This window comes from Lysinibacillus sp. RC79 (assembly GCF_041262405.1).
Lineage (GTDB): Bacteria > Bacillota > Bacilli > Bacillales_A > Planococcaceae > Lysinibacillus.
This window is the reverse complement of record NZ_JBGCCD010000039.1, coordinates 1-52,306: the sequence shown is the minus strand read 5'-3', so window position 1 is coordinate 52,306 and position 52,306 is coordinate 1. Positions and strand designations below refer to the sequence as shown.

The window sequence follows — 52,306 nt, the reverse complement described above, 5'->3', positions numbered from 1 at the left end:
CGCTGATAAACAGGTGAACATCGCTGATAAACAGGTGAACATCGCTGATAAACAGGTGAACATCGCTGATAAACAGGTGAACATCGCTGATAAACAGGTGAACATCGCTGATAAACAGGTGAACATCGCTGATAAACAGGTGAACATCGCTGATAAACCGATGAACATCGCTGATAAACAGGTGAACATCGCAGATAACCCAGAGAACATTGCTGATAAACGAGAGAACATCGCCTTTAAACTCGCGAACAACGCCGCTAACTCGGCAAACAACGCCGCTAACGCAGAGAACAACGCCGCAAACCCGGCGAACAACGCCGCAAACCCGGTGAATAACGCCGCAAACCCGGCGAACAACGCCGCAAACCCGGTGAACAACGCCGCTAACTCGGCCAACATCGCCGGTAACCCAATCAACAACTAGAAATTAATTTTTCTCCTCAATTAAAGAATTAGCAAGCAACATAAATTCAAGTGTAATCCGATTGTGGCCCTTCATGAAATTTTCCCCTAAGAGAGTTTCAAGCTTTTTTAAGCGATGGTAGAGTGTTTGGCGTACGATGAACAGTTGATTGGCTGTTTGTTGTTTGGAGCCATTCGTTTGCAAGTATACCTGCAGAGTTTCTAATAGCTTACTGTTATATTTTTTGTCGTATTCAATGACAGGCTGTAAATAATCTTGAATTACTTCCTGTAAATTTACTTGCATCTGTAATTTATAGATGAGGTGATACAGATGTAAATCATCGTAAAAATAAGATGTTGTTTGTACTTTACTGCAAATATACAATGTTTCGAGTGCCGTTTGATAGCTCTTTGGTATTTCTTCTACGTCTGCTACGACTTTGCCAATGGCTACTTGATAACCTTGGACCATTTGTTTTTTATAAAAATCAGTTTTCTGAACGGAAGAAACTAACGTATTTAATAATTCGCGACTCGATTTACTATCCTTCGTATGGAGTAAAATAAAAATGACATAGCTTTTTCTTTCAAATAAAAATGGTATAAATCCATTTTGCTCAAAAAGGTTGCGATAGTAGAGCTTACTATAAATAATATCCTCTTGCACCTTGGAGACGGCATTAGGCGTTGCTAAAATAAAAACAGCCCCGCTAGAAAGTTTATAGTTAGAATGATAGGTTACGATAAATTTATAAATCTCCTCTTTCGATAGTTTTTGATCGATCCAATCCGCTAAAATAGAGGCATCCTCAATGTCCCTTTTCTCTTCAATATAAAAATCTCTCATTAACAGCTGTGCTAATGCAGTAGCTGTGCGGTCTAAAATAAGTAATTCAAACTCTGAGAATAAACCATCCTCTCTATAGAGCGTTAAATCTGCATAATGCTGGTCAAAAATAAAGATTGGTTCATTTTTAAATACTGGTGCTGATTTTTTCATCGTTAATAGTTGTTGGCGCTTATTATGAGGCATATTTGGAGAAAAGATAGGCTCTCGACCTTTAATAGAAAAGATAATTTGTGTCATTAATTCATTATACATATTTTGTAAAATTTCTTCTGCGGTTTGCCCTAATAGAGCATTTTTATTTAATGTTTGAGAGTAGGATTCTAAAGTAGAGATCATTAAATATTGTTGATTCATAATTTGACTATGTAAATCCTGTGTAATGCGGACAAAAGGGACAGTGTCATGAAAAACGATAATAGGGAAGCTGTGAAGGTTAGCAAGAGCTACAATCACTTCTGGGATGGTTTGTATGGAAGTCCCATATTCAATGCACAATGCAGCGCAATTTTTTTGGATTAAGGACTCTACAAAAAAGATAAAATCCTCTATGCTATGCTGAAGGCTTATCCCTGTTGTTAAAACCAGTTCATCACCAGCTAGAAAATTATCTACTTGTATAATTTCAATGACATGGGCCCACTTTACAATTCGTAATAATCCATCCTCACCAGCTACGACCTCCGCACTTTGAAAGTATGTATTTTCTAATACATCCTTCACTTGAAGCTTAAATTGACTCATTTTTATCCTCCTTTCTTTTAACTTATTTCAGCGGATGTACAAACATCCGCTGAAATAAGTTAAAGCCTCCGGCGGATGTCACGGAAATCGGAAAGGAGTTCTTTGTGCAAGCACAAAGCCGATTCCGGACGCAATTATGCCGAGGCATAATTGATCATAGACTAATTTCTGGTTTTCTTATTGACGTGCGATTTTTGCTTAAATAAACGAAAATATTATGTTTTTAGAATCTTTAGTCTATTTTACATTATGTTTAAAACAAATGTATAGAATTTTACAGTTTGTCTATTACTTCGTTTCTATGTAACATGTAAAATTTTTGTAAGCGGTATTCCAATCTAATAAAAGAGGTGGGCTGATATGGAGCAACAGACGCATTTACAAAGAGGGTTAAAGAAAAGGCATATGACGATGATCGCTATTGCAGGGGTTATCGGAGCCGGTCTATTTATGGGGAGTGGCTCAGTGATTAACTTAGCCGGCCCTGGCGCAATTTTATCTTATATATTTGCGGGTATTATCGTTATTCTTGTCATGCGAATGCTTGGAGAAATGGCAGCTGTCAATCCAACAAGTGGGTCTTTTGCGCATTATGCTCATGAAGCAATTGGTCCGTGGGCTGGTTTTATGATTGGCTGGTTATATTGGTTTTTCTGGGTTGTCGCCATTGCTTTAGAGGCAACGGCAGCAGCTGCGATTATTCAATATTGGTATGATGGGATCCCTTTATGGCTACTAAGTCTTTTATTAACCGTAGCACTTACTTTAACAAATGTTGTTTCCGTAAAAGCTTTTGGTGAATTTGAGTATTGGTTCTCTCTTATTAAGGTTACAAGTATTATAGCTTTTTTGGCACTTGGTGCATTTATTATTTTCGGTATCGCCCCTAATTTTGATGCGGTAGGTACTGCCAATTTAATCGGTGAGGGTGGCTTTTTACCAAATGGTTTTGGTGCTGTCTTGATGGGCGTAGTCATTGTTATTTTCTCCTTTATGGGCACGGAGATTGTTGCCATTGCAGCAGGGGAATCTGACGAACCGTTAGCGGCGGTGACAAAAGCTACAAATTCAATTACTTGGCGTATTTTGATTTTCTACGTTGGATCAATAACGGTAGTTGTCACATTATTACCTTGGCATTCCTCAGATATTTTAACAAGTCCCTATGTAGCAGTTTTGGATTATATCGGTATTCCCGCAGCTGCACAAATTATGAATTTTGTTGTCTTAACAGCGGTTTTATCGTGCTTAAACTCCGCGCTTTACGCAACATCTCGAATGGTGTTTTCTTTAGCGGAGAAGGGGGAGGCCCCAAAAGCATTTTTGAAATTAAATAAAAAGGGAGCACCTGTTAATGCCATATTAACAGCGACATTCTTCTCTTATATTGCCGTTATCATGAACTATGTTTCACCAGATAAAGTATTTATGTTTTTACTTAGTTCATGTAGTGCAATCACGTTGATTCTTTACTTAATCATTGCTTTTTCACAATTAAAAATGCGACGGAAAATTGAGAAAGAAAATCCCGAGCTATTAAAAGTGAAAATGTGGTTATTCCCATATTTAACGTATTTCACAATATTGGTTATCACAGCTTTGCTAGTCGCTATGTTTTTTATTGAATCGATGCGTTCTCAAATTTTATTTACATGCATTGTAGTGGCAGTCGTGATGATTTTCTATTTAGTTACACAAAAGAAAAAGTCACCTAACCCAGTAGATGAAGCAAGTTCTATTTTTCAAAAGGAAAAATTGGATTTTGAATAACAATAAACGAGGAGTGGGGAAATTATGACAGTTCAGCAAAAAATGAAAACGTTATCACATTTTATTAATGGTGTTGAAACAGCCGGTACTAGTGGTCGTTACTCGGAAGTATATAATCCAACAACAGGTGAGGTCATTGCGCAAGTTCCGTTAGCTACTAGAGATGAGGTGAAGCAGGCTATCCAGCTAGCGAAGGCAGCTTTCCCTTCATGGAAAAAGACATCGATTGGTAAACGAGTCGAGGTTTTGCATCGTTTCCGTCAGTTATTAGTAGAAAGACAGGATGAGCTTATTGAAGCGATTTGTGAGGAAAGTGGGAAAACGAAGGAAGACGCTAAGGGCGAAATTATTCGTGGCATTGAATCCGTAGATATGGCAATAAGTGCTCCTCAAATGCTGAAGGGGGAATACTCGGTTAATGTAGGCGGTAATATTAATGCCTTCTCTGCAAAAGCCCCACTTGGAGTTGTGGCAACAATTGCGCCATTTAATTTCCCTGTTATGGTTCCACTAGCGATTACAAGTATGGCGGTTGCAGTAGGAAATGCAGTTATTTTAAAGCCGTCTGAGCGTGTGCCGATCTCAGCATTATTTTTAAGTAAGTTATGGAAAGAGGCAGGACTGCCAGATGGAATTTGGACAGTCGTTAATGGTGATAAAGAAGCGGTTAATGAACTGCTTGAAAATAAAGAGATACAAGCAATTTCATTTGTTGGATCAACACCTGTTGCGGAGTATATTTACCAAACAGGGACGAAGCACAATAAACGTGTCGCTGCGTTTGGTGGTGGGAAGAACTTTATGATTGTCATGCCAGATGCAAATCTAGAGCAAACGGCTAATGCCTTTTTAGGTGCAGCATATGGAGCGGCGTCTCAGCGTTGTATGGCCATTTCAGGAGCGATAGTCGTTGGGAAAGATACTGAACAACGCTTTACAGAAATATTAAAGGAGAAAATCTTGAAATTAAAGGTTGGTCCATATACAGATGAGGAGGTAGACTTTGGTCCAGTTATTACGCAGCAATCAAAAGATACCATTCTTCGATATATCGATGGTGCTATTGCGGAAGGAGCAAATCTTGTAACGGACGGCCGAAATCCAAAAATATGTGAAACATCTAAAGGCTTCTATCTTGGTCCGACATTGTTAAATAATATAACTCCAGAAATGACTATTTTTAAAGAGGAGGTTTTTGGTCCTGTGCGTATTATTGTAGGCGTTGAAACCTTACAAGAAGCTATTGATTTAATTAATGACCACGAACTTGGGAATGGTGTCACGATGTTTACGAGCAGCGGTTCGGCGGCGCGTAAATTCCAAGAAGAAATTGAAGTAGGTATGGTAGGCGTTAATGTTCCGATTCCAATTCCGGTTGGCTATCACAATTTTGGCGGATGGAAGCGATCTAAGTTTGGCGAAGGGCATATGTTTGGACCAGACCAAGCACGATTCTTTACGAAAGCAAAAACGATTTCTGAACGCTGGCCAGATGAAACAGAGGATACGACAAGCTCATTTGCGTTCCCAAGCAATAACGATGCGAATAAGTGAAAAAACATAAAGGGGTGTATAGATATGGTTCAAGTAAATCTTAAAAGTGATATTTTAAAGAAAGATGAACAATATGTATGGCATTCAATGAAACCTTACAATCCACAAGCGACATATGTAGTAGAAAAATCAAATGGTGCGAGGATTGTTGATACAGATGGAGTTGAATACATCGATGCAATGGCAGGATTGTGGTGTGTAAATGTAGGCTATGGACGCAAGGAATTAGCAGATGTAGCACATGAGCAGATGATGAAAAATGCATATGCTCCTTTATCGCAGGGACATTTACCAGCAGTTGAACTAGCTGAAAAGATTAATGAAATGCTTGGTGGAGATTATGTTATTTTCTTCTCTAATAGTGGGTCAGAGGCTAATGAAACTGCGTTTAAAATTGCGCGTCAGTATCATCAACAAAAAGGGGAAAGCTCTCGCTATAAAATTATTTCTCGCTACCGTGCATATCACGGAAGTTCTTTTGGAGCATTGGCTGCGACAGGGCAAGCGGAACGAAAATATAAATATGAACCATTATCTCCTGGCTTTATCCATGTAGCACCACCTGATCAATATCGGGAACATGAAAGTGATACACTTGCCCCAACAGATTTAGCAAGCGTCAAGGCTGTAGATAAGACGATGACGTGGGAGCTAAGTGAAACAGTAGCCGCAATGATTTTAGAGCCAATTATTACAGGTGGGGGCGTCATCATGCCTCCGGAGAACTATTTAAGGGGCATTGAAGAAGTGTGTAAAAAACATGGAGCTTTAATGATTGTAGACGAAGTAATTTGTGGCTTTGGTCGAACAGGTAAGCCATTTGGATTTATGAACTACGGTGTAAAACCAGATATTATTACAATGGCAAAAGGAATTACAAGTGCCTATTTACCATTATCAGCTACAGCTGTAAAACGAGAAATTTATGAGGCATTTACTGAGTCTGATGCATACAGTTATTTCCGTCATGTCAATACATTTGGCGGATCACCAGTCGCATGTGCGGTCGCACTGAAAAATATTGAGATTCTTCAGCGAGAAGCATTATTTGAAAGATCTAGTGAGATTGGAGCTGCTACTTTACAAACACTTCAGCAAGCATTGAGTAATCACCCGAATGTTGGTAATGTTCGAGGCAAAGGTTTATTAATTGGCATCGAGTTAGTTTCAGATAAAACGTCGAAGGAGCCTTTACCAGTAGATAAAGTAAATGCTGTTATTGCTGCATGTAAGGAGCAGGGTGTTATTATCGGTAAAAATGGTGCCACTGTTGCAGGCTTTAATAACGTATTAACATTATCTCCGCCACTTAATATTGTACAAGAGGATCTTGATACAATCATAAAAGTTGTCATTGATAGTATTCATAAAGTGAAGCTTTAATTAATAGGAACCCACCTAACTCGTTTTGGTTTAGATAAATTACTACTAAAAAGCAAAGCTGTCTCTTAAGTAAACTTTAGAGACAGCTTTTTGAATGTTTTATAGCATAAGAAAGGCGAGGCGAACTATGAGTATGAACAAAACAACTCCTGTTAGGAACAGTAATAATCAATTTCGCCTTGGCGTAATTGCGTCCGGATTTTGAATTGTGCTCGCACAATTCGTTCCTTTCAAAATCCGTGACATCCGCCGGAGGCTTTATCTTCATTCAATAGGTGTTGGATGCTCGCTAAAAAGGAACCACATCCGTGTTCATCTCACCTTTCAAAGGTAGGGATCTTCTACTGAATGAAGATAAAAATTCTCTTTTTTAAAGTATCATCCATACACACCTTCACCTTACTCCTTTGTTGTTTTAAACATATAACCGCTATAAGAATTGTAGATAATCATCACAATGCCCATTAACATGAAATTGGATATGAGTGAACTTCCGCCATAGCTTAAAAATGGCAATGTCATACCTGTTACAGGTAAAAGTCCAATTGTCATACCGATATTTTGTGTAATTTGGAAGGCTAATAAACTAGAAATACCTGCTCCCATCAGCGTCATAAATGGGTCCCTTGCTTCTACTGTAATGAGAACGATACGGTAAATAACAAAAAATAAAAGAGTAATAACAAATGCCGCTCCAATGAACCCGACCTCTTCAGCAATGTTGGCAAAAATGAAATCTGTATGCTTTTCCACGACATAGACATTGTTGTTCATGTAACCTTTTCCGGTAAACTGTCCTGAACCAATTGCCGAAAATCCCTGCCTAGTTTGATAAGATGAATCTGGATGTTCATTAGGCTGCAACCAGCCGTAAATTCGAGAAATTTGATGCCCTGATAATTTATTTAAAATTTTATCTGTGAAAAATTCATTAAACTTTACATAAAGAATAGCCACAACGCTGAGAATTGATACTGGAATGGCTGTAAAGATGATCAGCAATTTTTTTTGTATACCTGAAAAGAAAATCATCGGTACAATCATCGACATATAAATCATGACCATGCCCGTATCAGGTTGCTTGTAAACAGCAAGCGTAGGTGGAAGAGTGATAACGGCAATGATGAAGAGGAGTCGCATATCTGTTAAAAAGGTTGGGCGCACATATTTCTCTCGATGTGCAACAATGACCTTACTGACAACGATTAAAAACGCGAACTTTAAAAACTCTGACGGCTGAATAGATCCTAACACTGGGATTTGGTACCAACGCTTTGCCTCGTTTACAGTTCGGGCAATACTTTCAGGCGCAATAAATAAGCCGAAAGTTAACAAGACCATCGCCCAATAAAATGGCCAGCCAATTTTTTTTAGTTGCTCAATATCCAGCGTTGCTACTCCATACATAATTAAAAATCCGATTAGGTAATAAAATAACTGCTTTATAATAAACGAGCTTGTATACTGCTCAAACACCGTACTGCTGGAATGAACAAAGAGACAACTAATAATACCGAGCAATGCCAAGCTAATGACTAAACTTTTATCCAATTTATTGATTTGTAACATTCAAACACCTCCTTTTTATCACACTATTAATAGACAACGATAAGGAATTACAGAAGGTTGCAAGTTAAATAAGTATTACAAAAATTACAAATTGTAAACCGATTTTACTAATATATTAATTTCACATTTGATTCTATATGGGTAGATTTATGGATTATTACAATCACGTTTGGTTTATTTCCTGAACTCTTCTGGTGAGTGCTCTTAGGGTTACGAGTGTGTTATATGCGAAAGCGAAACGCTGAAACAGAATGTGTTGTTAAATATAGTAACTTTGTGTTGGAGTAAATCGGTATAATCTCGCAACTCTTCGTGTAATCTTTACAAAAACATAACACTGGCTTTATATCTTCATACTATCATTATTGGTAAGAGTTGGAGAAGGAGCCAGGGATGATGCATTTTTTTCGATACATAATGGTGAAGGACAAGTTACTTGTGCTGATGATTGTTTGTGTACTATCGAACGTGTTGCTAGGTATTTTTAGTGTTGATTATTTACGGAAAATGTCATGGCATGCAAGTGAAAGCTATACAGAAGGACTTGTACCGATCGGATGGTTAAATCAACTAGAGGAATCACAACGAAAATTAGATTATTTAGTGGATTCAGCTGGGGCTTATCAAGAAATGACTGTCATTTTAAAAAATGCTGAGCAGTCTTTCAATCATTTAGAAAGTCTAGAGATTGATAAAAAGATGAACCATCAGATGAAGAAATTTAAGACCTTACTAGCACAGCAAGTAGAATTGATTGATGGCTATAAGCAATTGGGTCAAAATGAACAACAACAATTTTATGTTCAGTCTTATTTACCTGTAAGCAAGCAAAGTCATTCATTATTAGAAGAAACTCAAAGCTATTTGGTTCAGGGAGCTAAGGAACAGCAGCAGGCATACCAGAAAGATGTGCAATTTGGTTATTGGCTATTAGGAGGAGTATGTTTATTTGTTGTTTTATTAGTAATCTGTATAGGTTTTATAGCAACAAAAGCTGTGAATATACCAACACGTCAATTGAAGTCATTATTAAAGCGTGCAGAGCAGGGTGACTTCACAGCGAATGCCAGTTATGTGGCGCAGGATGAGCTTGGTGAGGTAGTATTGTCTTACAATCAAATGGTAACAGAGATGAAAAGACTACTTCATACAGTATCAAATAGTGCACATGAGGTTGAAGAAATGACTGGGAAACTGCAGGAATCCTCCGAGCAATCGTCTAACACGACGTACAAAATTGCAAAGGATGTGCAGTCCATTTCAGATTCAACTGCTGCTTCTACAAAAAAATTAGCTTCTAATACAGCATCTTTAGAGGAAGTGCTAAAGGGTGTGCAAGTAATTTTAGAAAAAGTACAGGTTGTAGAAAATTTTGCTCATAAAACTGCACGTGATGCAGAAAGTGGTACGGAAATTGTACAGGCAAATTTAACACAAATACAGGCAATTAAACTTGCAGTTGAAAAATCGAATACAGCCATTTTTAATCTTGTAGAGAGAGCGGCTACAATCGATCAAATGGTTGAGGTGATTGAAAAAATTACCGCGCAAACAAATCTCCTAGCCTTAAATGCATCTATTGAGGCTGCTAGAGCAGGGGAGCATGGTAAAGGATTTGCGGTTGTGGCCAATGAAGTTCGCAAGCTCGCGGAGCAAACCGTTCATTCAACGCAAACGATTACGTCCATTGTACAAAACATTCATTTAGATTCTAACTATGCTGTGCAAATGATGGAAGGTGTGTTAGTTGCAACTGAAAAGGGTGTGCAAGTTACAGGGGATACGGCAACAAGCTTTGATCAAATTTTAGAAAAAGTACATACAATTAAGCCATATATAATGGAAGTATCTGCAACCGTTCAAGAAATTGCCAACCATACGAAAAAGGTTAGTGAAGATGCGGTAATGTTAACATCATTTTCTGATACGAATGCAGCATCAACTAAACATGTAGCTACTTTAACAGCCGATCAATTAAACGCGCAGCAGCAATTCCATGATTATATTAGAGAGCTACATAAGGTATCAAAAGTTTTACAAATAGCCGTAAAGCGTTTCTCAATTTAGAACAAATGGAACCTTCTTTGTATATAAAGAAGGTTCTTTTTTAGACTAGTAGGTGCAAGGATCATTTCATCGAAGAAAATTAATATTGCTCCTATGTGGAAAAAATGAATAATTGTCCTTTTGAGATGTACATATGTATTTTGTTTGTTTTGCTAGCACAATATTTTATAGGTCTCATATACTGATGATAAAGGATTTTACGTTCTTGTTTTCAAAATTAAAAATATTATGGTTGTGTTTTTAATATGAACAAATTATAATGAAATTCATTGGAAGTGTTATTAAATCAATGTTTATTTATATATTATTGTACATTCCAAAAGTACAATTGTTCATAGGTGGAGGTTTGGAGAAATGAAAAAGATAATGGTTACAGGAGCACTAGGTCAAATAGGTTCTGAGCTTGTAGAAAAACTTCGTAGTGTTTATGGAGAGGACAATGTATTAGCGACAGATATTCGGAAGCTTGAGCATTCTAAGGGTCCATTTGAAGTATTGGATGTGACGGATGGACAAAGAATGCATGATTTAGCGAAGGATTTTGGTGCAGATACAATGATGCATTTAGCGGCGTTATTATCAGCGACAGCAGAAAGAAATCCGTTGCTGGCGTGGAATTTAAATATGGGTGGTTTAATGAATGCGTTGGAGGTTTCGCGTGAGTTAAACTTGCAATTTTTTACGCCAAGCTCAATAGGAGCGTTCGGTCCATCGACACCGAAGGATAATACGCCACAGGATACATTACAGCGTCCAACAACAATGTATGGGGTAAATAAAGTTGCTGGTGAGCTATTATGTGATTATTATTTCAATCGTTTTGGTGTAGATACTCGCGGTGTACGCTTCCCAGGGTTAATTTCATACGTAACTCCTCCAGGAGGTGGTACGACAGACTATGCAGTAGAGATCTTCTATGAGGCGATCGAGCAAGGTAAGTACACATCTTATATTCAAGAAGGTACGAAGATGGACATGATGTACATGCCAGATGCATTGCAGGCTATTGTTGATTTAATGGAAGCCGATAGTAGCAAACTAATACATCGTAATGCCTTTAATATCACTGCAATGAGCTTCGAGCCATCTGAAATTGCGGCGGAAATTAAAAAGCATTTGCCACATTTCCGTATGGATTATAATGTAGATCCAGTACGTCAAGCGATAGCAGATAGTTGGCCAGATTCTTTAAATATAGAAGCAGCACAGAAAGAATGGGGCTTTAAAGCACAGTATGATTTAGCCAAAATGACTGTTGATATGCTGGAAAAATTAAAAATCAAACTACAAACGAAAGCCTGTTCATAAATAAACAATCCTAAAAAGCGGACGAAGAATTTAGTTTTCTTCGTCTTTTTTATTTTGACGGGCAATCACTTAAAAATTGGAATGATATTTGTTAAACGTATACCATGTATAATAAGTTGATTGGAGCGAAGCAGGTAGGGGAACGAAAGTTAAAAGCATTACACACACGTCCTTGTGATAACGCCTTCGTGATCAACCTCGTGTTGCTGCCGCTACGTTGCACTACGCTTTCGCACAGAAAACATTTGTTGCTGCCGCTACGTTGTGTAAAAAGTCAAAAAAGTTATTTATTTTTAAAATCTAAAACAAGTATACCCCGTTCTAAATTTAGTACGGGATTAAAACCTCCGGCGGATATCACGGAATCGGCTTTATGCTTGAACAAAGCCGATCCTGGACGCAATTATGCCGAGGCATAATTGATTTGTACTAAAAAATATAACAATAAAATCGTTTAAAGATCTAAGTTTTATTCAACAATAGCGCCTAATTGTTGAAGATTATCTTAAAGCGAACCGATAGTTACTATTTGATTAAACTTTTAATATCTCTAAAGATCTTCCATACGTTACACCCAAAATTGCTTACCAATGTGATAAGCAAATCTTGTTGTTTATCATATGAACTATAAAAACTTATACCGGGATCGCAGCCTTCAAAGTGGTATTCAAACGTGCCTTCTTCATTTTTATCCAGCCAAATCCCATACCCGTAGCATTCTTCTTTCACTTGGGGGGTTAACATTTCTTTTAACATTTCCTTCGATATCAATTGACCCTTCATCAGACTAGCCCAGAACTTTTCAATATCTATTACAGTCGTAAATGCTCCCCCTGCTCCTGTTCCTTTTACGTCAACACTGTAAATATTGGTATAAAACGCTTGCTTGCTATCATCATATATATACCCGTTTGCACATTGAGCAGGCAATCTGTCCAGCTCATAATACCCCGTATTCAACATACCGCATGGAATAAAAACATGTTCATTAAGATATACATCAAATGAAGAGCATGTTATGGCCTCAACAATAAGACCAAGAACAACAAATCCTGTATTATTGTATTGAAATCTATCTCCTGCAGGATACATCATCGATTTATGAATAAATAATGGAATGATATCCGATGATGTGCGAATCTTATAATTGGGGTAGTCTACCCACAGTTCGTCATAATCGTCCATGACAGACTCATCAAAATAGTCGGGTATTCCTGATGTATGATTAAGCAACTGCCTGATGGTTATGTGAGGGTCAATATTCTTTAAATCAAAATTCAAGATGTCCCCAATACAACTATCAAAAGATAATCGACTTTGTTCAACCAGTTGCAAAATGGCTATGGCAACAAATACTTTTCCTGCTGAGGCTGTTGCAAACTTTGTATCAATCTCGTTTGATACTTTATTAGGTAAATCTGCGTATCCAAAGGCTTTACGGTATACATTTTTACCGTTTTGAATGACCGATATGACCCCGCTAAAATCCTCGTTTATACATTCGTCAAACCCCATCATTTCACTCTCCTTTAAGCAAACTTATATGTATGCACGTATTAATTTTACTCACGTCTTATTAACGAATAATATTTTAAAATCCCCTTTCAGAAAAAGATTCAAATGACAAGCAGCTTTACACCTTATCACATGTTTTGTCTCGGATATAAACTACTTCGTCTCACTTACGAATATTCCCTCTTTTATTCCGCAATTTGGATCGATTGTTAAATAACAAGACTGGCGTTTTTTAAACAACTTTATTATCTCTGAACACATTGCACTACGCTTTCGCACAGAAACATCTGTTGGCCCAATGCCTCCAGGAAAGCTCCCAGTCGGAACGGGAATCAACCCCACGTTTTGCCAAAGAGCCATACTTTAATTATTGAAACAATAGTTTTTCAACAACATGGGATGAAGAAAACAATTTAGTTTTCTTCATCTCTTTTTTATTTCTAATAGTTATTTTAGAAAAAGTTAACAATAAAAAGAAAATTATTGGAATATATAGCTTAATTTATGATTTTTAAATATAATTATATTCAGAATGTTAATAATTTTTGGTTAAATTTTTATTAATATTTCACAAGGGGAAAAAGAGAGGGAGTTCACAAGACGAAAGGATGGATGGTTTTTATGATGCAAACGCCGTTAGTATTAACAAGCTTTTTTAAAAGAGCAGAAAGCTATTTTGCTAGAAAAACTATTGTTTCAAGGACGAGCCCGCAGAAGATTCATCGTTTAACATATGGGGAATGGGCGAAAAGAACACGTCGCTTAGCAGATGCGCTTACAAAGCTGGGGATGACAAGAGGAATGAAGATTGGCTCCTTTGCCTGGAATCAGCATCGCCACTTAGAGGCTTATTTTGCGGTACCATGTTCTGGCGCTATTTTGCACATGGTGAATATTCGTTTATCAGAAGAGCATTTAATTTATATTATTAATCATGCAGAAGATGAGATTTTAATAATTGATGTGGATTTACTACCAATTATTGAAAATATTGCGCCTGATCTCAAGACAGTAAAACATTATATTATTATGACAGATGAGGATACTTTACCAGAAACGACATTACCGAATGCATTATCATATGAGGATTTATTAGCAGCAGCAGATGAAAACTATCAGTTCCCAGAGGATATAGGGGAAGAGGAGCCTGCTGGCATGTGCTATACAAGCGCTACAACAGGGAATCCAAAAGGGGTTGTTTATTCACATCGAGGTCTAGTGCTACATAGTATGATGCTGAGTATGTCTGATTCGATGGGCATTTCTGAGCGTGATGTCGTGATGCCGATTGTACCAATGTTTCATGCAAATGCATGGGGCTTACCATTTGCATGTGTCAATGTGGGTGCTACACAGGTATTGCCTGGTCCACAATTCACATCGGCAATCATTTTGGATTTAGTGGAGCAGGAGAAAGTTACATTAACAGCTGGAGTGCCGACAATTTGGATCGGTGCGTTGCAGGAACAGGAGAAGCGTGAGCGAGATATAAGTTCGCTACGAGCTATTTGTTGTGGTGGCTCTGCTTCACCTACTCGACTTATTCGTACATTTGAAGAGCAATATGGCATTCCATATATAGTCGTATATGGAATGACTGAAACAACACCGATTGTAGCGTTATCAAATTATATGTCTTGGATGGATGAATGGCCAATTGAAAAGCGTATTGAATCGCGAGCAATGCAAGGAATGACGATGGCCGGCATTGAATCGAGTATTATTAATGACAATGGAGAAGTACCATGGGATGGAGAGACAATGGGTGAGTTACGCTTACGAGGTCCATGGATTTCACACGAGTACTATCGTGATGAACGTACAAATGATGCCTATCGTGACGGCTGGTTATATACAGGGGACATTGCGGTGCGAACAGAGGATGGCTTTATCAAAATAACAGATCGTACAAAGGATTTAATTAAATCAGGAGGGGAGTGGATCTCCTCAGTTGATTTAGAAAATACGTTAATGACCCATGATGCTGTTTTGGAAGCAGCAGTTATTGCAATTCCGCATGTCAAATGGCAAGAACGCCCGCTAGCTTGCGTAGTATTGAAGGAAGGAAAGGCAGCAAGTGAAGAGGAGCTTCTTGCATTTTTAGAAAGCCAATTTGCAAAATGGTGGGTACCAGATGATGTGGTATTTTTAGATGAAATTCCAAAAACATCAGTAGGAAAGTTTCTGAAAGCCAAGCTTCGAGACAATGTGGCGGAAATTTATCCGAAATTAGGTTCATTCGTATAGTTAAAAGAGCGATTTCCATAAAAGGAAATCGCTCTTTCATTTTATTTATTTAACATTTGAAATACTTGTTCTACGTCTTTGTCTCCACGGCCAGAGATATTGATAATAATGCTCTCTTCTGGAGATAGTGTTGGCGCAAGCTTTAGTGCATGAGCAACTGCGTGGGAGCTTTCAAGCGCAGGAATAATTCCTTCGACTTTTGACAGTATTTGGAATGCTTCAAGCACCTCTTCATTCGTCACCGTTACATATTCTCCACGACCAATTGTTTTTAAATAACTATGCTCTGGACCAGCTCCAGGATAATCTAGTCCAGCGGCAATCGAATATGTTGGTAGTGGATTGCCCTCTGCATCTTGCAGTACTAAACATTTGAAGCCGTGTAATTCACCCGGTGTTCCTTCATTTAATGTTGCTGCCTTATCGGGTTCAATACCGATGAGGCGAACTTTTTCATCTGCAATATATTCTGCAAATGCACCAATCGCATTACTACCGCCGCCGACACAAGCAAGTACTGCTGCTGGTAGCTTTCCTTCTTTTTCTAAAATTTGTTCACGACTTTCACGGCTAATGACTGATTGGAAATGCTTCACCATTGAAGGGAATGGGTGAGGTCCAACAGCGGAACCAAGTAAATAGAAAGTTGTCTCATAGTTTTCTACTAAATCAGCAAATGCTGCATCCACTGCATCCTTTAGTCGCCCTTGACCTTTATCAACTGCTACTACCTTTGCACCAAGAAGCTCCATACGGAAGACGTTTAATGCTTGACGCTTTGTATCCTCTAAACCCATATAAATTGTGCAATCCATCCCGAACATTGCACAAGCAGTTGCTGTTGCTACACCATGCTGACCTGCACCTGTTTCGGCGATAACATGATTAGCACCCATGCGCTTTGCCAATAAAATCTGACCTAGAACGTTATTAATTTTATGAGAACCTGTATGGTTAAGATCTTCACGCTTTAAATAAACTTTTGCGCCACCTAATTGTTTTGTTAAATTTTCAGCAAAATAAAGTGGAGATTTGCGCCCAACATATTCATGGAAATAATAATCTAGCTCTTTATTAAAGTCTTCATCGTCTTTATATTTTTGGAAGTTTTCATCTAAAATATTTAATACATTTTGAAGCTCATCAGGAACAAAGCTACCGCCAAATTCACCAAAATATCCTTTTTTCTCTACTACTGTACTCATCTCTTCTCGACTCCTCTTTCTAATTTTTCCATAAAAAAAAGTCACTACAATCCTTCTGTAAAAGGACGAGTAACCGTGGTGCCACCTTCATTCGCAAAAATTGCGCGCTTTCGTACTCTGGTAACGGGGAGTAAATTCGTCCTCACATTTGATGAGGCTGCTCTAAAGTCCATTCACAAGTATGTACTACTGATTTGCACCAACCATCAGCTCTCTTTAAGTACTACCGCTTGCTACTATTCTTTTTCCTCGCATTTATTGAAATGAATTCTAAAGTATTTTCAGAATAGTGTCAAGGTATGTTGTGCTAAGAAATTAAAAAAAGACGAATCTAATAAGACCCGTCTGTTTAAATTAAATTTTTGAAGTTTAAGCGTTTATTCAATGTATACATAATCGGTGCACCGACCGCTAAGACAACAAATTCACCTGCAGCAACAGTTAACCATGTCCAGAAGAATGGTAACTCTAATGCTAAGTTCAATTCAAATGCAATGATAAACATAGTGCATGTAAATAAAAATGTATTGATGACTAAACGTGCCCAAATATTTTTGACAAATTTACAAATAAGAATGAACAACCCAAGGGTAATCATCGAATGGCCTACACCGAAAACTAAATCGTACATGCCGAGTGGTGAAAATATATTGGAGATAAATACGCCAATAATAATCCCAACGGCAAAGCGTGGATTAAAGGCAACTAAATGGTTAAACATTTCGGATAGACGGAACTGCACCTCTGTAAAGCCAAATGATCCGACTAGTAATGTAACAGCAATGTAGAGCGCTGCAATAATACCGCTCGTTGCTAAAAATTTAACTTTCATCTTCATTTCTCCTTAGTTTTTTTACGTGGGATGGTTACGAACCACGTGAAGCAAATGCAATCATATCAATGTTCATGCTTGTTTGTAAATAGCGATGAGTAAAAAAAACGCGGAAATTCATAGTGCTAACGGTAATATTTAGCTCTTGTTCGTTGCTCATTAATTAGATGTGTGTAGGCATGTCCAAGATTTAATGTTCAATCCAAAAGAAGGGGAGCTCGTACACTTGCTAAAATGCGAAAGAAACTTATGCAGAGATAGTAGAGCTAAATTCTTCTTTACAGATGGACTATAGATGAGAAGTAACCTCGAAACTTAGAAGTGATGGAGCTGTCCGGTCACTTGTTAAAAGAACTGTTCAAAGCAGTTCTTTTAAAGTGACCATTTCAGTATTTTTTTAAAACACTAAATGCTTGAGCAAATTTTTGGGCAAAGATTAATGGGGGCTCTATTGATTGAAAGTGAACGTATAAAATAGCGGGATCCGTAAATATCCAATGATTATGAACAGCACTTATAATCAAATTATTTTCTGCAAGTACTTTAACAAATGGCTGTAATTCCTCTTGGAGTACTACAACTTCACCTAAGTTAAGTGCATTTCCATATATATCAAGCGATTCGAATGTTATCCCAGCATGAAGTGCACTACGACTTGGGCGACCTTGAATCTTAACATAAAGGCTTCGATGAAGTTTTACTGAACATACGCCATGTTCCACAGAAGCTTTTCCGTTGGCAATCTGTGCAAATTTCGTACACATATTTTGAAAGCTTTGCATTTTAGACACCTCTACTTTTTATATTAATAATGAGGATGTCTTGGCGCGAAAGTAGTACATATAACGGGTTTCTGATTTGAAATTACTCCTCTAAAATATTTTTAATTTCTTCTATTTCCAAAATTAAATCGTCTACTTGTTGCTTGAATTCATCTGTATATTCTAATTCCTCATCCAATTCTTTTGTATACTCTAAGGCATTTAAGGCAAAATCCAAAGCAAATGCAAATAGACTGTCACATAGATTAGAAATGATTGTGTCAATATTTCCTGTACTTGCTTTTGGTTTTTCTTGTGAATAAGACGGCTGAGTTAATTCGATATCATCATTATTCATAGTATTCCTCCTTTTTGGGAACAGCACTAACCTCATTTGCATCATATGCATTACATGTAAAAAGGGAGACTAAAATGAACATTTTCTGCAGATCATTCTTATTAGAAATAAATGTGTTACACGTCTAACCGTGAAGGAAGTAGAACGAGAGGGTGATTCTAAAGCACTCGCGAGTTGTTTTTATTCAGCAATTCCAGGGGTTGCTCAAACGTACATATGCTTCCCTGATATCCCGTTACAGATTTTCCGAACGGGAAAGCCCAATCCTTCAGGTATGAGATGAGAGTGAGGTCGGATACGGAGTGCTACTAAAAACTGAAAGGTTTGCTGTACTTCAAGTATCCGAAAATTTCGCACTTTTTTGTATGTATGTTGCTTTTATAAATAAAGCTGATACATTTAAGTTGAGAGAGGAATTTCCTCATCTTCAACATTTACCAAGCCAATGGACACGTTCCTATTTTGTATCTACCGCAGGAAACGTATCGAGTGAAATCATCAAGCATTATGTGGAACAACAAAAAACAAGGGGGGAATACTATACAAGTTAAATGTAGTAATTGTGGTTTTGCGCAATTTTCCAAAGACTGAAAATTCAATAAATTCTGTAGCTCAGTTCATGGTCAATAATTAGTGAAGCAATTTTAGAAGAGTAAAGAAGAGTAAAAAAGCTAGATTAATTAGAGACTGAGGTGAAGAACAATGTCGCAAACAATAACAGTTAAAGTCAAACTGCTTCCAACAAAAGAACAGGCTTCTATTTTGAAGAATATGAGTCAATCGTATGTTTATACAATCAATACCCTTGTTTCTGAAATGGTTGCAGATAAGAAAAGTACAAAAAAATCAAGCAAGGATATTTCTACCGACCTGCCAAGTGCTGTTAAAAACCAAGCGATTAAAGACGCTAAAAGTGTGTTTAAGAAAGTGAAGAAAAATAAATACAAGGTTGTTCCTGTGTTAAAGAAGCCAGTGTGTATTTGGAATAACCAAAACTATTCTTTTGATTTAACGCACATTTCAATGCCTATCATGATGGATGGCAAGGCAACTAAAACGCCTATTCGTGCTTTGCTGGTCGATAAGGATAACCGTAATTTGGATTTGTTGAAACACAAATTAGGTACTCTTCGTATCACAAAGAAAGCGAATAAATGGATGGCACAAATAGCTGTCACCATTCCTACAAGTGAAAAAACAGGAACAAGGGTAATGGGTGTAGATTTGGGTTTGAAAGTCCCTGCTGTTGCAGTGACAGATGATGGAAGCGCTTGTTTCATTGGAAATGGTAGACAAAACAAATATGTCAGACGTACATTTAAATACAAACGTAAGAAGTTAAGTAAATTAAAGAAATTAAATGCTATTCGTAATCTTAATGATACAGAACAGCGATACATGAAAGGACAAGACCACAAGGTTAGTCGTGCGATTGTTAATTTTGCTAAAGAAAATAAGATTTCTGTCATTCGTTTAGAACAACTAACGAACATCAGACAGACGGCAAGAACAAGCCGTAAAAACGAAAAGAATCTGCATAACTGGTCATTCTATCGTCTTGCTCAATTCATTGCGTACAAAGCGAACCTAGTGGGTATTAAAGTTGAATTTGTGAATCCTGTATACACAAGTCAAACATGCCCGAAATGTTCCGAAAAGAATAAGGCATATGATAGAAAATATAAGTGTAAATGTGGATTCGAAAAACATCGTGATTTAGTCGGTGCAATGAATATTCGATATGCACCTGTGATTGATGGTAACAGTCAATCAGCCTAAGATGCTATATGCACTGTCTTAGGAAGGGTAATGAGATCCCCTCATCTTGAAGGCTGTTCAAAACAGAAATGGACTGCGAACGCGTAGTCATTCAAGAATCCCACCCGTCATACCGTAAGGTGTAGGGCTTGCGACTTTAGTCGTGGGAGTCTCAACTCAAAGTAGTTGGTTAGTAGATATCTTGAAAAAGTAAGAGCGCATTATATCTGTTATGAAGGCAGCCTGACATTTCCAATGGAGATGTCAGGTTTTTCAGTTTTTACATATATTACATATAATTAGATGTCAGAAAAATAACTTCGCTAAATTGTCAAAAAAATTTTTGTTATGTTAGAAAAAGAAATCAATTTGTAAAAACAGCGCAGTTTAGCGGTTTAAAGCGGCGAATTGAATGAAAAGATAAAATATTTAGCTGGATTTAAAAGTCAGAACATTCATAATGTTGTTGACGAACCTCGATAATAACGATAATATAGCGATACGTTCACACTTTGCTTGGATAAAGTGTGATAAATATCAGAGATCAAAATCGGGGGGATTATTTGTGAAAAGCAATTTAAAAAAGCTTTCGTTCCTGTTATTTGGGTTAGTTTTAATGCTGGCTGCTTGCGGTAGCAGTGGCTCTAGTTCATCGGATTCGAAAGGGAACGAAACGAATAACGCGAGTGAAAGCGGCAATGCAGGTGACAAAACATATAAAATCGGGATTACTCAAATTGTAGAGCATCCATCTTTAAATGCTGCAACTGATGGCTTTAAAAAGGCAATTGAAGATTCAGGATTAAAAGTAGAGTTCGATCCGCAAATAGCGCAAGGAGATAACAGTCTTAACACGACGATTGCAAACAATCTAGTAAGTGCCAATGTAGATTTAATCTTTGCTAACTCTACGCCGTCCGCACAAGCGGCAGCAACAGCAACTAGTGATATTCCGATTGTCTTCACTTCTGTAACAGATGCTGTTGGAGCACAGCTCATTGACTCTATGGAGAAGCCAGGAAAAAATGTAACAGGAACGATCGATTTACATCCTGATACTATTTCGAAAACAGTGGCATTCTTAAAGGAACTAGGCGCGAAAAAAGTAGGTATGGTTTACAACGCTGGTGAGCAAAACTCAGTAGCACAAGTAAAAGAAGTGAAAAAAGTGATGGGTGAACAAGGCTTAACAGTGGTTGAGGCATCTGCGGCAACGTCTGCAGAAGTAAAACAAGCTGCTGAATCGTTAATCGGTAAAGCCGATGCATTCTATATCATTACTGATAATACAGTAGTTTCGGCACTAGAGTCTGTCATTGATGTAGCAAATGCTAATAAATTACCACTAGTTGTAGGCGAGCTTGACTCTGTGGCACGTGGTGGCTTAGCGGCATATGGTTTTGAATATTATGACATCGGTTATGAAGCGGGACAAATGGCTGTGAAGATTCTAAAAGGTGAAGCAACACCTACTGATATACCAGCTCAATACCCACAAAAGCTAAAACTATTAATAAATAAAAAAGTTGCCGATGATTTAGGAATCAAAATTAAAGATTCTTGGGGTGCAGAGCTTTTAGAAAAGTAATGACCTAACATGATCATCTTATAAAACGAAGCGGGGGAGAACTAAAACTGCCCCCGCTTTATCTACTTTTAGAGTAAAAATTGAAATCAATTATGCGGAAGAATCACCGTTCTATTTAGAATTATGTATTGATTCACAAGTATGATGGGATAATCTTTTCTAGTTTCACCTTATTGAGAAGGTTATGGTTCAAGTCTTGTTAAAAGTATGCCATGTGGATAAGTTGATTGGAGTGGAGGCTGGGCGACTCCTTGGGGATTAGCGTCACAGATGAGACCCTGGAGCGAGCACACAGGGGAACGAAGGCTAAAAGCATCACGTTCTGTGATAACGCCTTCGTGACCAACATCGTGTTGGCCCAAGCGGCTCATCGGACGCCCCCAGGAAGCTCTGCTCTGTGCGAAAGCGAAGCGACAGCAATTGTTTTATCTGTGCGAAAGCGTAGCGACAGCAACATCAAAGCGCCCAGCCGGAACGGAAATCAACTTCAAGTTATGGTGATGAGCCAAATTATATATTAAGAAATTATTAGGAGATGATTCAACTATGTTTTTAGCAATATTTGGCGCGATGGAGCAAGGAATCATCTATGCAATTATGGCACTTGGTGTGTATTTAACATTCCGCGTGTTAGATTTTCCGGATTTAACGGTTGATGGAAGCTTTGTAACAGGGGCGGCTACAGCGGCGACGATGATTATGCTTGGCTACCACCCAATCTTAGCGACTTTAGTGGCAATTGTTGCTGGATTTATTGCTGGATGTATGACAGGAATTCTTCACACAAAAGGGAAAATTAATCCTCTGTTATCGGGGATTTTAATGATGATTGCTTTGTATTCTATTAACCTACGTATTATGGGATCAACGGCAGAAAATACGATAGGTCGTCCGAATATTCCACTATTAAATTCAGAGACTTTATTTTCAAAGTTTCAAGCAATTTGGAGTAATTTAGGAATCGATACGGCATTAAATAACCTACTAAAAGGCTTCGGCGTTCAGCAACCACCTTCAACATGGAGCACGATAATCGTAGTGTTAATCATCACGATTTTAATTAAGTTCATTGTAGACTGGTTCTTGAAAACAGAGATCGGCCTAGCTATTCGAGCAACTGGTGATAATAAGCGTATGATTCGTAGCTTCTCGGCTAATACAGATACTCTTATTATTCTTGGGCTAGGGCTTTCTAACGCACTTGTCGCATTTTCTGGAGCTTTAATCGCACAATATTCGAAGTTCTCAGATGTCAGTATGGGGATAGGGATGATTGTGATCGGTCTTGCATCTGTTATTATCGGCGAAGCAATCTTCGGTACAAAAACGATTATGCGCACAACTTTCGCTGTCATTGCTGGAGCCATCATTTACCGCATTATTTTAGCGCTAGCATTACGAGTAGATTTTCTTGATTCAGGGGATATGAAATTAATAACAGCTATCATTGTTATTATAGCGTTGATTTTACCTCAATTTATCAATAAGAGTAAGGCGCGCAAACGCAAGGTGAAACGCGCAGCAGAGAAGTCAGACGTAAAGACGGTTGAGCAGGGAGGAAATGGCCTTGCTTAAATTAAACGGCATTAATAAGGTATTTAATGAAGGTACACCAGATGAAAAAATGGCACTTGCAGAAATTAATTTGCACTTAAAGCCAGGGGATTTCGTCACAATTATCGGCAGTAATGGTGCTGGTAAATCGACAATGATGAATATGATTTCTGGCGCGTTAACACCAGACTTCGGCACGGTTTCGATTGATGGAAATGAGGTTACGACTTTACCAGAATATAAGCGCTCCCACTACATCGGTCGCGTATTCCAAGATCCGATGGCTGGTACAGCACCAGCAATGACGATTGAGGAAAATTTAGCATTAGCTTACTCACGTAATAAGAGTAGAGGCATGCGTATCGGTGTTGATAAAAAGCGCCGAGAATTTTTCAAGGAATCCTTACAGATGTTGGGCTTGAATTTGGAAAATCGCCTATCTGCAAAAGTCGGCTTACTTTCAGGAGGAGAGCGTCAAGCGCTGTCTCTTTTGATGGCAACATTCACGAAGCCTTCGATTTTATTGCTAGATGAGCATACGGCAGCACTTGACCCATCTCGTGCCGAGTTAATCACACGTATTACGAAATACTTAGTTGAGAAAGACAGCTTAACGACATTAATGGTCACGCACAATATGCAACAAGCATTAGACTTAGGAAATCGACTGATTATGATGGATAAAGGTCAAATCATTTTAGAGGTTGGCGAGGATCGAAAGCATGAATTAACCATCCCAGATTTAATGGCCGAGTTCGAACGTATCCGCGGTGAGAAAATGAACTCAGACCGTGCATTACTAGGATAATAAATGATAAAACGCTCATACATAGGTATGGGCGTTTTTACGCTGAAAGAAGTTAAAGCCTCCGGCGGATGTCACGGAATCGGAAAGGAGTTCTTTGTGCAAGCACAAAGCCGATTCCGGACGCAATTATGCCGAGGCATAATTGATAGTTGGGTGATAAATCGATAAAGTTGATCGATGAATATTTAGAAAATTTAGATAAACGGGCGAAATTTTTCGATAAAGTGCATTATAATCTAGCTAAAGGAGGTGAAAATATGTTACTCAAAAAGCGCGAAGTTTCATTGAAGCAACTCACATTAGAAATGCTTGAAAGGCGATTACCGAAATCTCACCCAAAGTCTACTTACTATCAAGAAATGCTAAATAGAACAAGAGCAGGGTATGCAGGTGAGCAACGAGTAGACCAGGAATGGCAAGAAATCTATTTGGAGCATGTGCATTATTTATTGCATGATGTTGTGCTTAAGGATGAAGGTGTATCCATACATCAAATGGATACATTATTAATGTCGCAGAATTTTATTTTAATAGTGGAAATCAAAAATATCGTCGGGCGTGTAGAATATATGGAAGATCACCATCAATTTATTCGAGTTACGTATGATGGCAAAGTAGATGGTTTCCGAAATCCCTTTGATCAAGTGAAGCGGCATGCTAGGTTTTTACGGCAGATTTTTCAAAAAGCTGGCGATCATATACCTATTATATATATGATTGTCTCTGCAAATCCTAATATGATTATGACGTCCAGTTTATCGGCGCAACCAATTATTCATGTGAGTGGCTTGGCTGAGAAGGTAGAGCAGTTGTTCAATCAACATCAACAAGCTTATCTAAGTGAAGAAATTTTAAGAGAACTCTCAAAACATATTCTAAAGATGCATAAACCTACGCAATGGACACTGGATATGAAGATGGATGAACTAAAGAAAGGTGTATTATGCTCTAAGTGCGATTATCGATTTGCCATGCACTATCGTCAAGGTAAGTGGCAGTGTGAGAATTGTGGTGAGGTAGATAATCAAGCTTTCAATAATGCGCTGAAAGATTACCGTTATATGTATGGTGAATTGATATCCAACAGTTCACTTCAAGATTTTTTCGGCATTTCTTGCGCTAAAACGGTATATAAAATATTGAAGTCGTTGCAGCTTCAAGAAGTAGGTGCAAAGAAGGATCGAAAGTATATTATTAAATAGTATAGTCTATCAGTGCGGTCAGATAGACTGTATTTTCTAAAATGTTCCGATAAATTAATAAATCATTCCGATAAAATCTGAAATTGTTCCGATAAATCTCAAAATTGTTCCGATAAAACACAAAATCATTCCGATAAACCTAAAAAAGCCACACTCACAAAGCAAGTGTGACTCTTTATTTTAGACTAGTAGGCCGAATAGTTGAATGTCGTTGTTTACTTCTTTGTATTTGAAGCCGAATTCATTCATGCGTGCTAGTAATCCTTCGTAGTCTTCACGGTTGCCAAGCTCGATACCGACTAAGGCAGGCCCACTTTCTTTGTTGTTTTTCTTTGTGTATTCGAAAGTTGTAATGTCATCATTTGGCCCTAGAACGCTTGTTAGGAATTGGCGAAGCGCGCCTGCACGCTGTGGGAAGCTGACGATGAAGTAGTATAGTAAGCCTTCATGAATTAAAGATTTTTCTTTAATCTCCTGCATACGACCGATGTCATTATTACCACCACTAATGATGATAACGACTGATTTACCTTTAATTTCCTCTTTATAAGAGTCGAGTGCTGCTACTGATAATGCTCCAGCAGGCTCTGCGATAATGGCATGTTTATTGTAGAGATCTAAAATCGTTGTACATACTTTTCCTTCTGGTACTAGTACGATGTCGTCTAAGTAGCGACGACAAACATCATATGTGTGATGACCGACGCATTTTACCGCAGCACCATCTACGAATTTGTCAATCCAATCAAGTGCCACTGCACCGCCTTCTGCAAATGCAGCCTTCATACTGCCCGCACCGGCAGGCTCTACTCCAATAATTTTGCTATTAGGGGAAAGGTTTTTCACATAGGCAGAAACACCTGACATTAAGCCTCCGCCGCCAATACTACCAAACACGTAATCAATCGGTTCCTCCATGTCATTCATAATCTCAACTGCGACCGTTCCTTGTCCAGCGATGACATCAAAATCATCAAATGGGTGAATAAAGATTTTATCGTGCTCATCACAGTAAGCAAATGCACTTTCTGCAGAATCATCAAAGGTATCACCAGCTAAAATAATTTCTACATATTCACGACCAAACATACGCACTTGGTCAATTTTTTGCTTAGGTGTTGTTTGAGGCATAAAAATACTTGCTTCAATTTTCAATTGTGCACAGGCGTAGGCAACACCTTGGGCATGATTGCCTGCACTTGCACAAACAACGCCAACTTTACGAGCCTCTTCTTCAATTTTTTTAATCTTATAATAGGCACCACGAAGTTTAAATGAGCGTACATGCTGTAAATCTTCGCGTTTAAAATAAATATTAGCTCCGTATTTCTCGGATAAATAATCATTTTTTTGTAGTGGAGTGTGTACCACTACGTCTTTTAAGAAATGATGTGCAATCAAGATATTTTCTACTTGCACCGTTCTAGTGTCAGCAGCTTCCATAATATTCATCCTCCGTTATACATATAAAACATTTATCTATGATAGCACATTATATAAGCCTTTTGTTATTAATTTTTAGTAAATTCTAAATTTTCGGTGTCTATTTCGTACAAAATGAAGAATAATTAAATTTCTTCGAGAATTTTTTGTAGAAATAAAGGATGCACACATTTCCTCATAACGAAAATGGTCAAGCATATACTAGAATACCTTAGGACAAGTAGGAGGGTATGTAATTGGAAATCATTCAAGGAATTCTATCTACATACATTCAATTTTTCAATTGGGAAATGTGGAAAGAGATCTTAACTGACCCTGTATCTTGGGGGTTAATATCAACACTAATTATAATAGAAGGTTTACTCTCAGCAGATAACGCACTTGTATTAGCAGTGCTAGTGAAGCATTTGCCAAACAAGCAACGCAAACGAGCATTAATGTATGGTATGTTTGGAGCCTATTTTTTTCGATTTTTATTTATCGGGATAGGTGTTTATTTGGTAGAATTTTGGTTTATTAAATTGCTAGGAGCCCTGTATTTAGGTTGGCTATGTGTCGCTCATTTCCTGCAGATTGGGGAAGCGGATAGTGCCAAGGAGATGAAAAAAACAGGGTTGTTGGTTCGTCTTTTTGGAACATTTTGGGCAACGGTTATTTCTGTAGAACTGATGGATATTGCCTTTTCAATTGACGCGATTTTTGCTGCTTTTGCTATATCCAATCAAATTTGGATATTACTAATCGGGGGAATGCTAGGTATTTTAATGATGAGAACTATTGCAGGCTTATTTTTAATTGTTATTGAAAAAATACCAGAATTAGAGGCAACAGCATTTATTATTATTGGAATTATTGCACTGAAAATGCTAGCCAGCGTCATCGGTATTCACGTTCCGCATTATATGTTTTTTGTTGTATTAATTATTATTTTTGCTATTACTTTCATTATTCATTTCTTAAAAAAAATGAAGGTTGCTTAATATAAAACGGTTCTGTTCTCAATGAAGAAAGAGGACAGAACCGTTTTATTGTTATAAAGCGCATTTTAGCGCATTTATTGTTATTTTACATATTGATCAGGATTTACAATATAGAATTTTTCAATATTAAGCCAGCTTTCACTCATTGGCTCACCGTCATCAATACGTTTTTCTGTTTCTTGCATCATCCAAGCTGTTTGGGATGCGTGTGCTTGTAATGCTTTAATTTTATCCATCTTCATTTCACTGATATCGTTGACAACATGTGGCTCACCATTTTTTTCAATTGTATCATTTGCAAAGGCACAGCCTAACACTTGTGGGCGTGCGGCTTTTGGCATACGACGAACAGCTTCTACTACAGCACGTGCTGTTGCCTCGTGATCAGGATGAACTGCAAAACCAGGTAAGAATGTAATGATAAGAGAAGGCATTAACTCCTCTATTAAACCTTCAACAAGCTTTACCATTTTTTCATCGTCTTCAAATTCAATCGTTTTATCACGGAAACCAAGCATACGTAAATCTTGTATTCCCATAGCCTCTGCTGCTGCGATAAGCTCCTTACGTCGAATTTCTGGCAAGGATTCACGTGTTGCAAAAGGTGGATTTCCTAAATTACGCCCCATTTCGCCTAAAGTTAAACAGGCATATGTAACAGGTGTATTCATTTTCTTTGTATAGTAGGCAATTGTTCCAGCAACTGAAAAAGCCTCATCATCTGGGTGAGGGTAAACAATTAAAATATGACGTTGTGGTTGTAAAATCAAAAAGTCGTCCCCCTTAGTAAGTAAATGGCGTTTCGCTAATTTCAAGTGCAATCGCCAATTTACCTGAGTAGTCTAGTCCAGCCATTAATAAACGGCCTAAATCATCTAATTCAAAATGTGTGATGCCTTGAGCATAAACCCAGCCATGTGCCATTTTTAATCCGACACGATGGGGTGAATCATCTACCACTTTAGCAAGCTCATAGTTGATTTTAGCATTGCGAATAAAAGCACCTGCATTAAAAAATTTCTCATCAAAGTGTGCTGCATAAGAACCGTTCGTCGTCTCAAGATGAATATAAACGTCTTTGTTGGCGAAAGAATTCAATAATTCCTGCAACGTCTTTACTTGTACTTCTTGCATCTTAACACTCCTCTCGATTATTTCTATTTTAAGTATAGTCAAAAAAGATGACAAAGGGAAATTGAAAGGCTTTTGTTGCCAACCTAATCATAAATGCTATTGATAAAATGCAGAAATTTCTTTATTGTAAAAAAATGTTTTTTACCATTATTAAGGTAGATTACTTGAAAAAACTATTCTGATGTATCAATATAGGACACGTGAAACAGATTAATATAAAATGTATGCGGTTTCATAAATAAAATATGGGGAGATTGATACTATGATTTATGCAAATCCTAATACTCCGGGCGCATTAGTAAATTTCAAAGAAAAATATGATAACTTTATCGGTGGAGAATGGATTCCTCCAGTAAAAGGTCAATACTTTGAAAATAAAACACCTGTAACAGGTCAAGTTTTCACAAAAGCAGCTCGTTCAACAGTTGAAGATATTGAGCTAGCCCTTGATGCAGCACACGCAGCAAAAGATGCATGGGGTAAAACAAGCGCAACTGAGCGTGCATCTATTTTAAATAAAATCGCAGATCGCATTGAAGAAAACTTAGAAATGATTGCTATTGCAGAAACATGGGATAATGGTAAAGCAGTTCGCGAAACTTTAAACGCTGATATTCCTTTAGCAATTGATCACTTCCGTTATTTTGCAGGTGTCATCCGTGCACAAGAAGGGCGTACAACACAATTAGATAACGACACTGTTGCATACCATTTCCAAGAGCCACTAGGTGTAGTTGGCCAAATCATTCCTTGGAACTTCCCAATCTTAATGGCTGCTTGGAAAATTGCTCCTGCGCTTGCAGCAGGTAACTGTATCGTGATGAAACCAGCTGAGCAAACGCCAGTTTCATTATTAGTGTTAATTGAAACAATTCAAGACATCCTACCAAAAGGCGTACTTAACATTGTAAACGGCTTTGGTGTTGAAGTTGGTAAACCACTTGCAACGAACAAACGAATTGCAAAAGTTGCTTTTACAGGTTCAACAGCTGTTGGTCGCCAAATTATGCAATATGCAACTGAAAATATTATTCCTGTGACGTTAGAGCTAGGTGGTAAATCACCAAACGTATTCTTTGAGGACGTAATGGCTTCAGATGATGAATATTTAAATAAAGCAATTGAGGGCTTTGTGATGTTCGCATTAAACTCAGGTGAAATTTGTACTTGTCCTTCACGTGCTCTTGTTCAAGAATCCATTTACGATAAATTCATTGAACTTGCATTAGAGCGCGTAAAAGCTATTAAAATTGGTAATCCATTAGATACAGAAGTCATGATGGGTGCTCAAGCTTCTAACGAACAAAAACAAAAAATCCTTTCTTACCTAAAACTTGGTAAAGAAGAAGGTGCTGAGTGCTTAATAGGTGGAGAAGAAAATATTCTTGAAGGCGACCTTGCAGGAGGTAACTACATTAAACCAACAGTTTTCAAAGGTCATAATAAAATGCGAATCTTCCAAGAAGAAATCTTTGGCCCAGTGCTTGGCGTGACTACATTCAAAGATTTTGATGAAGCAATGGAAATTGCAAATGATACAGAATATGGTTTAGGTGCTGGTGTTTGGTCACGTTCTGGTGACATTGCTTACCGTGCAGGTAGAGCTATTCAAGCTGGTCGCGTGTGGACAAACACTTATCATCAATATCCGGCGGGTGCTGCATTTGGTGGATTTAAACTTTCTGGTATCGGTCGTGAAAACCATGCAATGATGTTAGATCACTACCAACAAACTAAATGTCTTTTAGTGAGCTACAAAAAAGAAGCACAAGGATTTTTCTAATACCAAAGGATGAATAACAACATGGTAGAACGAGTGATTGCAACAAAAGAGGCTTTAAATTTGATAGAGCTAATTAAGAGTCAGCATGGCGCTATCATGTTTTATCAATCTGGGGGTTGCTGTGATGGCTCTGCACCGATGTGTTATGTAGAAGGAGATTTTAAAATTGGTGAAAACGATATCTATCTTGGTACAATAGGTGACGTTCCTTTTTACATTCATAGAGCGCAATATGAATATTTTAAGCATACGCAATTGATAATTCATGCGATTGAGGGCAGAGGTGCAAGTTTTTCTTTAGATAGTGTTGAAAATATGCATTTCATTACAAACTCTAGAGTATTCAAAACAGAAGAGTACTAAGAAGTGATTATAGAGGAATTCAGTCTAAAAACGCCACGTCCTGTGGCATTACCGAAATGACCGACATCGTGTCGGCCTAAGCACAAAGCCGATTCCGGACGCATTGTTTATCTGTGCGAAAGCGAAGCGACAGCAACAATTATGCCGAGGCATAATTGATTTGATTGCATCTTTAAATCTATGAAGATTTTTCGAGCAATATTCTTGAAAAAATTATATAAATATATCAATATAATGAGTGTGAGAGCAATTTTGTACAAAATGTGTCGTTTTGTATTGTATGCGGTTTCACATATGAAAAGATACTGCGACCATGATTTCTTCCTTAATTGACGAATAGACAGCGCATAATGTTGAAGGAAATTTTAAACTAGGTTATAACGAATTCTATCTTGGTACAATAGATGACGTTCCTTTAACATTGATATGTATAGCTGTAATAAGGAAAGAAGACGGAAAGCTCATTATCATAGTATAGTAAAAAGCCGCGATTCTCTTTTATGACGGAGAATCGCGGCTTTTTATAATTAGTGATTTTTGGGGGTATGTATTTGTTAATATTTGTTGAGCTTTCGTTCAATGGAATCTAGTCGATTGTTGAGATGTGATAGATGCTTATGCATTTGTCTAAATTGTACACTTTGATTTTGCGCGTCGGATGTTCTTGTTTGTGCCTGCGCCTCTTCTTCCTGCAATGCTAAAATGGTGGAGAGGGTTGCTAATGAATACCCTATTGTCAAAACCATTGAAGATATTAATTCTACTTTGGTAGAGGTTATATCTCCACCTTGGATACCTATGTCTTCACCTAGGAGACCTGCTTCTTCACCACCTAGGAAACTTGCTTGTGTATTTGTATTTGGGTCTTGTTGTTGATTACGTCTTTTCATTTTTCTCCCTCCCATATACAGCTAATATATGGCATATGAAGTAGTAGTGTATCTTGTCCTGAGCATTAGAAGAAATAAACCTCTGTTAGAATAAAATTCTTAATTTTCTAACAATTTAATTGATTTTTATGGAATAATAGAGCAATATAGTAGAAATAAACAGTTGTTTGAGGGGGAATAGATGTGAACAAAAACTTTAAATATTGTAAAGAATCTAGAGTTATGCGTACAAGTCGAGTTTTTCCGAATGATATTAATAATCATAATACACTGTTTGGTGGTCGATTAATGAGTGATATCGATCAAGTAGCTTCAATTTCAGCTGCTAAGCATAGTCGTAGAGATTGTGTGACGGCTTCAACGGATTCTGTAGACTTCCTGCATCCAATACGCCCGACCGATTCTGTCTATTTCGAATCTTATGTAACGTGGACAGGGACATCTTCAATGGAAGTTTTCGTAAAGGTCATTTCTGAGAATTTGAAAACGGGAGATCGCAAAGTAGCTGCGACAGCATTATTAACCTTTGTTGCATTAGATGAAAATAATAAACCAGCCCCAGTTCCATCTGTCATTCCAGAAACTGTAGAAGAGACTAAGCTACATGAAACTGCAGCTGAACGAGCAAAAGCACGTGCAGAGCGTAAAAAGGAAAGTAAGGCATTGGCTCAATTCATTTCGATGAACGATCCATGGGATTATCGGCTCGAAATGATGGAGAACTACTATATGTAAAAAAGGCATCTGATTAGTGATCAGATGCCTTTTCGTTTAGCAATTATGCCTCGGCATAATTGTTGCTGTCGCTTCGCTTTCGCACAGATAAACAATGCATCCGGAATCGGCTTTGTGCTTAGGCCTGCACGAGGGCCGACACGATGTCGGTCATTTCGGTAATGCCACAGGACGTGGCGTTCTTACCGATGCAGGTCAGTTAGCCGTTATCGCATGGATGCGATAACGGCTAACATCCTTTATTAACTCCTTTCCGATTTCCGTGATATCCGCCGGAGGCTTAGGCCAACAGATGTTTTTTGTGCGAAAGCGTAGTGCTAACGCAGCGGTAGCAACATGATGTTGGTCACTCAGTCGTTGCCACAGGACGTGGCGTTCTTAGACTGAGTTCCTCTATTTCAGCGGATATTTGTACACTTTCAGAAAAGTAACTTAAACTTGCATTCATCTCACCGCCTATAGAGGTGGGAGACTTCTGTACCTGACGCTTTGCTTTCGGTATAAAAGACATCTGTAGCTGATGCTTTGCTTTCGCTACAGAAAATAATTGTAACTGCCGTTTCACTTACGTTACATAAAACATTTGCTGAAAGAAGTTAAATTTCTATCACTGTTACTTCTGGTGCACCAAAACGAGATTTTGCACCGTGCATAACTGGTCCAACATAGTCATTTAATGCCCAACCGTGAGCGATTGCAGCTGAAACGAATTCTTTTGCTTCAATTACAGCTTCTTTTACTGAAAGACCGTTTGCAAGGTTTGCTGTTACTGAAGCAGCAAATGTACAGCCAGCCCCATGGTTATAAGTAGAAGCAACTTTTTCAGATTCTAATAAGTAGAATTTTTCACCGTCGAAGAATAAGTCAGTTGCTTTTTCAGTAGCTAACGCTTTTCCACCTTTAATCACAACAGCTTTAGCACCAAGCTCGTGAATTTTACGAGCTGTTGTTTTCATTTCCTCGATTGTTTTTGGTGTTCCAGTTCCAGCTAATTGTCCAGCCTCAAACAGGTTAGGTGTTGTAACTGCAGCTAATGGTAAAAGATATTGAATCATTGCATCTATGTTACCAGGGTTCAATACTTCATCTTCTCCCTTACATACCATTACAGGGTCAATGACAACATTTGTCGTACCAGATTTTGCGATAGCATCACCTGCGATACGAATAATTTCTTCAGTTGACAGCATACCGGTTTTTATGGCGTCAATGCCTGTTGAAAGAGCAGTATCAATTTGTTTTTGCAAAAGCTCTGTTGGTAATGGCGTTACGTTATGAGTCCAACCGTTTGGATCCATTGTTACGACAACCGTTAATGCCACCATGCCATATGTGCCGTGCTCCTGGAATGTTTTAAGATCGGCTTGCATACCTGCGCCACCTGATGTATCTGAACCAGCAATCGTTAAAGTTTTTTTAAGAGCCATGTGGAAGATCTCCTTTATAGATGAAAGTTTTAAAATTACCATCTAGTATAGTCTTATTCTGGTTCCGTAAAAATAGTCAGAATTATATATTTTTACAAGGTCAGTTTAACTTCTTTTTCTGATGCTTGAATTCAACATTATTTTTTTGTACCGTTGTAAGAAGAGAAAGGGGCTTATATTACGATGAAACAAGCATTCCCGAATGACTGGCAAGAAATACTTGTAGAAGAAATAGAAAAAACATACTATACAAAGTTACGTCAATTTGTAGCAGATGAATATGCAACACAAACAATTTTTCCACCGATGAATGACGTAATGAATGCATTTTATACGACGGCTTATCATGACGTAAAGGTCGTAATTTTAGGTCAGGATCCTTATCATGGACCAAACCAAGCGCATGGATTAAGTTTTTCGGTCATGCCGGGAATCAAACATCCACCGAGCTTACGAAATATGCTACAAGAGTTACAGGATGATCTTGGCTGTCCAATCCCTCAAAACGGAACATTAACAAAATGGGCACAGCAGGGTGTAATGTTATTAAACACTGTATTAACTGTTCGAGCAGGACAGGCGAATTCTCATAAAGAACAAGGATGGGAGCAATTTACGGATGCTGTAATCGATAAATTAGCATCAAGAGATAAACCAATTATTTTTGTGCTTTGGGGTAAACCAGCGCAACGAAAAAAACAATTAATTCGTAAATACTCAACGCCACATTTAATTTTAGAAGCGCCTCATCCAAGTCCACTTAGTGCTTATCGAGGTTTTTTCGGCAGTAAACCATATTCGAAGATCAATGCACAGTTAGTGGAATGGGGAGAGCCACCAATTGATTGGTCTCTAGCTTAGATTGGCACAAATCATATATCTTCATTCAAATGTTTTGTAGCAAAAGTGAAGCATCAACTATAATAGACTCCTACCTCTGAGGATGGTTACCTGAATGAAGATAAGCCTCCGGCGGATGTCACGGATTTTGAAAGGAATGAATTGTGCTGGCACAATTCAAAATCCGGACGCAATTACGCCAAGGCGAAATTGATACACTTATAATTTCATGTTACAGTTAATAATAGAAGAAAGTGAGGAACAACGATGAAGGTAAATTGTTTCAAATGTCAATATTTCAAAGTAACATGGGACCCACAAACGCCACGGGCCTGTGTTGCATACGGCTTTAAAACGAAGCAAATACCATCCGTTGTCGTTAAACAATCCTCTGGCACAGACTGTCTAAAGTTTGTGCCAAAAGCAGAAAGTGGGAGAATGCAATGATTCCTTATCAAGCCGTTATTCAACAACTTGAAAAACAATTATCTGGTGTCAAAAATGCTGGGAACGAACAACAAATTCGTGAAGCCTTAACAGCAATCCGAGCATTATGTGATGTAGTATTAGACTCACCTGACGGCATTTCTAAAGCGCAGTCAAAACATCTGCCACAAATGCTAGTATCAGAGCCGAAGCCACCAAGTTTATATACAGCAAAAATTGAAGAAGAAGACGGAGCAAATGGTGATTCAATTTTTGACTTTTAATCATGATTAAAGGTAGGGAAAATGACATGAAAAAATTTATCGTGACAGGTGCACTCCACGGCTTTTTAGCAGTGGCATTGGGTGCATTCGGTGCACATGCTTTAAAAGGAGTTCTAGACGATTATGGTCGTGGGATTTGGGAGACAGCTGTTCAGTACCAAATGTTTCATGCCACTGGTCTACTTATAATTGGCATTTTGATGAGCTCGAAACTTCTAGGTGAAGTAAAGCAGTTGAATTTAGCTGGAATCTTTTTTAACCTAGGTATTGTTTTCTTTTCAGGAAGCTTATATGTACTGGCAATCAGCGGCGTTAAAGTTCTAGGTGCCATCACACCAATTGGTGGTGTTCTATTTTTAGCTGGCTGGATTCTAATTATAGTATCTGCCCTTAAGCATGCTCGATAAAAGTTGAATATAAATATTCCTACAAAGTTACTCCTTTGCACTATGTGTGAGGGGGTTTTTGTTTTATTAGAAACTACTAGTAACGGATCAAGAGAATTTTTCTTCGTAATGAACAATATAATTTCTATAGAAAGGATAGTTTTAATTCCTATTGTTTCTGTAAGGATTTATAGTACACTATTATTATCAAATAAGTTCGACAAATTGGAAGCGAGGTTTTGTGATATGGAGAAGCTTTTTACTTTACTAGATCATAACTATGATGAAATGGTAGCGATTCGTCGTCATCTACATGAATATCCGGAATTATCCTTTGAGGAAGTGGAAACGCCAGCGTATGTAGCTGCTTTTCATCGTGCGCTAGGACATGAGGTTCGTGAGCATGTAGGTGAACGTGGTGTTGTTGCTACTTTACGTGGAGGGAAGCCAGGTAAAACAGTGGCGTTGCGCGCCGATTTTGATGCACTGGCAATTCAGGAGGAAAATGAAGTCCCTTATAAGTCAAAAGTAGATGGTAAAATGCATGCATGTGGACATGATGGTCATACAGCAACATTACTAGGACTTGCTAGAGCACTTAATGCAATAAAGGATGACATTGCAGGCAATGTAGTATTTATTCATCAGCATGCAGAAGAAATGGCGCCAGGTGGAGCAAAGCCTATGATTGAAGATGGCTGTCTAGACGGGATAGATGTTATTTTCGGTACACATTTATGGGCACCAACACCGTTAGGAGATATATTGGTGAGAGATGGAGCAATTATGGCTGCTGCGGATAAAGTGGAAATTACGATTCATGGCAAAGGTGGTCACGGTGCGGAGCCTCATCATTCTATTGATGCAGTTACTCTTGCGTCACAGTTTGTAGTCAATGCACAGCAGATTATATCTCGACGTATTGATCCATTAAAATCAGCCGTTTTAACAATTGGTCATTTTGAGGCGATTAATCCTTTCAATGTTATTGCTGAGCGAGTAGTATTAGCTGGAACAGTCCGTACTTTTGAGGAGCAGGTACGCAGACAATTGGAGCAAGAGCTTGAGGCAGTGTTAAATGCCACTTGTTTGGCCTTTGGTGCAAGCTATGATTATCGTTATACAAGAGGCTATCCACCTGTTTACAACCATGTGAAAGAAACAGAATTTATTGCACAACTTGCAGCAGATATACCAGGAGTAGAAAATATTATAACGTGCCCACCATTTATGATTGGAGAGGACTTTGCGTATTATTTAGAGAATGTACCAGGTACATTTTTCTTCACAGGTGCTAAAAAGCCGGAGTGGGAAGTAGCATATCCTCATCATCATGCACGCTTTGACTTTGATGAACGTGCAATGTTGATTGCTGCCAAAACATTAGGAAAAGCAACATTGCAGTATTTACAAGAAAATCAATAATAAGCTCTTCCACAAGGCTTGAGCTTTACATAAAAATTGGCATGCTAGGAGGTATCCTAACATGCCAATTCTTTTGATCTAATGGCAAATATCCACGCAAATTCCTCGTTTTCATGCGAAAAACATTTGCGGCGCATGCAAGGATACGAAATCCAAATGGGAGTCTAGCGAAACTTGCCAATGCGACGCGAGCATGAATAAAACGTAGCGAAGGAGCACACTGATTCTGCTTTTATCTTACTCACTATTTAAAGGAGTGGGTTTTACCATACAAGAAAATATGAATTAGAAGACTTTTGAAAAGTTCAATTCAATTATGGATTTTGGTTAAAATAAGCCATTTCTTCATCATATTCAGCAAAATCAAAGTAAATCATTGGGAATAGGAAACGATGATTCGATTTGAGTTCACGTAAAATAACGTGGTCTCGACCAGCAGCTTCTACTACGCCTCGCACAGTTTTTGTGTTTTTTCCTTGCTCTACCGCATGCTCGAAGGAAAAATGGAAAGTACCAGGCTTTCCGCGATTCAAACGAAAAATATTTTCAATATACGATTGCTCCCGTCCAGGTGGTCGTGCTCCAGTCGTCTGTGGAGGCATTACCTGTGGAGGCATTTGTTGTTGCGTTGTCGGTGTCCAATAATAAGGCATCATAAGTTATCAACCTTCTTTCTTTTAGATTTGAGGACAATCTTCTCGGTTGGCGAGAAGAAGCAATGTGCTTTGAATCTCCCCGTGTTCCACTGACCATACCATTGTGCTGGACAATCTCCCTCAGGTCTGAAAAACCATAGCGAACGAGTCGCTGGATGAAATCTTTCGCCTTGAATAACTCTTTTTGCTAATCGAAGGTCTTGATCACGTGCTCGTTGATAAAAGAAGCCTTTTTGTGTCGCTTCAAAGCCCCCAGGACGCTGAAAAAACATTTGTTCAATTGTACGAACATCCGTAAAATCTAAACAATCTGCTCGTACACGATTGACGCCCACATTGCCGACCATCAGCATACCTAAATTTCCTTCACCTTCTGCCTCAGCGTGCATAAGCCTTGCTAGCATGGCTGTTTGTGCATCATTCGTTTTTATAACGGCGACTTTTACTCCTCCTCGCAGACAGTATATGCTTGATGGTATTGTAGACATGTTCAATTTCGATGAAAGAAATTCACAATTTAAAATTGCTAAGCATATATTAGTAATAACGAGTAGTCTGTAAAAGAGGGCTAGACTTTTAAAAAAAATTAGATGTTCAACACCAAACGTATGCCATGTATGTAAGTTGATTGGAGTGAGGTTGGGCTCCTTGGGAATCAGGTGCGAAAGCAGAAAAAACAACAAGGATGGCATAAGCTGAAAAAAATTACTCTAACCTAGAAATTACTCAATCTAAGGAATTTAACTGACACTAAACCTTAGGTGTGTACGCAACGATACTGCGGAATTTAAGCCTTTGGAGAGTCATACTGAATGGCAGTAGCTTTTTGCGAAACCAGACTCGGAGAATAAGGAAGACACAAATACGAAAGTCGGAAGATATAAGTTGTGTCACAGTAGAGATGTCTACATTTTTTAAGAAATGTATATGTTTTTCGTATCGGAACGTGAGATAGGGAATTGCATGTGTATTGAATACATGTGAGGTGACAAGGTATGGAGATTGGTGTTTGGGTAGGTATTTTGTTGAGTGCTGTGCTGGCATTTTTAGTAGGGAGTTTTTACGGACAGCCACTCCATTGGTATCTCTTTATACTAATAATCGTAGTGGGATTTTTCATTAATACGATTATATTAATTTTGAAGGTTAAAGATGAAAGGTCTTGAGGCACAGTGCAGCCATATGAAAATAAGAAAGTGTCATCGTAATGTTATATAAGGGTATAGGAATAGGGGATAATTAGTCTATTATAGAGGCTGGTTATCCTCTTTTGCAAGAGTTAAGCGAGATGAAGCAAATCAAGACGTTTTAATTGCTTCTCTTAGACGGAGAATTAAGAAATTGGAAGAAAGAATTGAAGAGTTGGAAGATGAAAACAAAAAATTACGGAAAACAGAAAGTACAGAACTAGCAGATTATATGAAAAATTTATAACAAAGGCTAGGATAGTAAACATTGTTACATAGACCATAAAAAAGAGACAGCAATCGCTGTCTCTACTAAACTACGCACCTCGTTAGTTTAATAAGAAAAGCAAATCTAATAAAGAATAGTACATACTTATGATACGGTTCACCTTAATGTAGTTAGTTTCCATTTTCTATATATATCCTTACCAGCGATTCATCGCTATTTTCACCCAGACAACGTATAATAAGAGAAGCAGAAGAAGAATTCATTTTTCCTCTAGTTAAAAAAAGAGGTGCAATTACTTGAAACAGTTTGAAACAGCATTACCTGAGCAGTATGAAACATTAAAAAAACAGGCCAATTATACGTCTAGCTGGCGAGAGCGTTTAGACGCAGTCGAAATGTTATCGGCTTATCAACATGACAAAATCATAGATTTATTAAAAAATCGTATGCAGCATGATACTGTCAACAAGGTGCAATTAGCAGCCTATGAAGCACTCGCGGCGTTTGGTGAGGACGTAGAGAAGCCATCACCTGCACGTTTTGATATTATCAAAGGCACAGACAAAATTTTCCTGCGGGTGAAAAAGAGCTTGCCGAAGGACCATACAGTGGCAGACTTTGCGGATAAACTAAAACGTATGCGTTTAGATGTCTTTGATGCGTATGAAGGCGACAAAGGTGTAGAATTTATGAACTGGTTAGAGGAACGTTGGGCAAAACTATAATCAGTAGTTTTGCGATTTATGAAGGAAAGTCATTCTCTCCGCTTGTGGAGGGAATGGCTTTTTCTTATCTTACGCTGCGGTTCATCGAAACTAATATTAAATTGTATTACTTCTTTTCTTTGATCATCTATCTTTATTGTTTAATGATAAAACAAACACCTTATTAAACTAACCTCCCCGTTAGCCATCCATGAAGCGCAAAAATCAGCTCTTCACCACAGAAAATGAAAGATGATTAAGTTCTTTCATGGGAGTTGAGTAAGACAAGATAAAATAACAATCGTTAATAACAGAATCATAAAAAATAGATCAAACATATTATATATATAAAATATGTTTGGTCTATTTATTTACATACGTTTGAAGGTTGTCACCCTAAGATAATTTTAGGGTGACACTTTCTTATTTTTGGATTGAGTAGGTGGAATCTGATGTTTTGCAAGTATATTAAAAATAAACGGTGACATACTAAAGTTGTAAATTATTTTTTTGCTTGCATGAAGGAGTGTTATAATGCATATTTTTGGTACGTTTGTAGCAATTATCATAAGTGCATTCATCGCCGTTGGAATAGCAGAATACTATCACCAACCTTATAATTGGTATTTAGTTTTCTTGATGATTCTAGCTGGTTTTTTTATTCATACAATTATTTTAATATTGGAAACAGAGAACAGCGAAGAAAACGAATATTAAAAAATGCGAGTCCGATTGTATGGACTCGCATTTTTATATTTAAAACCGTTTTCGATTAGACAGTTAAGAATGTCACAAGTTTTTCTTGATCAAGAAGGTTACCAACGAAGAATGCACCGAACTCACCATAGCGAGCTGAAACTTCATCAAAACGCATTTCATATACTAATTTTTTGAATTGTAGTACGTCATCTGCGAATAATGTTACGCCCCATTCGTGATCGTCGAAGCCAACAGAACCAGTAATGATTTGTTTAACTTTACCAGCATAGCCACGACCAATCATACCGTGAGAACGCATTAGCGATTTGCGCTCATCCATTGAAAGCATATACCAGTTGTCATTGCCTTGACGACGCTTATCCATTGGATAGAAGCATACATGCTTAGCACGAGGAAGTTCAGGATATAGACGAGCACGCACATGTGGATTTTGGTAAGGATCTTCGTCTGAATCACCTGCTAAATAGTTAGAAAGCTCTACAACAGATACATATGAATATGTAGGAATTGTAAAATCAGCAATCGCTAATTTATTGAATTCAGCTTCAAGCTCTTGTAGCTCCTCCATTGTTTCACGTAAAGTCATAATCATAAAGTCAGCTTTTTGACCAACGATTGCGTAAAATGCATGGGCACCTGTTTTAGCGATATCAGCTTCGTTTAATTTTTCTAAATATGCAATGAATTCTTCTACTGCTGCTTGACGTTCCTCAGCAGAAACTAGTTTCCATGAAGCCCAATCGATTGAGCGGAAATCATGTAAAGCGTACCAACCATCTAAAGTAATTGCTGCTTCATTCATTATTAAAAACACTCCTTTATAAGTGAATAGCATTCGAAATTTAGTTTATCATAGTTTGTACAAAATCCCTAAGTTCATGATTGTATTTCACGAATTTGACACCTTCCATAGATAATGTATTCTAAAGAGAATAGATGTAAATAGAGGAGCTCCAATCATGAAAAGTATTTTACAACAGCCGATTTGGCGTTTTTACGATCAATCCATTAGCGCGAAGCAAAGATCGCCACTTGAATCCTTCGCAACCGACGATACTTTATGTCAGCTAGTTGGGCAATTAGCCTCTCCGCCAACTATTCGTACATGGGTAACTAAACTGTTACGATAAATTTAGACAAAACTATACAAATCTGTATATAAGCATAGATTTATAACAGAATACCCTTCGTATCAAGCGATTGGTGCGAACTCCACGTTAATTGCTTTTAACTCCTAAAGCCTTGTGACCAAAGCGGAGCTGGAAACGGCAGACGTAACGGTGCGAAAGCAGAAAAAACAACAAGGATGGCATAAGCTGAAAAAAAATTACTCAGTGTCCGTAAAGGATCATCGTGACAACGGAAAACGGTAGCGCTAAGTGCTTTGGCAATGGATGTTTAGCAGCGAACTCCTAAATCTCTAATGAGACAAGGAAGACGTTCAACGACTATCTCCTTGAGGGAGAGTAAAACCGCAAGCGAATGGCGGAAGAAAAATGTGGCTCTTATCAGAAGATAAGATGAAGATATAGTCTGCGCTTATGTGAAAGCATAAGAGGTCTACTTGTGAGAGAAAGACTGCATGAAGGGTTGCGCCTTCGTGTGAACAAGAAAAATAGATACAAATTTTAAAAATGTTAACAACCTCTCTAAATAGGGTAATGTGATTTTATCATAGTGAAAGAGAGGTGGTGCACATGGAATTAATATCCATTGGAAAATTTGCTAGAAGCTGAAATCCGTAATTTTTATAAGCGACTTAACGACATCCGAACAAATCATTTACATCAGTGTTCTAATGAGATTGTGAAAACCAAGCCATCTCGTATTGTAATGGAACATTTAAATGTAAAAGGTATGATGAAAAATAAACATCTGGCGAAGGCGGTAGCCGGGCTATGAATTTAAACGACAAATTCAATACAAATGTGAAAAGTATGGAATTGAATTTGTTGAAGCCGACAGATGGTTTCCATCATCAAAAAGTTGTTCTTCTTGTGGACAAATCAAATCCGATTTGAGACTGAAAGACAGATTATTTATCTGCTCTTGCAGATTAAAGCTGGATAGAGATTTGAACGCAATCATTAACTTAGCAAATTATTCAATCTAAGGAATTTAACTGAAACTAATCCTTAGATGTGTACGCAACGATACTGCGGAATTTAAGCCTTTGGAGAGTCATACTAAATGGCAGTAGCTTCGGCGAAACCAGACTCGGAGAATAAGGAAGACACAAAACGAAAGTCATAAGATATAAGTTGTGTCACAGTAGAGATGTCTACATTTTTTAAGAAATGTATATGTTTTTCGTATCGGTACATGATGCATCTGTCGTGCTTGGTATTCAGGATCACCGTTTACCATATGTGCAGCACGGTATGGACTTGCTCAAAGCACATGGCTATCATCCTATTGTACGCAATTCAGGCGGATTAGCAGTTGTGCTTGATGAAGGTGTACTGAATATTTCTATTGTTTTATCTGAACAAACGGAAGCGCTAAGTATTAATGATGGCTATGATGTAATGGTAGCTCTAGTAAAAGGATTGTTCCCTGAAGTAGCGGATCAAATTGAAGCCTATGAAATTGTAGGCTCTTATTGTCCAGGTTCCTATGATTTAAGTATTAAAGGAAAGAAATTTGCTGGTATTTCTCAGAGACGCTTACGTCAAGGGGTAGCAGTGCAAATTTATTTATGTATTGAAGGAAGCGGCTCAGAACGAGCAGCACTCATTCGTGACTTTTATGCGGAAAGTCTAAAAGGTGAGGAAACAAAATTTACCTATCCTACTATTGTCCCTGATGTGATGGCGTCATTATCTGAACTTATAGACGCATCATTAACAGTGGAAGCTGTAATTATTCGTTTACAGCAACTCCTTAACAATATGGCAGAAGAAATTCGAGTTGAATCTTTTCATGATGAAGAAATAACGCTTTATGCGTTTTATTTACAACGAGTTTTAGACCGGAATAAGAAAATGCTTGAACCAAAGTGATGAAGTGAAACCTTTAAAGTAGGGATCTTTCATAAATGCTGTCCAAAGAAAAAAGCGATGCTGCTAATTAAGCGCATCGCCATTTTCTTGAAAAGGGCTACTTACAACAAGATTTCCGTTTTTCTCCATTTTGAAAACAGGTGCAATTCGTTCTTCCTCTTCATCTAGTGTTACTAGTCGTCTAGCGCGATTCATAATTTGTACAAATTGCTCGTAATCTTTTCGAATAGCTCTATTTTCCTCTTCAAGCTGTGTAACGGTCTTCTCTAGTTTTTTATTTTTCTCAGATGTTACGTGTACTAGTTGTCTCCATTTTGAAGACTCATTGCCTATTTCACCAGAGTGCTGTAAACGTAGTAAATAGGCTATGACAATATCAAGATTTAATGCAGAAAGAGGAATTGATTTACCCTCCGCGGCACTACTATTAACTGTAAACATACTAGAAGCACGGCGTCTTGCTGGAGCTCCTAACACTCGCATTCTTTCTTTTCTTTCTTTTTTGGCTTCTGATAATTGTTCCTCGTATTCTTTGCGAACAACAGCATTCCAACGAAAACCACATGCAGCAGCAGTACGATTTAAAGCATCACCAGCTTCTTCAAAGGCATTTAACTGTGTACTACCTTCCGTCACATGACGAATAACCGCCTCTGCTAATAATTCATCATTTTCTTCTAACCAAGCATCTTGTCTGACTTTACTCATATTAAAATCCTCCCACCTTTATTTGGAACTTTTTATTTACAACTAGCATGACCAATCTTTTAACCTTTTATTCATCTATGTGGAAGGAATTATTATGCTTGAATACAAGGGGAAAAATGCGATACAATACCCGATGTAGGTTTGTACGTATGCTACATACTTAACTATGTGAAAGTCATACGTTCAATAGAAACGATTTTTGATTTGAATCAATTATGCCTCGGCATAATTGCGTCCGGAATCAGCTTTGTGCTTGCACAAAGAACTCCATTCTGATTCCGTGACATCCGCCGGAGGCTTTAACTTCTTTCAGCGGATGTTTGGACACCCGCTGAAAAGTGATTTAAAACCGCATTCATCTCACCACCTATAGAGGTGGGAGACTTTCTGTAGCTGGCGCTTTGCTTTCGCTACAAAAGACATTTGCTGAAAGAAGTTACAAAAATACTATATAGAAAGGGTTGTTGACAAAATGGCAAACGAATTTAAAGTTTGCGATGAATGTCAGGCCGTTAACTTAAAAACGTTAATTCCAAAATTAAAGGAAATCGATCCTGATGCAACCATCGAAATTGGCTGTCATTCCTATTGTGGCCCAGGACGTAAAAAAACATTTACCTTTGTAAATAGCCGTCCTGTTGCTGCATTAACGGAAGAAGAACTAATGGAAAAGGTTTTAGCAAAGTTAAAGAAATAAGTAAAACAATGCGCTATCTTCACTAGTCTAGTTGGAGATAGTTTTTGTTTTTTTCTGTGCATCTATAGAGTCTTCGGAGCGACGGATAGACCTCGAGATGACGGAAAGAAGAGCCAAAGCGACGGATAGAATCATCGAAGTGATGGAAAGAAGAGTCAGAGCGACGGAAAGCTTACGTTTGCTCCATCACTTGGAAATTAGGTCAATAGAAACCTAAATTAAGACAAGAATACAGTGAGTTAGGTTGATAGTCTCTATAATTAAAAGGGAATATGTATGCTAGTCCTATATAAATCGCATATAATAGAACAAATAGGAAACGGGGGTGCTGTACAATTGACACATTATGCAAAAGCTAAATTACAAGAGGAAAAAGTATTCAAGGACCCAGTGCATCGCTATGTGCATGTACGGGATCAAGTGATTTGGGATCTAGTTGGTACGAAAGAATTTCAACGATTACGTCGAATTCGCCAGCTAGGTACAACGTTTTTAGTATTCCATGGAGCAGAGCATAGCCGCTTTAGTCACTCACTTGGCGTTTACGAAATTGTACGCCGCATAGTAGATGATATATTTGTAGGTCGTCCTGAATGGGATGAAGATGAACGACTGCTTGTGCTTTGTGCAGCCCTATTACACGATTTAGGGCATGGGCCATTTTCACACGCTTTTGAAAATGTCTTTGAGCTTGATCATGAATTTTATACAAGACAAATTTTGCTCGGCGATACAGAAGTAAATGCAGTATTAAAAAAAGTATCGGCTGATTTCCCGGAGAAAGTATCTCAGGTAATTGAAAAAACATATCCAAATAAGCAGGTCGTTAGTTTAATATCGAGTCAAATAGACGCTGATCGTATGGACTACCTACAGCGTGATGCTTATTTCACTGGCGTAAGCTATGGTCATTTTGATATGGAACGTATTTTAAGAGTGATGCGTCCGCGAAAAAATCAGGTCGTTATTAAGGCGACGGGCATGCATGCGGTAGAGGATTATATAATGAGCCGCTATCAAATGTACTTACAAATTTATTTCCACCCAGTATCTCGCAGTGCAGAGGTTGTTTTAAATAATATTTTAAAACGCGCTAAGCAACTAAGCTTGACAGGCTACAAATTTAAGCACGAGCCCACACACTTTTTAGCATTTTTCCGCAACTCAATTACGCTTGAGGACTATCTTGCATTAGATGAAAGTATTCTTTTTACATATTTTCAGCTTTGGATGCAAGAGGAAGACGCTATATTAAGTGACTTAAGCCGCCGTTTTGTTAATCGAAAGCTATTTCAGTACATCGATTTAGATCCAGGTGTAGAGCTAGATAAATATCAAAAACTACAAGAACTCTTCAAACAAGCTGATTTAAATCCAGAATATTATCTTGTCCACGATACGACAGCAGATTTACCTTATGACTTTTATCGACCAGGAGAGGAAGAAGTGCGTGTTCCTATTTTCTTAGAAATGAAGAATGGAGAACTACGAGAGCTATCGCGTGAATCTATTATTGTAGATTCAATTTCTGGTCGCATGAAGAGAGATCATAAAGTATATTTCCCACTAGATTTCTTAGAGGACAACAGTATCCACCCCGTTGTGAAGAAACAAATATTAACCTTACTTCAAGGACAGGGGAAAAATTAATAAAAAAATTTTTGTGTATAAAAATGTGTATATAATTAAATAGTATTCCAACATAACTATAGTGAAAAACAGTGAAAATACTCTATTTGAGTTATTTTCACTGTTTTTTGTCGTTGTATAAAGATGAAAAAAGTGGAAACTATATAGAAATTTTTAGAATTATATAAATAGAAAGTCCTGTATTGTTTAGAATTTGTTCAGTGCTCTAATTTATAATAAGTCCAAAATCCTAAGGTGGTGAGGCCTATTATTAAAGGTGTCACAAAAGAACTATGGGTACTTTCGAATTGTACATCGCACATACATAAGTCATCATGATTACCTATTCGCGAGTACTTATTAGAATGAATTCATTTATGACGACAAGTGAATAGAAAGAAAGAGGGACTAACCTATTGTTTGTAGCATACCTTTCAACACTACGAAAGGATGCAACGTCGTCAGCAAACATCAACAGGTATCTCTCTGAACTTAGAAAAGGAGAGAAATATGAGGAAATTTAAAAAAATAAACATAGCAATTATCTTAATGCTACTCGTATTCCAAACAGTACTATCACCGATATCAGTGTTTGCAGCAGAGGACGGACTACCTGCGGTTGAAGCTGGAACTGATACTGATACGGGTTCTACGAGCGAGGTCGTACCACCAGAAACACCACCAGCTGAAACTGAAGGAGATGATGGTACTGGCACTGGTTCTACCGGCGAGGCCGTACCACCAGTAATACCACCAGCTGAAACTGAAGGAGATACTGGTACTGGTTCTGCGGACGAGGTCGCACCACCAGCTGAAGCAGGAAAAGAGGATGGGACAAATCCTGGTTCTAGTGCTGAAGGAGAAGACCCAAGTGGAGATGAGGCGAACTTAACTACACCGCCATCGTATGATCCAACTATGCCTGTTGAGGTAATTAAAAATGTTGAGTTTACTGTGGATGGGACAAAGGTTAATCCAAATGAAAGTATTAATGTTACCAATGGACAATCTGCAGAGTTTAAATTTTATTTAGAACTAGCGGCGGGACATAATTATGGTCCGGGTACAACATTAACGTACACTCTACCAGCTATTTTTGAAGATATCACTTTCCCAAATGGAACAGCTTATGGTGAGGTAGGTACAATTTCGAAAAATGGAAATGACATTGTAATTACATTCAACGATGAGTTACGAGATGATTTAAAAACGGGTGTAGCCCTTGAACCAGATGCATACTTTATGGTACAGGCAAATATTTCGAAGAGTAATACGAATTGGGAAGAAACGATTAGTTTACCAGGCGCTGAAAACATCAAGCTGAACTTCCAACCTAAAACGAGCGGTACATCTGTTACCAAATCAGGTAAAGCAGATAATGGCGCACAAAACAGTAAGTTTATTGACTGGACAGTAGAAGTTAATACAAATCTAGGAGTTAATGAAGCGTCAGGTACTACAAATTTTGTTGATACACTAGAAGGTGCACATACATTTAAGCAAGATACTGTAAAAATCACAAAGTTAAATATTTTACCTAATGGCACAATAACAGTCTCTAATGACCCTGTAACTGTGGCTCCAACCTATGATACAGTTTCTAGTAAAGACAGAATGATAATTGAATTGCCGAATGAAAAGTATACAGCTTACCGTATAGAGTACCAAACAGAAGTTGGTGACCCAGGTAACGTTAAAAGTGCACATTTTAAAAATGAGGCTACTTACAATGGGGGATCATCTCCTCAAACTGTTACCGTAAACTTTGGTGACCCATTAGCAAAAACGCATACAGGTCCTACTGCTAGTGATTTAGCAACATCTTGGACAATTAATTACAACTTTAATAACCGTAATATCTCATCAGAAAACGCAGTATTGACTGATGTGTGGTCAGATACTCAAGAATTAGATGGAGATGTACAGGTGTTTATGGCAGATAGTATTACTCCTGCAGATATTACTCCTAAGGTTGATTATACAGATAGTAACAGTTTTAAATTAACATTTGGTGCTAATGTAACAAAACCATATGTAATCAAATACAAGACAAAGCCAAAAGCTGGTGTTTATCCTACGGGAGGCTATACAGTAACAAATACGGTGACGCGTATTGATATGGCAACATCAGTTCAGGACAGTACAACTTATAGTAAAACAGCTTTATTACTAGACAAATCTGCAAAAAGTATTGACTATGAAAACAAAACGATGTCATGGGAGATTGTTGCGAACCAAGCAGGTTATGATTTAGCTGATGGTACTGTGTTTACTGATACTTTTACAGATGAAAATCTAACTTTAATAGAAAAAACTTTGAAAGTAAAAGTAGGTAATACTACATTAGTTAGAGATACAGATTACACGTTAACTAATAACGAAAAAACTGGTTTTGAAATTACTCTAAAGAATGCAACAAATAAGCTTATCGAAATTACGTACGATACAGATTACGATATTCGACATGTTGGAGAAAATACAATTCGATATCGAAATGCAGTACAAATGACAAATAGTGTTTTACCAAACGCTTCATCTGATTCAGCTGAACAAAATATCCAAGCTGAACAAAAAGCAAACGGTAAAAAAGAGGGTTACTATAATTACGCAACAAAAACCTTCTACTGGGATGTTGAATTTAATTTTAACTACAATTCATTAACAAATGCAGTATTTGAAGATAAATTACCAGATACACAAGAAGTTCAAAATATTGTAGTCAGAAAAGGTAAACTAAATGCAAAAGGTGTTTTCGAAGAGACAGAAACATTAACTATTCCAAACACTTCAGGTAAAGCGAACGAAATTAAACTTGAATTAGGGGATATTGATAGCCCTTATAAGGTGACGTATGAATCAGTAGATGCAGATGGCATTTTCCCACATGGTAACCCAGTAAGTATTACAAACATAGCTACTTTAACAAGCGAAGAGGGTAAAAAAAATGCATCGTGGACAAAAACAGTTGATGTAAGTCATACAGACAAAATTTTAAACAAAAAGGGTATGCAAGCACAACAAGGTTCGGCAGTAGCTAAGTGGAACTTTAAATTTAACTACGCACAATCTAAATTAGACAAAGTAGTCATTACCGACACAGTTGGTAATGATGATGATGGTAACCCAGAACAAATGATTTTAGAAGATACATTTAAAGTATATAAAGTTGCATTGTCTGGAAAAACTCCAAGTAATCCAGAAGAAAATAAGACACTTTTAGCTCCAAGTGAGTATACATTAAATGTAGATATGAAAAATGGTACTTTCACGCTTAATTTAGGTAATGTAACAGGAGCATACTATGTAGAATACGAAACAGTATTTACAGGTAAGTCAGGTTCTACTGCTGAAAATGAAGTAGAAGTAAGCTATCAAGGCGGCAGTCAGACAAGTGGGAATGATAGTTGGTCGATTGTTAATTTTAAATATGGTAACCAAGCATCGACAGTTAAAGTACCATTCGTTATTGTAAAAACGAATGCTGCAACTGGCGAAGTAATGAAAGATGTTGAGTTTACTTTGTATAGCCAATACACAGGTAATAAACCGTTAATTAGCGCCAAAACAGATGATAATGGTGTATTAGATTTCGGATTAAAATTAGCTGAGGGTCAATATACAGTAAAAGAAACAAAAGTTGCTGGTTTTGAAAATCCAGATGTAAACTTTACATTAGATCGCAATAAAAAAGCAACATCAGGTTCATTTGCGGGTAAACAAATTGTTGAAATCGCCAACAAGCCGGAAAGTTCATTGAAATGTTCACTGTTCGAATTAACAGTATATGATATTGACGGTGAATTAGTTAATGGAACAGTAACATTAGTAAGTAAAGTCACGGGTTTATCAGAAGATCATATCATTGAAAACGGTAAAGCTACTTTTACTCCAGACCAAGTTAAAGCAGGTCAGTACGATGTTGTTTATGATGGTGTAACGTTAAAGACGATTACAGTTGAGTACAATGACAAATGTATGGAGAGTATTCAACCAGCACCTAAGTGCGATAACTTCACAATCGTGGTTGAAGATACAGAAGGAAATATCCGTACAAATATAAAAGAGTTAACTTTAAAATCGGGTACTACAGATGTAAAGATGTCACCTAATGCGTCAGGTAAGTTTATTTTTGAGTCTAATAAAAATAATCCTAATAATGGCGTAAAGCCAGGTGAGTACGCGGTGTACGAAGGTAACCAATTCTTAGGAACAGTAACTTTAACGTACACAGAAGACTGTGGACATGAATTTATTGTTAAACAAGCACCAAAATGCGAAAAGTTTGAACTAACTGTAAAAGATGTGGATGGTAATAATATTACTGATGGTACTTCAACAATCGTTGTTAAAGATGCTGATGGTAACGAGATTATTAACACAACAACTACGACAGGTGTTATTGAATTAACTAATTTAGAACCAGGTACTTACACAATTGAAGTAGATGGTGAAGAAATTGGTACATTCGAAACAAATATCGAATGTGAAAAATCAGTTCAACCAGCACCAAAATGCAAACTATTTACATTAACGGTCAAGGATGAAAATGGTAAACCACGTCCTAATGTTAGCAACATCACAATCAAAGACAAAACAGGGGCAATTATTGCTACAAACCAAACAACAAATGAGTTAGGTCAAATTACCATTCAACCTAAAGAAATTCCTTCAGGTGAATATAGTGTATATCAAGGTGATCTATTCATTGGTCAAATAACAGTTAAATATTCAGTTAAATGTGAAGCAGAAGTATCAGCAGCACCTGCATGTCCTTCATTTACATTAACAGTACAAACTATATTTGGAACGCCTAATGCGAATGCAAAGATAACAGTAAAAGATGCTAATGGTAATATCGTTAAAGGTGTAGACAACAGTGAAGTTCTAACAACTAGTGTTGTTGGAACGGTTGTATTGCCAAACGAAGCTATTAAACAAGGTACGTACTATGTATATGAGGGAAGTAGTTTAATTGGCTCATTTACTGTAAAAGATACATGTTCTGCATTAGTAAAACCAAAACCTGATCCAGGTCCAGGTCCAAACCCTGACCCAGGCCCAGGTCCAAATCCAGATCCGGAGAAACCGGTTGATCCAAACAAACCAAATCCAGATCCAGAGAAACCGGTTGATCCAAACAAACCAAATCCAGATCCAGAGAAACCGGTTGATCCAAACAAACC

The 52,306-nt window shown here is 37.8% G+C and carries 43 protein-coding genes, 3 pseudogenes, 1 riboswitch and 1 other annotated feature; of the genes and pseudogenes, 30 read left to right on the top strand and 16 right to left on the bottom strand.

The genetic code is table 11. From position 1 onward, the window contains the following. Nucleotides 1-424 (top strand): hypothetical protein (locus ABH968_RS24510; protein WP_370048215.1); only part of this gene is annotated, 424 nt, incomplete at its 5' end. Nucleotides 425-427: 3 nt separating this feature from the next. Here the strand turns inward: ABH968_RS24510 and ABH968_RS24505 are convergent. Continuing rightward, nucleotides 428-1,996 carry a PucR family transcriptional regulator gene (locus tag ABH968_RS24505; protein WP_370048213.1) on the bottom strand — a complete coding sequence of 523 codons (1,569 nt, stop codon included), beginning with the start codon at nucleotides 1,994-1,996 and terminating at the stop codon, nucleotides 428-430. 360 nt (nucleotides 1,997-2,356) lie between these two features. Between ABH968_RS24505 and ABH968_RS24500 the strand changes: the two genes are divergently transcribed. From ABH968_RS24500 to ABH968_RS24490, 3 genes are read left to right on the top strand one after another with little or no spacing between them, the layout of a single operon-like run. Next, nucleotides 2,357-3,766: an amino acid permease gene (locus ABH968_RS24500; protein ID WP_370048211.1), complete on the top strand. Its 1,410-nt coding sequence runs from the start codon at nucleotides 2,357-2,359 to the stop codon at nucleotides 3,764-3,766. Between the two features lie 24 nt (nucleotides 3,767-3,790). After that, complete coding sequence (locus tag ABH968_RS24495) at nucleotides 3,791-5,320, top strand: CoA-acylating methylmalonate-semialdehyde dehydrogenase (RefSeq protein WP_370048210.1); 1,530 nt, start codon at nucleotides 3,791-3,793, stop codon at nucleotides 5,318-5,320. A gap of 24 nt (nucleotides 5,321-5,344) precedes the next feature. Continuing rightward, nucleotides 5,345-6,703 (top strand): aspartate aminotransferase family protein, encoded by a 1,359-nt coding sequence (locus ABH968_RS24490; protein WP_370048209.1) that lies wholly within the window; start codon nucleotides 5,345-5,347, stop codon nucleotides 6,701-6,703. A 399-nt stretch (nucleotides 6,704-7,102) separates the two neighbouring features. Here ABH968_RS24490 and ABH968_RS24485 read toward each other — a convergent pair whose 3' ends face one another. Next, nucleotides 7,103-8,272 (bottom strand): FtsW/RodA/SpoVE family cell cycle protein, encoded by a 1,170-nt coding sequence (locus ABH968_RS24485; RefSeq protein ID WP_370048207.1) that lies wholly within the window; start codon nucleotides 8,270-8,272, stop codon nucleotides 7,103-7,105. Between the two features lie 393 nt (nucleotides 8,273-8,665). Here ABH968_RS24485 and ABH968_RS24480 point away from each other — a divergent pair, with 393 nt between their 5' ends. Both ABH968_RS24480 and ABH968_RS24475 read left to right on the top strand, forming a co-directional pair. Further along, nucleotides 8,666-10,339 carry a methyl-accepting chemotaxis protein gene (locus ABH968_RS24480; protein WP_370048205.1) on the top strand — a complete coding sequence of 558 codons (1,674 nt, stop codon included), beginning with the start codon at nucleotides 8,666-8,668 and terminating at the stop codon, nucleotides 10,337-10,339. A gap of 354 nt (nucleotides 10,340-10,693) precedes the next feature. Then, nucleotides 10,694-11,647 carry an L-threonine 3-dehydrogenase gene (locus ABH968_RS24475; protein ID WP_370048203.1) on the top strand — a complete coding sequence of 318 codons (954 nt, stop codon included), beginning with the start codon at nucleotides 10,694-10,696 and terminating at the stop codon, nucleotides 11,645-11,647. A 525-nt stretch (nucleotides 11,648-12,172) separates the two neighbouring features. On the opposite strand, the gene ABH968_RS24470 is transcribed toward ABH968_RS24475, so the two are convergent. After that, nucleotides 12,173-13,165 (bottom strand): serine hydrolase domain-containing protein, encoded by a 993-nt coding sequence (locus ABH968_RS24470; protein ID WP_370048201.1) that lies wholly within the window; start codon nucleotides 13,163-13,165, stop codon nucleotides 12,173-12,175. A 618-nt stretch (nucleotides 13,166-13,783) separates the two neighbouring features. Here ABH968_RS24470 and ABH968_RS24465 point away from each other — a divergent pair. Then, nucleotides 13,784-15,409, top strand: a complete 1,626-nt coding sequence (locus tag ABH968_RS24465; protein ID WP_370048199.1) for a long-chain fatty acid--CoA ligase — start codon at nucleotides 13,784-13,786, stop codon at nucleotides 15,407-15,409. 41 nt (nucleotides 15,410-15,450) lie between these two features. Here ABH968_RS24465 and trpB read toward each other — a convergent pair whose 3' ends face one another. The 4 genes from trpB to ABH968_RS24445 form a co-directional block, all read right to left on the bottom strand. Next, complete coding sequence (trpB, locus tag ABH968_RS24460) at nucleotides 15,451-16,614, bottom strand: tryptophan synthase subunit beta (RefSeq protein ID WP_370048198.1); 1,164 nt, start codon at nucleotides 16,612-16,614, stop codon at nucleotides 15,451-15,453. Between the two features lie 58 nt (nucleotides 16,615-16,672). Continuing rightward, nucleotides 16,673-16,873, bottom strand: a binding site (T-box leader). Between the two features lie 90 nt (nucleotides 16,874-16,963). Continuing rightward, nucleotides 16,964-17,446 (bottom strand): QueT transporter family protein, encoded by a 483-nt coding sequence (locus ABH968_RS24455; RefSeq protein ID WP_370048196.1) that lies wholly within the window; start codon nucleotides 17,444-17,446, stop codon nucleotides 16,964-16,966. Between the two features lie 6 nt (nucleotides 17,447-17,452). Further along, a riboswitch (PreQ1 riboswitch) is annotated at nucleotides 17,453-17,497 on the bottom strand. Between the two features lie 335 nt (nucleotides 17,498-17,832). Next, complete coding sequence (locus ABH968_RS24450; protein ID WP_370048194.1) at nucleotides 17,833-18,228, bottom strand: DUF1259 domain-containing protein; 396 nt, start codon at nucleotides 18,226-18,228, stop codon at nucleotides 17,833-17,835. Between the two features lie 82 nt (nucleotides 18,229-18,310). Continuing rightward, nucleotides 18,311-18,565, bottom strand: a complete 255-nt coding sequence (locus tag ABH968_RS24445) for a hypothetical protein (protein ID WP_370048192.1) — start codon at nucleotides 18,563-18,565, stop codon at nucleotides 18,311-18,313. A gap of 365 nt (nucleotides 18,566-18,930) precedes the next feature. On the opposite strand from ABH968_RS24445, the gene ABH968_RS24440 reads away from it, so the two are divergent. The 6 genes from ABH968_RS24440 to ABH968_RS24415 all read left to right on the top strand — a co-directional run bounded on the left by ABH968_RS24440 (nucleotide 18,931) and on the right by ABH968_RS24415 (nucleotide 25,475). Further along, the gene (locus ABH968_RS24440; protein ID WP_370048219.1) at nucleotides 18,931-19,116 is read left to right on the top strand and encodes a transposase; all 186 of its coding nucleotides are present in this window, start codon (nucleotides 18,931-18,933) and stop codon (nucleotides 19,114-19,116) included. A gap of 151 nt (nucleotides 19,117-19,267) precedes the next feature. Further along, the gene (locus ABH968_RS24435; protein ID WP_370048190.1) at nucleotides 19,268-20,344 is read left to right on the top strand and encodes an RNA-guided endonuclease TnpB family protein; all 1,077 of its coding nucleotides are present in this window, start codon (nucleotides 19,268-19,270) and stop codon (nucleotides 20,342-20,344) included. Nucleotides 20,345-20,888: 544 nt separating this feature from the next. After that, nucleotides 20,889-21,911, top strand: coding sequence for an ABC transporter substrate-binding protein (locus tag ABH968_RS24430; protein WP_370048188.1), 1,023 nt, complete (start codon nucleotides 20,889-20,891; stop codon nucleotides 21,909-21,911). A 546-nt stretch (nucleotides 21,912-22,457) separates the two neighbouring features. Beyond that, a complete protein-coding gene (locus ABH968_RS24425; RefSeq protein WP_370048186.1) occupies nucleotides 22,458-23,486 on the top strand; it encodes an ABC transporter permease in 1,029 nt (342 codons plus the stop codon). Beyond that, a complete protein-coding gene (locus ABH968_RS24420; RefSeq protein WP_370048185.1) occupies nucleotides 23,479-24,273 on the top strand; it encodes an ABC transporter ATP-binding protein in 795 nt (264 codons plus the stop codon). Before ABH968_RS24425 ends, ABH968_RS24420 begins: the two co-directional genes overlap by 8 nt. 257 nt (nucleotides 24,274-24,530) lie before the next feature. Next, nucleotides 24,531-25,475, top strand: coding sequence for a nuclease-related domain-containing protein (locus tag ABH968_RS24415; protein WP_370048184.1), 945 nt, complete (start codon nucleotides 24,531-24,533; stop codon nucleotides 25,473-25,475). A 180-nt stretch (nucleotides 25,476-25,655) separates the two neighbouring features. Here ABH968_RS24415 and ilvA read toward each other — a convergent pair whose 3' ends face one another. Then, nucleotides 25,656-26,918, bottom strand: coding sequence for a threonine ammonia-lyase IlvA (gene ilvA, locus ABH968_RS24410; protein ID WP_370048182.1), 1,263 nt, complete (start codon nucleotides 26,916-26,918; stop codon nucleotides 25,656-25,658). A gap of 236 nt (nucleotides 26,919-27,154) precedes the next feature. Between ilvA and ABH968_RS24405 the strand changes: the two genes are divergently transcribed. After that, nucleotides 27,155-27,898: a TerC family protein gene (locus tag ABH968_RS24405; RefSeq protein WP_370048181.1), complete on the top strand. Its 744-nt coding sequence runs from the start codon at nucleotides 27,155-27,157 to the stop codon at nucleotides 27,896-27,898. Nucleotides 27,899-27,978: 80 nt separating this feature from the next. Here ABH968_RS24405 and bshB2 read toward each other — a convergent pair whose 3' ends face one another. Both bshB2 and ABH968_RS24395 read right to left on the bottom strand, forming a co-directional pair. Then, entirely contained in the window at nucleotides 27,979-28,668 is a 690-nt protein-coding gene (gene bshB2 / locus ABH968_RS24400) for a bacillithiol biosynthesis deacetylase BshB2 (RefSeq protein ID WP_370048179.1), read from the bottom strand. A 13-nt stretch (nucleotides 28,669-28,681) separates the two neighbouring features. Continuing rightward, nucleotides 28,682-29,032, bottom strand: coding sequence for a YojF family protein (locus tag ABH968_RS24395; protein ID WP_053484519.1), 351 nt, complete (start codon nucleotides 29,030-29,032; stop codon nucleotides 28,682-28,684). A gap of 262 nt (nucleotides 29,033-29,294) precedes the next feature. On the opposite strand from ABH968_RS24395, the gene exaC reads away from it, so the two are divergent. Together exaC and ABH968_RS24385 are read left to right on the top strand one after the other, a co-directional pair. Then, nucleotides 29,295-30,815, top strand: a complete 1,521-nt coding sequence (gene exaC, locus ABH968_RS24390) for an acetaldehyde dehydrogenase ExaC (RefSeq protein WP_370048177.1) — start codon at nucleotides 29,295-29,297, stop codon at nucleotides 30,813-30,815. A 21-nt stretch (nucleotides 30,816-30,836) separates the two neighbouring features. After that, nucleotides 30,837-31,178, top strand: a complete 342-nt coding sequence (locus tag ABH968_RS24385) for a DUF779 domain-containing protein (RefSeq protein ID WP_370048176.1) — start codon at nucleotides 30,837-30,839, stop codon at nucleotides 31,176-31,178. A 554-nt stretch (nucleotides 31,179-31,732) separates the two neighbouring features. Here the strand turns inward: ABH968_RS24385 and ABH968_RS24380 are convergent. After that, nucleotides 31,733-32,068: a hypothetical protein gene (locus ABH968_RS24380; protein ID WP_370048175.1), complete on the bottom strand. Its 336-nt coding sequence runs from the start codon at nucleotides 32,066-32,068 to the stop codon at nucleotides 31,733-31,735. Between the two features lie 222 nt (nucleotides 32,069-32,290). Here ABH968_RS24380 and ABH968_RS24375 point away from each other — a divergent pair, with 222 nt between their 5' ends. Then, the gene (locus ABH968_RS24375; protein ID WP_370048217.1) at nucleotides 32,291-32,803 is read left to right on the top strand and encodes an acyl-CoA thioesterase; all 513 of its coding nucleotides are present in this window, start codon (nucleotides 32,291-32,293) and stop codon (nucleotides 32,801-32,803) included. 596 nt (nucleotides 32,804-33,399) lie between these two features. Here the strand turns inward: ABH968_RS24375 and thiD are convergent. Beyond that, the gene (gene thiD / locus ABH968_RS24370) at nucleotides 33,400-34,230 is read right to left on the bottom strand and encodes a bifunctional hydroxymethylpyrimidine kinase/phosphomethylpyrimidine kinase (protein ID WP_370048174.1); all 831 of its coding nucleotides are present in this window, start codon (nucleotides 34,228-34,230) and stop codon (nucleotides 33,400-33,402) included. Between the two features lie 183 nt (nucleotides 34,231-34,413). Between thiD and ABH968_RS24365 the strand changes: the two genes are divergently transcribed. From ABH968_RS24365 to ABH968_RS24345, 5 genes are all read left to right on the top strand, one after another. Further along, a complete protein-coding gene (locus tag ABH968_RS24365; protein ID WP_370048172.1) occupies nucleotides 34,414-35,091 on the top strand; it encodes a uracil-DNA glycosylase in 678 nt (225 codons plus the stop codon). Between the two features lie 246 nt (nucleotides 35,092-35,337). Continuing rightward, entirely contained in the window at nucleotides 35,338-35,517 is a 180-nt protein-coding gene (locus tag ABH968_RS24360; RefSeq protein ID WP_068985233.1) for a uracil-DNA glycosylase, read from the top strand. Then, complete coding sequence (locus ABH968_RS24355; protein ID WP_370048170.1) at nucleotides 35,514-35,780, top strand: YwdI family protein; 267 nt, start codon at nucleotides 35,514-35,516, stop codon at nucleotides 35,778-35,780. Before ABH968_RS24360 ends, ABH968_RS24355 begins: the two co-directional genes overlap by 4 nt. A gap of 26 nt (nucleotides 35,781-35,806) precedes the next feature. After that, complete coding sequence (locus tag ABH968_RS24350; protein WP_370048168.1) at nucleotides 35,807-36,187, top strand: DUF423 domain-containing protein; 381 nt, start codon at nucleotides 35,807-35,809, stop codon at nucleotides 36,185-36,187. Between the two features lie 225 nt (nucleotides 36,188-36,412). Then, a complete protein-coding gene (locus ABH968_RS24345; protein WP_370048167.1) occupies nucleotides 36,413-37,591 on the top strand; it encodes a M20 family metallopeptidase in 1,179 nt (392 codons plus the stop codon). Between the two features lie 314 nt (nucleotides 37,592-37,905). Here ABH968_RS24345 and gerQ read toward each other — a convergent pair whose 3' ends face one another. Continuing rightward, nucleotides 37,906-38,247, bottom strand: coding sequence for a spore coat protein GerQ (gene gerQ, locus ABH968_RS24340; RefSeq protein ID WP_142509394.1), 342 nt, complete (start codon nucleotides 38,245-38,247; stop codon nucleotides 37,906-37,908). Between the two features lie 21 nt (nucleotides 38,248-38,268). Next, nucleotides 38,269-38,735 (bottom strand): annotated as a pseudogene (locus tag ABH968_RS24335) (cell wall hydrolase). A gap of 1,224 nt (nucleotides 38,736-39,959) precedes the next feature. Here ABH968_RS24335 and ABH968_RS24330 point away from each other — a divergent pair. Next, a complete protein-coding gene (locus tag ABH968_RS24330) occupies nucleotides 39,960-40,388 on the top strand; it encodes a HEAT repeat domain-containing protein (protein WP_370048166.1) in 429 nt (142 codons plus the stop codon). A 513-nt stretch (nucleotides 40,389-40,901) separates the two neighbouring features. Next, a complete protein-coding gene (locus tag ABH968_RS24325) occupies nucleotides 40,902-41,084 on the top strand; it encodes a hypothetical protein (RefSeq protein WP_370048164.1) in 183 nt (60 codons plus the stop codon). 55 nt (nucleotides 41,085-41,139) lie between these two features. On the opposite strand, the gene hemQ is transcribed toward ABH968_RS24325, so the two are convergent. After that, a complete protein-coding gene (hemQ, locus tag ABH968_RS24320; protein WP_370048163.1) occupies nucleotides 41,140-41,889 on the bottom strand; it encodes a hydrogen peroxide-dependent heme synthase in 750 nt (249 codons plus the stop codon). 157 nt (nucleotides 41,890-42,046) lie between these two features. Here hemQ and ABH968_RS24315 point away from each other — a divergent pair. The 3 genes and pseudogenes from ABH968_RS24315 to ABH968_RS24305 form a co-directional block, all read left to right on the top strand. Continuing rightward, nucleotides 42,047-42,199, top strand: a pseudogene (locus ABH968_RS24315) (octanoyltransferase); the annotation flags it as partial. A 613-nt stretch (nucleotides 42,200-42,812) separates the two neighbouring features. Continuing rightward, nucleotides 42,813-43,200, top strand: a pseudogene (locus ABH968_RS24310) (RNA-guided endonuclease InsQ/TnpB family protein); the annotation flags it as partial. 190 nt (nucleotides 43,201-43,390) lie between these two features. Further along, entirely contained in the window at nucleotides 43,391-44,089 is a 699-nt protein-coding gene (locus tag ABH968_RS24305) for a lipoate--protein ligase family protein (protein ID WP_370048162.1), read from the top strand. Nucleotides 44,090-44,152: 63 nt separating this feature from the next. Here the strand turns inward: ABH968_RS24305 and ABH968_RS24300 are convergent, their stop codons facing one another. After that, on the bottom strand, nucleotides 44,153-44,797 hold the full coding sequence (locus ABH968_RS24300; protein ID WP_370048160.1) for an RsfA family transcriptional regulator: 645 nt from the start codon (nucleotides 44,795-44,797) through the stop codon (nucleotides 44,153-44,155). A gap of 472 nt (nucleotides 44,798-45,269) precedes the next feature. Between ABH968_RS24300 and ABH968_RS24295 the strand changes: the two genes are divergently transcribed. The 3 genes from ABH968_RS24295 to ABH968_RS24285 form a co-directional block, all read left to right on the top strand. Beyond that, complete coding sequence (locus tag ABH968_RS24295; protein ID WP_049667962.1) at nucleotides 45,270-45,494, top strand: YuzB family protein; 225 nt, start codon at nucleotides 45,270-45,272, stop codon at nucleotides 45,492-45,494. A 276-nt stretch (nucleotides 45,495-45,770) separates the two neighbouring features. After that, complete coding sequence (locus ABH968_RS24290; RefSeq protein WP_370048158.1) at nucleotides 45,771-47,144, top strand: HD domain-containing protein; 1,374 nt, start codon at nucleotides 45,771-45,773, stop codon at nucleotides 47,142-47,144. A gap of 489 nt (nucleotides 47,145-47,633) precedes the next feature. After that, nucleotides 47,634-52,306 (top strand): collagen binding domain-containing protein (locus ABH968_RS24285; RefSeq protein WP_370048157.1); only part of this gene is annotated, 4,673 nt, incomplete at its 3' end.

What these genes read in the sequence shown, in the direction of transcription:
- ABH968_RS24505 (WP_370048213.1), bottom strand. Translation starts at nt 1,996, where the DNA reads ATGAGTCAATTTAAGCTTCAAGTGAAGGATGTATTAGAAAATACATAC.
- ABH968_RS24500 (WP_370048211.1), top strand. Translation starts at nt 2,357, where the DNA reads ATGGAGCAACAGACGCATTTACAAAGAGGGTTAAAGAAAAGGCATATG.
- ABH968_RS24495 (WP_370048210.1), top strand. Translation starts at nt 3,791, where the DNA reads ATGACAGTTCAGCAAAAAATGAAAACGTTATCACATTTTATTAATGGT.
- ABH968_RS24490 (WP_370048209.1), top strand. Translation starts at nt 5,345, where the DNA reads ATGGTTCAAGTAAATCTTAAAAGTGATATTTTAAAGAAAGATGAACAA.
- ABH968_RS24485 (WP_370048207.1), bottom strand. Translation starts at nt 8,272, where the DNA reads ATGTTACAAATCAATAAATTGGATAAAAGTTTAGTCATTAGCTTGGCA.
- ABH968_RS24480 (WP_370048205.1), top strand. Translation starts at nt 8,666, where the DNA reads ATGATGCATTTTTTTCGATACATAATGGTGAAGGACAAGTTACTTGTG.
- ABH968_RS24475 (WP_370048203.1), top strand. Translation starts at nt 10,694, where the DNA reads ATGAAAAAGATAATGGTTACAGGAGCACTAGGTCAAATAGGTTCTGAG.
- ABH968_RS24470 (WP_370048201.1), bottom strand. Translation starts at nt 13,165, where the DNA reads ATGATGGGGTTTGACGAATGTATAAACGAGGATTTTAGCGGGGTCATA.
- ABH968_RS24465 (WP_370048199.1), top strand. Translation starts at nt 13,784, where the DNA reads ATGATGCAAACGCCGTTAGTATTAACAAGCTTTTTTAAAAGAGCAGAA.
- trpB (WP_370048198.1), bottom strand. Translation starts at nt 16,614, where the DNA reads ATGAGTACAGTAGTAGAGAAAAAAGGATATTTTGGTGAATTTGGCGGT.
- ABH968_RS24455 (WP_370048196.1), bottom strand. Translation starts at nt 17,446, where the DNA reads ATGAAAGTTAAATTTTTAGCAACGAGCGGTATTATTGCAGCGCTCTAC.
- ABH968_RS24450 (WP_370048194.1), bottom strand. Translation starts at nt 18,228, where the DNA reads ATGCAAAGCTTTCAAAATATGTGTACGAAATTTGCACAGATTGCCAAC.
- ABH968_RS24445 (WP_370048192.1), bottom strand. Translation starts at nt 18,565, where the DNA reads ATGAATAATGATGATATCGAATTAACTCAGCCGTCTTATTCACAAGAA.
- ABH968_RS24440 (WP_370048219.1), top strand. Translation starts at nt 18,931, where the DNA reads ATGTATGTTGCTTTTATAAATAAAGCTGATACATTTAAGTTGAGAGAG.
- ABH968_RS24435 (WP_370048190.1), top strand. Translation starts at nt 19,268, where the DNA reads ATGTCGCAAACAATAACAGTTAAAGTCAAACTGCTTCCAACAAAAGAA.
- ABH968_RS24425 (WP_370048186.1), top strand. Translation starts at nt 22,458, where the DNA reads ATGTTTTTAGCAATATTTGGCGCGATGGAGCAAGGAATCATCTATGCA.
- ABH968_RS24415 (WP_370048184.1), top strand. Translation starts at nt 24,531, where the DNA reads ATGTTACTCAAAAAGCGCGAAGTTTCATTGAAGCAACTCACATTAGAA.
- ilvA (WP_370048182.1), bottom strand. Translation starts at nt 26,918, where the DNA reads ATGGAAGCTGCTGACACTAGAACGGTGCAAGTAGAAAATATCTTGATT.
- ABH968_RS24395 (WP_053484519.1), bottom strand. Translation starts at nt 29,032, where the DNA reads ATGCAAGAAGTACAAGTAAAGACGTTGCAGGAATTATTGAATTCTTTC.
- exaC (WP_370048177.1), top strand. Translation starts at nt 29,295, where the DNA reads ATGATTTATGCAAATCCTAATACTCCGGGCGCATTAGTAAATTTCAAA.
- ABH968_RS24385 (WP_370048176.1), top strand. Translation starts at nt 30,837, where the DNA reads ATGGTAGAACGAGTGATTGCAACAAAAGAGGCTTTAAATTTGATAGAG.
- ABH968_RS24380 (WP_370048175.1), bottom strand. Translation starts at nt 32,068, where the DNA reads ATGAAAAGACGTAATCAACAACAAGACCCAAATACAAATACACAAGCA.
- ABH968_RS24375 (WP_370048217.1), top strand. Translation starts at nt 32,291, where the DNA reads ATGCGTACAAGTCGAGTTTTTCCGAATGATATTAATAATCATAATACA.
- thiD (WP_370048174.1), bottom strand. Translation starts at nt 34,230, where the DNA reads ATGGCTCTTAAAAAAACTTTAACGATTGCTGGTTCAGATACATCAGGT.
- ABH968_RS24365 (WP_370048172.1), top strand. Translation starts at nt 34,414, where the DNA reads ATGAAACAAGCATTCCCGAATGACTGGCAAGAAATACTTGTAGAAGAA.
- ABH968_RS24360 (WP_068985233.1), top strand. Translation starts at nt 35,338, where the DNA reads ATGAAGGTAAATTGTTTCAAATGTCAATATTTCAAAGTAACATGGGAC.
- ABH968_RS24355 (WP_370048170.1), top strand. Translation starts at nt 35,514, where the DNA reads ATGATTCCTTATCAAGCCGTTATTCAACAACTTGAAAAACAATTATCT.
- ABH968_RS24350 (WP_370048168.1), top strand. Translation starts at nt 35,807, where the DNA reads ATGAAAAAATTTATCGTGACAGGTGCACTCCACGGCTTTTTAGCAGTG.
- ABH968_RS24345 (WP_370048167.1), top strand. Translation starts at nt 36,413, where the DNA reads ATGGAGAAGCTTTTTACTTTACTAGATCATAACTATGATGAAATGGTA.
- gerQ (WP_142509394.1), bottom strand. Translation starts at nt 38,247, where the DNA reads ATGATGCCTTATTATTGGACACCGACAACGCAACAACAAATGCCTCCA.
- ABH968_RS24325 (WP_370048164.1), top strand. Translation starts at nt 40,902, where the DNA reads ATGCATATTTTTGGTACGTTTGTAGCAATTATCATAAGTGCATTCATC.
- hemQ (WP_370048163.1), bottom strand. Translation starts at nt 41,889, where the DNA reads ATGAATGAAGCAGCAATTACTTTAGATGGTTGGTACGCTTTACATGAT.
- ABH968_RS24305 (WP_370048162.1), top strand. Translation starts at nt 43,391, where the DNA reads ATGTTTTTCGTATCGGTACATGATGCATCTGTCGTGCTTGGTATTCAG.
- ABH968_RS24300 (WP_370048160.1), bottom strand. Translation starts at nt 44,797, where the DNA reads ATGAGTAAAGTCAGACAAGATGCTTGGTTAGAAGAAAATGATGAATTA.
- ABH968_RS24295 (WP_049667962.1), top strand. Translation starts at nt 45,270, where the DNA reads ATGGCAAACGAATTTAAAGTTTGCGATGAATGTCAGGCCGTTAACTTA.
- ABH968_RS24290 (WP_370048158.1), top strand. Translation starts at nt 45,771, where the DNA reads ATGCTAGTCCTATATAAATCGCATATAATAGAACAAATAGGAAACGGG.